We start from the raw sequence: 57,671 nt of genomic DNA, 5'->3' as shown, positions 1-57,671 counted from the left end.
TGGATGACATCTGGAGCGGAACCGTCATTACGCAATGTACGGCCAACATTACATCCTCCATAGGATTTATCCAGCTTGGCTGTCTTAATGGCTTCACGCAAGGAACAGGCACTGGTATTTTCCCCATCCTCGTCAGCAAATGTAGTGACATATATGGTTTTATCTTCGGCTGCCATTAAACTCATGGCAGATAAAATCATGGCTGCAAGCAGTCCTTTTTTATAATTTTTCATGATTTTTCCTTAATCTTTTAATCTGCGACGTAGGCCGATCAACCCTATCAAGCCCATTAAGCCAGCAATCCCCCATGCCCCACCCGAGGTCTTCACAGACTTGTCTTTCATTTCATTTTTAGGTTCCTGTACAATCTGGGTACTTAAAACCAGATAAGGTTTAGACTTATTAAATCGTGTAGAGGAAGTAACTACCTGAATTTCAAAAATGTCAGCACCATGCCATTGTGAATCTGGGGTATAAACAACATTCCCATCAATATCAATGACTGTTTTGCCCTTGGAAACAGTTTTGGTTTGGATAACCTGTAAGCAGCCATCTTGCCAAGGCTCACCCTTTGGATTCTCTCCAATAATGTTATTGCATTGCTCTTTAGGAATTAAATCACTATCTCCTAAAGCAGATTCAATTGAAAACTTTGCAGTCTCTCCTTTTAGAAGATCCTGTCCAACCAGACTGGTAGATGTTGGAACTGTAATTTCAATCGCACCACGGTCACAAAATAAGTTATCTAGTAAACGGTCTACACCGCGTTGGTCTGACGCCTCACAGCTGACTGAAGGATTGCTGCTATTGTAGCTAGTCCCTCTATTTACAATCGGTGAATCACTAACCTGATTATAATTCAACAGGATACGAGGACGTAGATAGCCCAAGAACTGATCTTTAGGAACGCTATAAGGACATAGAATAGCATCGCTATTTTGTTTTAAATTTAGACAAACACCTTCACTTTGATCTGAAGCCTCTGCAAACAAGCGAGTACCTGTCCAGATCTGGTTTGGATACGCAGCATCACCTGTACCACAAGATGCTGTTACCAGGTTATTGTGAATCGTACTTTTATCCGTAGTTTCAATCTGACAATCCTGCGTACCATTTCTTAAAATAATACTGTTCGCCACATAGGCTTTACCATTCGGGGCACTAATACGTAGTGCTGTACCTGTATTGTCCACTATTGTCAGGTTATTGATTCCCACTCCATCAATCACATTGATCAGTGCTCCCTTATTTTTTAACAGGGTACTGCTTAGGACTTCAGCATTAATGGATTGAATATCGGCAGGATTATCGACTTGGCCCGCTGTATAAATATTGGTAGCATTATTATTCAGCGTCTGGTTATTCTTTAAAACGCTTTGATAAACCAGAAAGTATGGAAGCTGGCTATAGAGTATGCCACCCTGTTGCGCCTGATTATTTTCAATCAGGCTGGTTTTTATTTCGGCAAAAGCAATCAGATTCTGGCCAAATTTCCCCACATTATAAATGGCACCACCTTGACTCGCAGCTCCCTTGTATAAGCGGCTGTAATCAATCACCAATTTACCTTTATTATGAATTAGGCCACCTTGTTCGGCACAGCTGCTTTTACCGCAACCTTCAAGGTCGAGTTCTTTTAAATTGACTTGAATCAGCTCTTCATCATTGCTAATACGGAAGAGATTATCTGTCCCTTTCATTTGAATATGAGCGTTATATAACCCCATTACCTTATCGGTACTACTAAATTCACCATCTACTTCTGCGATAGATTTAATCGTTACTGATTTCTTGATCGGGATATGCTTATTCAGTACATAGGTCGTTTTTTCTTTTAAGATAATGGTGCCAATAGCATTTTCGCCACCACAGCCCATATAACCTTCTTTAGCCAGGCCACGATTCACATATTCAACAGCTTCTCGAAGTGAACATTCCTTGTCATCTTTTTCAATATCTTCTGTGGTAGTTACAATAATTTCTGCACTATATGCCTGCCCCGCCATACATAGCAAAGCCATGCCTATGCTCTTCTTGAGCATACCCTTCTCCTTAATTTTTTATTTCTTTCTTTTTCTTCTAAAGTTGCATCTTCCTTGCAACAACGAATTATTTTGCCTTACTTTCGCATAGACTGAGTAATTACTCAAGATGTTTTATAATTTAACGATATTCATCAATTAATGCATAAATCTGCCGCAGGTTAGCATTGCTGACCTTCAGCTTTTCGCCTTTAAGTAATTGAATAATCTGTTCTAATGTTTGTAGAAGCACGGAAGTTTGATGTGGTCCGTGATTTAGCAAATAATCAAAAATCTGTGGATCAAGATGAATACCGCGTCGGTCCAATACCGAGGATACCAAGGCAAATCGGTCCGCATAAAGACTGCCATTTGGGACACGGACACTAACTGCCTGCGTGAGTCGGGACTGCAAATCAGGCAATTCAAGCTTTAACTCAATGGGTGCAAAACGGGAAGAAAATACCAGCTGACCACCGCCTCCATCATTATAATTAATCAAGTGAAAAACGGCGCGTTGCCAGTGTGGAACCCCACTAATGGCTTCAATATCATCCAGTGCGATCAGGTCAAACCGGTCCAGCGAAGTAATGGCTTCAGTAGGCGCATCCAGAAGCTCCAGCAAAGACACCTGTATAGCAGTCTTACCGATTTCCAGATAAGAATCACAAATGGCAGAGAGTAAGTGACTTTTCCCTGTTCCAGCTCCGCCATACACATAAAAGCGGCTGATTAGGCCTGCATGCAGCTGTCGGACTGCGTCAATTACATGACCCCATCCCGGGCCCGAAAAATCACTAATTCGAGCATCGAGTTGAGGTTCTATATCTAGCTGCAATTGACGCATATGATTCTGATGGCCTTATGAGTCTTTATGAAGAGGTACATCCATCTTACTTGATTTCTTTCCCTCTTGCAGTGGTTTTGCTTCTGACTTTTTCATTTCAATATCAACATCTAAGTCTGAAGTTTCTACGCTTATGGAACCTGTAGCCGGATCATTCATGACGACTGCCTGATTTCCATAAAATGATGTGCATTCATAATATTCACGTGCATGTCTGAGCAGAACCACAATTACCGCTGCAACTGGGAGAGCAATCAGCATTCCCATGAAACCCGCCAGTTGAGCACCCGCCAGTACCGCAAATACAACTGCTACTGGTGATAAGCCAATTTTATCGCCAAGCAGGAATGGTTGCAGTACATAACCTTCTACCGCCTGACCGACCATAAAGACCACACCAACCAGAACCAGTTGCCACCAGTCGATCCCGAATTGCAGGAAAGTTGCAATCACAGCCGCAATAATACCGACAGCAAAGCCCAGATAAGGAATAATACTGGCCAGGCCTGCCACCATACCGATAATCAAACCGACTTCAAGACCAATCAATTGCAAACCAATCGCATAAACGATTCCCAGCAGAATCATCACCAGAAACTGCCCTTTCACAAAAGCTCCAAGTACACTGTGACATTCACCGACGATTCTTAATGTACTTTGTTCATAAGGACGTGGAATCAGGCGGCGTAAGCTTTCCAGCATACGATCCCAATCCAGCAGGAAATAGAATGCAATAATTGGAATCAGGACAATCGTACCGCCAATCTGCAAGAAGTTAATTCCAGATTGTGCAAGGCGTAGCAGGAAGGCCTGAATACTGTCAGCACTATAATTGGTTTGCACATAGTCCATGACCACATCAGAAATCTGTGTGGTATCAATTTCCATTTCAACGACATTGAAGGTATTCGACAACCATGGCAAAAAGGTTGAATTAATCCAGCCAATGACCGCAGGTATATTGTCACGCGCATAAATCAGCTGCTGCCAGATCAACGGCACCAGATACCAGATCGCCAAGATCATAACGATCCCGATTCCAGTAAAAACGATACTAATAGAGAGCCAACGCGGCAGACCGATATCGTGCAGTTTATCTACCAGCGGGCTGAACAGATAAGCCATTAAAAACGCTGCAACAAATGGAATTACAACGGGTTTTAGTAAATATAGAATCCACAACAACAAAGCTATCCCAGCTAGGATAAACACGCGACGCAATGTGCGATCTACCATAAAGTTTCGCCTTCTCTCTATTAATCGTTATAAAAAGTAAAATATTTTAATAAAGATAGCATTTTAGGGCATAAATACCATAAGAGTTTTGCATATTCAGGTTATAATCCCCCGCGCGAATGCGGAGACTTCATTATGAGCAACTCAACTTCTACCCCAAACACTGGTTTAAGCTACAAAGATGCAGGTGTCGATATTGAAGCGGGAGACGCGTTAGTCGACCGAATCAAGTCCGTCGCTAAGCGTACTAAACGTCCTGAAGTAATGGGCGGATTAGGCGGTTTCGGCGCCCTTTGTAAAATCCCTAAAGGTTATGAAGAACCTGTTCTCGTATCAGGCACAGATGGTGTTGGTACAAAATTACGTCTGGCACTGAATTTGAACCGTCATGACACCATTGGTCAAGATCTGGTTGCAATGTGTGTGAACGACCTTCTCGTTTGTGGTGCTGAACCACTGTTCTTCCTGGACTATTATGCGACTGGTCACCTAAATGTGGACGTGGCTGCAAATGTTGTAACAGGAATCGGTGCTGGCTGTGAACTTGCAGGCTGTGCACTGGTTGGTGGTGAAACTGCTGAAATGCCAGGCATGTACGAAGGTGAAGATTACGATCTTGCAGGCTTCTGTGTCGGTGTAGTTGAGCAAAGCAAAATTATTGATGGCTCTAAAGTAAAAGCGGGTGATGTACTCATTGGTGTTGCATCTTCTGGTGCACACTCAAACGGTTATTCGTTGCTTCGTAAAATTCTTGAAGTTAAAAATGTTGACCTGAATCAAATCGTTGATGGTCGTCCACTTGCAGATGTTGCAATGGAACCAACACGCATTTATGTGAAATCTATTCTTGAACTGCTAAAACAGGTTGATGTACATGCGATGGCACACATCACGGGTGGAGGTTTACCAGGCAACCTGCCTCGCGTATTACCAAACGGTGCTCAAGCAGTCGTAAATGAATCTTCTTGGGAATGGCCTGAGCTGTTCAAACTCCTTCAACGCGAAGGCGGTGTAGAACAGTTTGAAATGTATCGTACCTTTAACTGTGGCGTAGGTATGGTTCTTGTTGTTGATGCAGCCGAAGCAGACAAAACTGTAGAGTTACTCAACGGTTTGGGTGAGAAAGCATGGGCAATGGGTCACATTGCAGATAATGCTGAATCTGTTGAAGGTGCAGACGAAAAAATTCGTGTGATCTTCGCGTAATTTCGCATGATTAAAATTGCTGTACTTGTTTCAGGCAGTGGATCGAACCTGCAAGCCCTGATAGATGCCCATCTGTCAGGAGAAATTGTCGGGGTGCTTTCCAACAAGCCTGAAGCATTTGCTTTAGAGCGCGCTCATAAAGCAGGAATTCCGACTGCAGTCATTGAACATAAGCAGTATCCAAGCCGGGAAGCTTTTGATGATGTCATGCATCAGCAGCTTCTGGACTGGGATGTCGATCTGGTCGTACTTGCGGGCTTTATGCGAATTTTAAGTGAAAAATTTGTGAAAGCTTGGGAAGGGAAAATGCTGAATATTCACCCTTCTCTTTTGCCACATTACAAAGGCATGCATACCCATCAGCGTGTCCTGAATACTGGTGATGTTCTGCATGGTTGTACAGTGCATTATGTCACTCCTGAACTGGATGCCGGCCAAGCCTTAGCACAGGGTGTGTTAAAAGTATCGCATCAAGATACGGCTCACACTTTAGCTCAGCGGGTACATGTACTGGAACATCTGATTTACCCACAAGTGGTAGAATGGATCTGTAATGGGACAATTCAACATACTGAACAAGGTGTGTTGTATCGTAATGCAAAAATGCAAGAACCTGTTCAATTCTGCAAATTCTAAAAGTCCAAATATAAAAAACGCATCCTCGGATGCGTTTTTTTATTTCTTTAGATGAGGTGAACTTTAAGCAGACAGTTGCTGAATCAGTTGTTTGACCAGACTCGCTACTTGCTCAGGCTGCTCTAATGGGAACATATGCCCACCATCTACTACTGTAAATGGAATGCCAAATTTCTTTTGCACTTGCTGCGGAAATCTGCGCGCCAAAAATGGACCTTTCTTGGCAACCACCAGATGTACTGGTACTTTTGGTTTTGCCTGAGGTAACCACCATAGCGATGGATTGGTTCTAAAGATATTCACTTCATCCATTTTAGGAATGGTGAGTTCAACTCCACCTCGAACCGGATCATCCTTTAAGGCATAGTCAATATAAGCCTGGAAGCAATCTGCATCAAAATCCTGATAAAAGCCTTTCGGTCGTAGCAGTTCAGCTGCCTGTTCCCGAGACTCCCAATGATCACGACGGCGTTTCGACAAACCTGCAGGTGACATCTGGTCCAGTGCTTTTAAGCGAAAAGTTTTTGCAATATGCAACGCAAAGGCTTCTTTGCCCATGATCATCGGCGGATCAAGCATAATCATTTGCGAAAAAAGTTCCGGACGCTGTAAGGAGGCCTGAAAACTCAGGACTGAACCTAATGAATGCCCCAAACCAATTACCGGACGTCCATGAGATTGGCGCACAATACTGTCAATCACCTGCTGAGTCAGACTTTTCCAGTGATTATCAATCGGATAACGCTTATCAGGCCCTAATAACGGCACATAGATAATATCGTAATCATCTTGTAGTCCTTCAAACAGCTTTTGATAGACTTTAGATGGCACGCCATTGGCGTGCGCAAAATGAATCAAGGGTTTCATTGTAAGGTCGTTTTATTTTCTGACTGAAGTTTCTGTGCCACTGAAGTTGCAATTCCTTCACCAATCGATGAACCCATACGACCCAGTACTGACTCAAATGGACTATATTCAATAGTGTAGTTCAGTGCTTTTTCAGTTTTTAGTTCACGCTTCAAAGTATTTAAACTGCCAATACGGTCTGCAATACCCAATTTCACCGCCTGTTCACCGGTCCAGAACAGACCTGAGAAAATAGCAGGATCAGTCGATTTTAATTTAGCTCCACGTCCCTGCTTTACAGCATTAATAAAGTGACCATGCACATTATCCAGCACACCTTGTACATGCGCTTTTTGCGCAGGATCAACCGGCTGTGTCATGGACAGCAAAGCTTTATTTTCACCTGAAGTCATGGTGCGGTCTTCAACTCCAAGTTTTTGCAGCAGGTTATTCACACCATAGTTCGGCATGATCACACCAATTGAACCGACCAGACTCGATGGATTGACAATGATTTCATCTGCAGCGGATGCAATATAGTAAGCACCAGAAGCTCCTGTATCACCAATCACGGCATAGAGTTTTTTCTCAGGATACTGTTTTTTCAGATACTGGATTTCCTGCCAGATTTCATCTGACTGGACTGGTGAACCACCCGGTGAATTAATATTTAAAACGACAGCCTTACTTTGCTTGTTTTCAAAGGCTTTTTTGAGTGATTTGATGGTATTGCTACTGTTTACGCTTTGCTTGTCTGCGGCAATCGTGCCAATAATATCAACCACAGCAATGTGTGCACCTGCGCCTGCACTTGGATCAGAAGCACTCATGCTACAGCCTTTACCCAGCGCAAGAATGACAACCAGCAGATAAGCGAAGGTCAGAAATTTAAAGAAGATCCCCCAGCGACGTGCCCGTCGTTGCTCTTCTACTGAAGCTAAAACCGCTTTTTCCAGCAGTTTCCATTCTGGGCCAGTCGGTTGAACTGGTTGTTGCGTATTTTGTATTTGATTTTCAGGTTTTGGTGGCCAATCGGACATAAATAATCCAATAAATTAATTTATATTGAACCCATTATATACACCGAAAAGGGTAATTCTGTCTAAAGAAACCGTTTTCGCCTATAATAAGTGCTATTCTTTTTTATTTTATCAATATTACAACTCAATGACTGAACGCAGCTCAAAGAATTCAGCTTACGGTTTACTCAAATATATTAGCCGCCAACCGCTTTCAGTTTCCCGATGGATTGCGCGTATTCTTGCCTTAATCGTTAATATTTTTAAAGTTTCTAAAACTTCTGATGTAATTCGCCTGAACCTTGAGATCAGTTTGTCTGAACTGTCGACACAGGAAAGAGAACGGATTACCCGTGCCGCGATTCGCAATGAACTGATGTCTTATTTCGAATTTTTCAGTATTTGGGGTTCGAGTAATCAGAAAAATATTGAGAGAGTGCATAAAGTTATAGGCGAAGATTTACTGCATGATGCCTTGGCACAAAATAAAGGTCTGGTACTGATTGTGCCGCACTTTGGCACTTGGGAAATCATGAATGCCTATGTTGCGCAATTCACTTCAATGACCATCATGTATAAGCCTGTAAAAAATCAGGCAGCGGATCAATTTGTTCGTGCAGCACGCAGCCGCGAACAGGCCAATCTGGTGCCGACAGATGAGTCTGGTGTACGACAGATTTTCAAAGCCTTGAAGCAAGGTGGCACCACTGTCATTCTGCCGGATCATACACCCAACGTTGGCGGTGAATATATTCCTTACTTTGGTGTTCCTCTAGCTACCAGCAATCTGAGTGCCAAGCTGATCCAGAAAACCAAAGCCCGTGCGCTGTTCCTTTATGCCCTGCGTAATGAGAATGCTGGCTTTGATATTCATATCGAGGCCATAGATGAAAAAATTTATCAGGGAGATGCTAATCAAGGTACAGGCATCATCATCAACACGATTGAAAACCTGATTCAGCGTCATCCTGAACATTATCACTGGAGCTATAAACGCTTTAGAGCTCACGAAGATCTGGGAAATATTTATAAGCTTGATCATAACCAAGCTTTGTCCAAAGTGAACCAGTTAAGAACTTCTAATCTGGCTGCTGTTGAACCATCTCTAGAATCAGTCAGTTAGATTTTGTTTTTGTAACCATTTCCAGCGACTTCTTTCAGTTTCTAGAATGATTTGAGTTCCTTGCTGATGAAAATGCAGGCTGCCATGCTCTGCTGTAGTCAATAGAGGAATATCCAATTCTTTGAGACGCTGTTGAGTCAACTGACTTGGATGCCCGTAACGATTAAATTTTCCAGCAGACGCAATCGCCAGTTTAGGACGATAGTGCTGCAAGAATTGATAAGCTGAACTGTGCTGACTGCCATGATGGCCTAAGACCAAGACATCCACTTTTAAATCGGGGTAGTCTTTGAGTAACTGATATTCAGTCTGCCAACCTGCATCTCCCATCAGCAGAAAATTCTGATAAGGCCAGACATCTTTGAGCTGCAAATACACTACACAAGACAGGTCATTTTTATTGAAATTAGCAGTATTTAATTGTTCTAGTTTTGGTGCAATGACCTTAATCTGCACATCATTCTGCCATTGCCACCGCTGTCCCTGATAACATAATTGAAAGTTTGAAGAGGCTGCAGTTTCGGTCACTTCATTGGCATAGATATTCTTAATCTTGAGCTGGTCTTTAATGCTGTGATAAGCACCACTATGGTCCTGATCCAGATGCGTTAAAATCACCTGCTCCAGTTGAGAAACACCTTGTACCGACAGAAATGGCATGATTACCTGCTTCCCAATACTAAATTTTTCCTCATCATAATAACCACCCATATCGATCATCATGTTATGAGTTCCATAACGAAGGAATATCGCCTGCCCTTGCCCAACGTCCAGCACCGAAAGCTGAAATGGCGGATGATAGAGTTGAGGAATACAAACTGGTACTGCCGCGACAGCTATCCAGGATTTTGGCAATACGCCTCGTGGTAAGAATAAAATCAGCAAAGACAGGATGCATAGGCCAATCATCCAGAGATTCATCGCAACTGGTATTAACTGCGGTTTAAACCAGTGATTCAGCAGATTTAAGAATCCCAATAGGATATTCAGCAACAGATCATTCAGCTGAAATAGCATGCTTGAGACCGGTTCAGCGATAAAAAAAAGAATTGCTGCCATAATATCGATCGGTACAATCAAAAGACCGATCCAGGGAATTGCGACCAAATTGCTGAACGGTGTGATCCAGGCAATCTGCTTAAAAAACAGCATCATTAAAGGAAATAAAGCGAGAAAGATTTTCCACTGTGATTCCACTAGCGCTTTAGCTGCAAAATACAGTTTTTGTATTGCTGTCTGATTTTGCTCGGATGGTCGCTGTTGAATGGTCTGATAAATTCTGAGCAATACAAAACAGGCCCCATAGGATAGCCAGAAAGCCGCGGACAAGATACTAAAGGGATCAATGAATAACAGTAAGGCGGCGCTCAGAATCAGAAGTTTTAAAGCCTGCAGATTTTGTCGAAGCAGCATGAGGAAGACACCAATCATACAGATCAGCAGAGTGCGGATTGCCGGGATTTCAAAACCCACAAAGGCACAGTACAGCACCACACAAAACAGAAAAGGTAAAGCCAGAAAATACTGGCGTGGCCATCTTAGATAAAGCTGAGGCATACTTCGTGCGACAAGTAGCCGAAGCATAGTACAGACCATCAGGGCAAAGATCAGCACATGTGGTCCGGAAATCGCCAGTAAGTGACTCATACCCATACGTCGAAATTGCTGTTCAGTTGCAGGATTTAAAAGGCTTTCATCTCCGGTGAGCAAAGCCAGAAGCAAACCTTTATTTTGTACAGGTTGTCGTGCTATGAACTCTCTTAATTGCAGCCGCTTCTTCTCTACCCAAAGTAGAAATTGCTGAGTTAAAGCTCTTTGCTCTCGAATAAACTGACTATACCCCAGTGTAGAAACAGTAGCTGAATCAAGTTGCTCTATCTGTTTGATCCGGAAACCTGCCATCATATTCTGTTGCAGTGCCCATTTTTCAGCATCAAAAGCACCGGGCGTTGCATAACTGTGATTAGGACGTACCTGCCCTTGCAGCCGGTAATAATGCCCCAGTTCAAGTGCATTATTTTCATGATTCGCTGATAGTTGTGAAGTATTCGATGAGGTTTTAGGTAGAAAACCCATCCAGGTTACGGTGCGTCCATCGAGGTTTAATACTTCCAAAGGCTGCTGGATGGATTGTTCACCGAGTTTATTCAAGCGTTTGACATAAACGATAATGTCTTTCTGCAGTACTTCATGCTCGACATTCAATAGCCGTTGGCTGAGCTGTTGATTGGCATAACCATATCCCCAAAATGTCCCGAGTAGAATACAGGTACTTACCAGCAATCCTTTATGTAAGGGCTTTTTCAGAACAGTATTGAGCTTGGAACTACAGAAATAAAAGAGCACAGCAAGAAATATCACTGAGATTGAATTCAACTCAATATTCAGAAAAGATTTTCCCATACTGGCAAGGCCTAAAATCCAGCCCAGACACAGCCATTGCAACATGAAGATTTTCTTTTTTATTATTATTTTCAGGCAATAATAAAGCCCACCGAAGTGAGCTTCAATTAAAGAAGATTATTTCTGTAATTAGTCATTCATCCATAGACCATCACGCATATGTAGAATCCGGTCTGCCGAATGTGCCAATTGTTCATCATGGGTCACAATTAACATGGCCATATTGAATTCACTACGTAATTCAGTCAGCAACTCAAAGATTTTATCGGCTGTTTTACGGTCCAAGTTACCTGTTGGCTCATCTGCCATCATTAACTTCGGCTTGGTCACCACGGCACGAGCCAGTGCTACACGCTGACGCTCGCCCCCTGAAAGTTCGCCCGGTTGATGGGTTAAACGATGGGTTAATCCAACACGCTCCAGTAAGTATTCTGCCTGCTGTTTAGCCTCTTTAAACTTGACGTTTTTACGAAGCATTAAAGGCATCGCGACATTTTCTAGTGCAGTAAACTCTGGCAATAAATGGTGGAATTGATATACAAAGCCCAAATTTTCATTACGGACATAGCCGCGTTCTGCTTCAGATAAATTGTCAAAACGGCGGCCATTGACCATCACTTGTCCGGCAGAAGGACGATCCAATCCTCCCAGAATATGCAACAAGGTACTTTTACCGGAACCACTTGAACCGACAATAGAAACAAATTCCCCGGCCTTTACCTGCAATGAAATCCCTTTGATCACATCAACCGTAGATTTTCCATCTGTAAAAGATTTCTCGATATTTTGGGCATCCAGAACCAGATTACTCATAACGCAATGCCTCCGCCGGTTGAATTTTAGCAGCACGGAATGCTGGATAAATAGTGGCCAGGAAACTTAAAGCAAGTGACAGACCTACAATCACGACCACATCCTGCCAGCGCAGATAAGAAGGTAAATAGTTGATGAAGTAAGCATCAAACATATTCAGGCCAAGTGAATTGTTTAACCAGCCAATAAAACTACTAATACTGGTGGCGGCAATAATCCCGAGAATGGCACCCGCACAAGTTCCGATTACGCCGATCACAGTACCTTGAACCATAAAGATTCGGGTAATCGTGGCAGGTGAAGCACCCAAAGTACGTAAAATTGCGATGTCGGATTTTTTATCTGTGACCACCATTACCAGTGAAGACACGATATTAAATGCTGCGACCAAGACAATCAGGAATAGCAATAAGCTCACCATCGCTTTTTCCATCTGGATTGCACTAAACAGATTACCATGGGTATAAGTCCAGTCAGAGGCATAGAAGTTACCCGGTAAGTCACGCACAATTTCCTGAGAAACCTGAGGCGCTGCGAAAATGTCATCCAGCTTCATACGTACGCCCTGAGCACCATCTGGCAAACGTAACAAGGTTGAAGCATCGTTCAAGGCAATATAACCCATCATCGAATCAACTTCTGCACCGATACTGAAGATCCCGACCACTTTAAAGCGTTTAAAACGGGGTACGACACCTGCTGGTGAAGGCGTCGCTTCAGGTAGAACCAAGGTAATGTTATCGTTCAAGCCTACGCCCATGGCATCTGCCATCTGCTTGCCTAAAACAATCCCAAATTCACCTTTTTTCAGGTTATCAATACTACCCTCGACCATATGGTTCTGGATGATCGAAACTTTCTTCTCATACTTTGGTTCAATCCCGCTGACCATAATTCCGGCAACTTGCCCTTGAGCCGTGAGCATCCCCTGTAACTGGGTAAAAGGAGCCACACCTTGAACGTGTTCATGCCGCTCAATCTGCTTTGCAAGTTCAGGCCAATTTGTTAGAATTTGCGTCGAAGAAACAGTGGCTTGAGGAACCATCCCCAAGACGCGATTTTTCAACTCTCGGTCAAAACCATTCATGACAGACAAAACTGTAATGAGGACTGCTACACCGAGCGTGAGACCGATCATTGAGACCAATGCGATAAAAGAAATGAAGTGGTTACTACGCCGTGCGCGAGTATATTTCAACCCTATATACAGCGAGATTGGTTTGAACATAACCATCTAGTCCGAGGTAATAAATTATGGAAAATGTACAGCATCCAAACGGATTCACTGAAAGACGAGTCATGTCTCGAATCGATGCTGCTTTACGAATCAATTATCAGATTATTTCCGATGATGTTGCCTTGAATGATCCTTACGATGCTAATTTCGTATTGCCCCGCTATTTTCTACTACTTGCAGAGCTAGATCAATTTGATCATGCTGTTAACTACGAATTAGAACAATTATCTGAAAAAGATCAACAAATTGCTCGAATCTTATCCTTATTCAACCAAAAATTAAACCTTATTACCGGTTCTTTGTATGACGCAATTGTACAAAGCATGTTACCTGTACCGGAACATGTGAACTTTTCAGAGACCGGTTTTAGCTTCTTTAGTGATCAGCCGATTAGCGAAGGCACCTATCTGCATGTGACTTTAAGTCACCCGGAAAACTTCTTCCACATCGCGGCAACCGCTCAGGTGGCCTACAGTCGTGCAGAAGAAAACGGGAAATATCGTACGGGTGCTTATTTCATTACCCTGCATCCTCAGGATCGCGTCAAACTGGGCGAATGTGTGAAAGCCAGCTTTGCTTAAGACTGGCATCTATCTTTTTATTAAAGGCGGGCTTTATAGCTCGCCTTAATTTCTTTAGCGAAATAAACCACTAAGCCGAACAATAAAATTACTACACCCACCAAAGCAATGAGCGGCAATTTTTCATTATTCAATAATACACCTACCAGCAAGGCCAGCATTGGTGTCAGAACGGTGGTTAAAGATAGGGTCGTCGGCTTAATCTTCTGTACCAGTTTGAAATAACAGAACATCGCAATCAGTGATGCCATAATTACCGCATATACCAGACCAAATAAGGACTTGGCATGTGGCATAGCAGTGGGTGCGTATTGCCAGATAAATGGCAACATACCCAGAGAAAAAACGACTGACAAACCAATCGAACCGGCCGCCTGTGCCATAGGATCAATTGGCGCATTGATTTTCTTCACCCAGAACATGGATACACAATAAACTAATACCCCAACCAAAGCGATCACGATTCCAATTGGCTGTATATGCTGATCTGCATCGCCTAGACAGATCACCGAAAGTCCGGTTAAAGCAATTCCCATTCCCAGCCATTGATTTAGCGAAAGTTGCATCTGAAAGACAAAACGCCCAATCAGACCTGAAATTAGGGGTGCCAAGCCGAACATTAAGGCAATAATGCCAGAACTTAAATAATCCGTAGACCAGTAAGTAAAAATTTGCGAGCCGATAAAACTGCATGCACCCGCCAAGTAACTATGCAGGGAAACACGATCAAACGGTAATCTGGTTTTAAATAACCACAATAATCCTAAGGCCAGAGGCAAAGCCAAAAAGAAGCGGATCGCCAATGCCCACATTGGATGCAAATCTTCCACACTCCAGACAATCGCGAGCGGTGTGGTGGACCAGATGAAAACCAGCAAGGCATAGGTTAACATCAGGTTACTTTTTGGGGGCATACTTAATCTCGTTTTTTATTTAATCGCAGTTTTACGTTTCTGTTTTTGAATGGTTTGATCTAGAGAGCTGGAAAACTCACGCTTATCACGTTCAGAAATCGGCGGTGGGCCACCAGTTTGCACACCGGCACCACGCAAGGTATCCATAAAATCACGTAAATGCAGACGTGCTTTGACGTTAGCCACTGTATAGATTTCACCACGCGGGTGAATCGCGATACCACCCTTCTCGATGACTTGAGCAGCCAAGGGTATATCCTGCGTCACCACAATGTCATGCTCTTTCATACGGTCAACAATTTCCTGATCTGCCGCATCTGCCCCGCTCATCACCTGAATAGAATTGATACGAATCGACGGTGTAATCCCTACCGGCTGATTAGCCACAAAAGTGACTTCAAGCTGATAACGATCGGAGGCACGGATAATCACATCTTTCAGAATACGAGGTAATGCATCTGCATCGACCCAAAGTTTGAATGGCAACACACAGCTTTCCATAAGGGAGAAATTTGGACTAGTGTAGCAAATCAGAGGATGCAGGTTGATGCCTAAAACTGCTCTTTCTCCGAATATCCTGGTATTTAAATACTCAACTCAACCGTATTAAATGAGTCAGCCACTCACAACTAGAAAAATATTTGACTTCACATGATTTGCATTTTAATTTTTAAATTCATTCGAGTGACTTGAAAAATCGTAATGACCCTCGATTAACTATAAATAAGTCATCCAAGATCAATTGTGCATATGAAAAAACAGAATAGCCCAGAGATCATCACTATTGATGATCAGAATTTCGGTAGTCATGTCGAACATTGGACCTTGCTTACTGAAAACCCAGGCACAGATGTTCCCCAGTGGTTAGGCAAAGCCCTTGACGCACCTGTAATGCCGATGGGCTTGTGTACACAAGAATGCGATATGGATGAAACCACCTGGCTGATTCAGGGACCGAGCAAAGCTGCGGTACAATTAAGCCAAGTGATTGCCGTAGAAAATAACAAGCCACAGGCTGTGAAAACCGCATTTCCGGGTTTTGACAGTCCCTACCAGGTGAAAGCCACGATTGACCGGATTATTTCTTGTAAATCCGACACTCAAGCTGTGTTGCGTCTCAATCTGGGTGCCAACAATATCATCTATGCCTTTGATACGCTGTACAGCGTCAACCGGTCGCATTATGAAAAAGACCAGTCTTATATCGTCAACTTAAATGCCTGGGCTTATGAACTGGAAGTGGTGACTGACCATGAACATTTAGTCGTGGATGATCCTGCCTCTATCAAACATCACCGTGCCCTGAATGCAATTCTTGCGGAAAATAATGGTGTTGCACCGGATAATTTACAGGAACAGATCGATGCTTGGGAGCCGAAATCTGAAGAAGACAAAGAACCGGTAACGGTTGATTTCTCCAAAATGGTCGCTTATCTCTATGGTGAGACCATGGGTCAGGAAGATGAAGCCTGGTTCCAGGGCAATATTGTCGGTAAAACTTCAATGCAATTTATGGATCAGGACTACATGCTCTATGATGTTACCCTGATTCATGATGAAGGCCAGCCGGCTACCTTGATCCGTGTAGCCACCCGCAATGACAAGCATAAAGATTTCCAGATTGGTCAATATATTCGGGGCAATCTGTGGATTCAGGCCAATATCTATCGAAAAGCAGCTTAAGCTGAATATCCAGATCGGAGGCTCATATTTTTATATGAGTCTCCTGTTTTTTATTTATTTTAGTGCGATATTCTCTCAATTCTGATTATTTTTTATCCACAATTGAAATCAGAATTAATGGATTTTGAATTTATTAAAAATAGATTTATCCACAGATTTAAATTCAAATAAATTCATTTTCAATGTTATCTTAAACTGAATAATCATATTAAAAACATTATAAAAATAATGACTTAATATAATAGTTCTATTTTTATGAATATATTGAGGCCAGTTATTTAAATAAAATTAATACTTTATGAAGTTTAGTTAAGAATGTACTTTATTTAATCAATTTTTTATGGTAAAAATACGATCAACAAATAATCATTTACGATAAATAGATCGGATAATAAATATCTATGAAAATCGTTCAAGAAGAAAATTTACAGCAGGTTGAGCATCATCTTGGCTCGCGTTATCAGCTTGATATGATGTCATGCCTATTTTTCGTATTGGGTATGCTCATTTGCGGCTATATCTTACATAACTTTGTTTTTTAACCCGAATTAAATGATAAAAAAACCCGGCCAATTGCCGGGTTTTTTAATTCTCAGGAATTAAGCATTGCGTTTAGCAAAGTCATCCATGAAGTTTACCAATGCCTGTACACCTTCTAACGGTACGGCATTGTAAATGCTGGCACGCATACCGCCTACTGAACGGTGGCCGGCAAGGTTAAGCAAATGGTTTTCTTTTGCTTCTTGCAGGAACTGTTTTTCAAGTTCAGGATTTGCCAAGGTAAATGGAACGTTCATGATTGAACGGTTTTCTTTGGCAATCGGATTTGCATAGAAGTCGCTAGAATCGATATAGCCATAAAGCAATTCAGCTTTTTGCAGGTTCACTTTATGAATCGCGTCTACACCGCCCTGTTCCAGTAACCATTCAAATACCAGACCAGATAGATACCATGCATAAGTTGATGGTGTGTTGACCATCGAACCATTTTTCGCTTGATCTGCATATTTCAGGATGCTTGGAATTTCAGGTTTAGCCTGATCAAGCAGATCTTCACGGATAATAACCAGTGTTAAACCTGCAGGGCCAATATTCTTTTGCGCACCGGCATAGATCAGACCGAATTTAGAAACATCAATCGGTGCAGACAGAATGCTTGAAGAGAAATCACATACGAGTGGCTTATCAGTTTCTGGCACATGGGCAAATTGCAGACCGCCAATAGTTTCGTTATCTGCATAATGCACATAAGCGGCATCATCAGAAAGATTCCATGTGCTTTGATCAGCAATCGCTAATTTACCATCTTCAGTTTTAATGCCTGCTTCAACCACATTGATATCGCCATAGCGTTTAGCTTCTTTCAATGCTTTTTCAGACCAGATACCGGTACGGATATAGTCAGCTTTGTTGTTTTTACCCAGCAAGTTCAATGGAATTGCCGAGAATTGCAAAGATGCACCACCCTGCAAGAACAGTACTTTATAGTTCTCAGGAATATTCATGAGTTTGCGAAGGTCTGCTTCTGCCTTTTCCGCAACTGCAACATAGTCTGCACTACGGTGGCTCATTTCCATGATCGAAAGACCTTTGCCCTGCCAGTCAAGCATTTCAGCTTGAGCCTTTTCAAGTACGGCAGTAGGTAATGCAGCAGGACCAGCACAGAAGTTGTACGCGCGCATGATTTTTCCTTTCAGAGTGAAACACAATAAAATGATGGCATTTAACCATATCTGGACGCCGCTTGCACAAAATTATTTCTATCCAAGAATGAAGATAGAGTCAAAAAACCAATCTAGATTCGAGGGATAATTTGAATATCTTTGATTTTTTTGTTCTAACTCGGTGATTTCATTTATGAGAAATTGTACAGCTAAAAATATTCAATCTCATCCAATGCTTAGAAGATGTTGAATCGGCCGCTAATATAAAATAATTGAAAAATGAATTTAAACTCGGCTCAAGTTTTAGAGTGACATAGAACTATCAGCTTGAAACTTGAGAAGTGAATTGTTTCAAATTACAACAATACTACAACTTAACCCATTCCTGCACTGCAAGCACTTGATTTATAATGCAGCTTAGACTGAATTAATGTGACTTTTACATTACCACTTTATGAATATGAAGAAAAATAAACAATGTGTCTGCTGGGGTCTGACTGTGCTTGCATCTATGATGTATGGCAGTTTTGCTTATGCACAAAGCATCAGCTTTAAGGATGCAGAACAACAATTGTTGCAACGTTCCTATAGTAGCCAGGCTTTTCAAAGTCTGGAGCAAGCGTCAAAACTTGAAGCAGAAGCTGTCAAAGGTATTGGCCTACCTCGTGTTGACTTGAATGTTCGTGCCTATGCCTTTCATAGTGAAGTCGATATTCCATTAAAGCAGTTTAAAAATAATCTGGAAAATTCACTCTCTCAAGGCGTGAATGGCCGGCTTAATGAGTGGGAAGCCAGTAATGGTGTGGATCTACCTGCAGGTATTACTGATCCACTGCGTGAAGGACTTAACAATACTATTCATAGCGGAGTTGGTCTGATTCCGGATACGTCTAATGTCGTCCTTGAAGATCAGGTGATTCGTCCCACTGTTTCCGTGATGATGCCACTATATACCGGAGGCCTCACCCGTAGCGCCAAAGAAATTGCCAATATTCAGTCAGGACGTAGCGAACTTAGCAATCAGCAGCAACAGGACACGCAGCGTTTTGAACTGATTCAGTCTTACTTTAATGTTCAACTACAAAAACAGTTACTGGATGCAGCACTCTTTAATTCAAATGCCATGCAACAACATTATCGTAATGCTCTGAAGCTGGAACAGCAGGGTTTTATCAGTAAAGGTCAACGCATGCAGTTCGAAGTGGCACGCAACAATGCTGAACGCGCACAACAAAATGCCCAAGTCAATCTGAATGCTGCCCTATTTCAGCTAAATAATCTGTTGCTGGATAGCAATATCACCGAGCTAAGCACACCTTTATTTGTGAATCGTGCTGAACCCCAAAATGTGAATATTCTGCTCAGCAGTTTTAGTCAGAACTCTCCTCTGATCAAAAAAATGCAGATGGATACCGAGCTGGCCAAAGCCAATGTCAAAGCCCAGCAGGCCGCTAAAAAGCCAAATGTTTTTGCGTTTGGTGAATATAGCCTGGATCAACATCAAAACTGGATTGTGGGTGTAGCTGCACGCTATAACCTGTTCTCAGGCATTGATAAAAATAAAAATATTCAGGCTGCTGAGCTGAAACGCTATGCCGCTGAACTCATGACGGCGCGTACCCAGCAAGAGATTGAAAACTTGATTTATAAATCATTTAGTGAAGCAGTCAGCGCCCAGCAAAGTGATGCTCTACTTCAGCAGAATCTGAAAGCAGCTCAGGAAAATCTGCGTATTCAGGAGTTATCCTTTAAGGAAGATGTCGGGACAGCCACTCAGGTCATCGATGCCCAAAACATGCTCAGCAGTTTAAAAGCAGAAATGGCATTAAATGCTTTTAAATATGTGATGTCTCTTGCGACCTTATTACAGAGCCATGGCTCAATTGTTGAATTTCCAAATTACATGCAACATGCCAATACCCACTATATTCGTTAATGGAGCCAGACATGACAGATGAGCAAAAGCCAGAACATCCTGTTGATGAACCGGCTTCAGAAATCAATTACAGTGAATCAGAGCCAGATAATCCTGAAAGCACAGAAAAAAAATCGCGCAAAAAATATCTGCTTTTAGCTTTAATTCCAGTGATTCTTGCTTTGATTGGGTTTGGCCTATGGAAAACCTATCAACCCAAAGAAATCGAGCTACAAGGCCGGGTTGAGGCAGAAACCGTTCAAGTGGCCACTAAAGTTCCAAGCCGGATTGAAAAGATTTATGTACAGGAAGGCGATAACGTCAAGAAAGGCCAGGCGCTCGTAAAATTACATAGTCCTGAAATTGAGGCGAAAAAGCAGCAGGCTTTAGCCACTTTACAGTCTGCATTAGCACTTCAGTCCACCGCAGAACGTGGTTCTCAGGAAGAAAATATCGCTTCTCTGTATGCCAACTGGCAGTCACTAAAAGCACAGGAGCAACTCGCTAAAACTTCCTATCAACGTGGAGCTAACCTGTTTAAGGAGGGCGTCATTTCCCGCCAGCGCCGAGATGAACTGTTTGCAGCTTCACAATCTGCATCCCAAATGACCGAAGCTGCTTATCAGCAATATGCCCGGGCTAAACGCGGCAGTACACCAGAACAGAAAAGTTCTGCAGATGCTCAGGTCGATATAGCCCGTGCAGCAGTCGCTGAAGCCAATGCACTAGAAGCAGAAACTGAATTATTGGCACCGATTGATGGTACCGTCTCCAAAACCTATGGAAATGCCACTGAGCTGGTGGCAACCGCAGTGCCAGTGGTCAGCCTGATCTCGGCAGAACGCTGGATCAGCCTGAATATTCGTGAAGACCAATATGCCGCTTTAGGTAAACAGCAACAGCTTGAAGGTTTTATTCCGGCACTGAATCAATCAGCCACTTTTAAAGTAAAAAATATTAGTGCTGAAGGTGAATTTGCCACCATTAAAACCACGCGCCAAACCGGTGGTTATGATGTCCGCAGTTTTAAAGTTCATCTTGTGCCAGTCACTGAAATGCCTGAGCTAAAAGTCGGCATGAGCGTGCTGTTTAAATTGAAAGAGCCAAAATAAATGGCTTCTGGATTCTGGGCGGGTATTCAGCGTGAAATACGCTATTTATGCAGAGAGAAATGTGATCTGACTCTGGTTCTGCTCGCCCCAGCCTGTATTCTGATTTTACTTGGCAGCATGTTTGCCAAAGGCAAACCGGATCATCTACCAGTCGCCATTATTGATCAGGATCAAAGTAGCCTGAGCAGCAAGATTTATGATCATTTATCTTTGAATCATACCCTACAAGTGCATACCATTTCTGATCAAACGGTCGAAATCGAAAAGCTATTAAACGAAAATAAAATCTGGGGCTATATTCATATTCCTGCCGGAGCCGAGCAACGACTGGTCAAAGCTCAGGATGCTGAAATTAGTATTGCTTTTAATCAGAGTTATTTTAGTATCGGGAATACCATTTCTTCGGCTATGCTACTTAGCACCTTGCAGGCTCTGGCTGAATTTACCGGCAAGCAGTATCTGGGCAACACGCTCCCCTATCTGGAAGCACCTACACCGAATATTAAAATTTCCCCACTGTATAATCCGCAGCTGAATTATGAATTTTATCTGGAACCTTACATGGTGCCGGCAATTTTGCACTTGCTGTTATGTTGCTGTGTGGCTTTTGCTGTGGGTCAGGAAATTAAACGACATACTGTTAGTCATTGGATTGCCCAACAAAACTTGTGGTCGGCACTGCTGTCTAAAAATCTGGTTTATGTAGCAATATTTTGTTGCTGGACCTGGGCTTGGATGTTTTGGCTGGTCGAAATTCGCGGCTGGTTTATTGCCGGGTCATTATGGCCAATTCTTCTGGCGCAAATACTGTTCTATAGTGCCTATGCCTTTATCAGTAGTGCGGTGGTTCTGGCCACTCAGGACCTGACCAAATCTTTTGGTCTACTAGCAGTTTATGGTGGTTCATCGCTCAGTTTTGCTGGGGTGACTTTGCCCCTTAATAATGCCCCACTATTCACCCAGTTCTGGGCCAATATTATTCCCTATACACCCTATGCCAAATTACAGACGGAGCAATGGGTGATTGGCAGTCCGCTCTCTCTTTCACTGCAACCGATGTTCGTGCTCGTCATTTATGTCGTGCTTTATGCTGTGCTGGCCTATGTCTTTCTCAAAAAAACAGCCAAAGGAGTGTCACCATGAAATCACTCTGGAAAGCTTATTGCCAAACTTTTAAAGACATTATTAGCAATACCAGTATTTTTACCACCCTAATTTTATCGGTTCTGTTTTACAGCTTTTTTTATCCAACGGCGTATAAAGCTGAACAGGCAGAAGCCTTGCCGATTATTATTGTCGATGAAGAGCAAAGTGCTTTAACCAATACTATTATCAGTCATGTCAGCCAAAGCCCGAATATAGAGATTAAGGCGGTGACTGGAAATTTTGCTGAAGCTAAATATTGGGTGGAAACTCAAAAAGCTGACGGGATTTTATTATTACCAGATAATCTTTCTCAATCTATCCGGCATGGTGAAAATGGCGGGATTGGACTGTACTTAAGTGCTGCTAACTTTTTAATTACCAAACAGATTGGTTTAGGCTTGGTCTCTTCAGTAGAAAATACCTTAAGTGAATATGCTGAACGCTTTAGCGAGATTTCACACTTCTCTCCTGCCCTATCCATTCACCAGATTCCATTATTTAATACGCTTTCTGGCTATGGCAGCTATGTGTTTCCGGCTGTTGCGCCATTGATTATTCATCAGACTATTTTTCTAGGCCTGAGTATGTTAATTGCGTTGTATCGAGAAAGTAGACAGGTGATTAATCTGACCACCTTAAGTGGCATCAGTTTGGCGATTCTGACCATTGGCTGTCTGGGCTGTTATTACCTGTTTGGTTTTACTTTCTGGTATTTTGATTATCCCCGTGGTGGAAATTTCTGGGGCATGCTGCTGGCTGTACCCATCTTTGTATTCTGCATGATCGGTATCACAGTGCTGTTCGCCAGTTTTCTGGACATGCCAGAACGAGCCGGTCATATCATTGTTTTTACTTCGATTCCTCTCTTTATGCTTTCAGGAGTCGCCTGGCCGCATGCTGCCATGCCAGTCTGGGTCCAACTCATTGGGCAAGCCTTACCCTCGACCCAAATTGTGCAGATGTTTATTCAACTCAATCAGATGGGCGTGCCTACTTATATGATTCTAGGAAAGCTTGCTTATCTATTGGTGATCGGCATCATCTGTATGAGCTTAGGCTATTATCGGCTACGCCCACGTTCTTAGATATGGATTTATTCAGTCTATTCACATTGAAAATTATTCACCAAATACCTGAATATTAAAGTTGCGGATTTTAGTACTGCCATTCGGCTGGTCAAAACTCACATCATACTGAACCAGATTTTTTGGATAGACAATTTCATAGCTGACCTTATATTCACTCGGTTTACCGTTATTTTCCTCGAAGTTCTTTCTCATGATAGTCTTGGACTTATATTCACCTTGCGGAATTGAACGTGAAAAACGCTTCATGATTTTTTCATTATTTTGAAACTCTGCCTGCAACTTCGGCTCAAGCTGAGCTAAAAACTCGTCATATTTTCCATCACGCAGATCTTCATAAGCTACTTGCGCAGCCTTTTCCTGTTCAGGGCTTGGATCAGGCATACTATCCATTGCATTATTACAGCCGCTGAGTGCAATAGCTGCGGTCAAAAGCATCAATCTGGTTTTCATTATTTATCTCTCATTTAGCCGATGTGTAAAAAAGGACGCCGAAGCGCCCTTTTTCATCAGTAGCAGAACTTATTCCTCTACTGTATTGTCATCATCTTTTTCAGCTTCTTGTGTATCAGTTACATCATCAGCTGCAGATTCAGTATTTTCAATATCTTCCAATATTTCCAACTCATCTTCAACTGCTTCAATCGCTTCTACACCCACCAGTTTTTCATCTTCAGCCAGACGGATCAGACGAACACCTTGTGCATTACGACCAGTCTGTGCCACTTCAGAAGCACGGGTACGTACCAATGTACCGCCATCAGAAATCAGCATCAGTTCTTTAGATGCGTCAATCGCAACTGCACCGACCAGCTCACCGTTACGTTCTGAGGTCTTGATTGCAATCACACCCTTACCGCCACGTTTCTTGGTTGGGAAGTCATCTACCGGGGTACGTTTACCATAACCATTTGCAGAAGCACACAGCACTTCACCGGTTTCAGGTACAACCACTAGAGATACGATACGACTAATGAAGTTAGCTTCAGTTGTATCTTCATCATCAGATTCAACATCTGCATCTTCTGCATCTTCAACCTGAGAAGCACCAATCGTTACGCGCATACCGCGTACGCCTTTGGCTGAACGACCCATTGAACGTACATCTGTTTCTGCGAAGCGAATTGCTTTACCTTCGTTCGAGAACAACATAATTTGCTGTTCACCGTCAGTAATCGCAACACCAATTAAGGTGTCATCGCCATTCAGTTCAATCGCACGTAAACCGTTTGAACGAACATTTGAGAACTGTTCCAGTTCTACACGTTTAATCGTACCGTACTCAGTCGCCATAAACACATAGAAGTTCTTACGAACAGCTTCGGCTTGCTGTGCAAAGTCATTGATGATGTCAGCATCAAGATCAGTGGTTGAAAGTGCTAAACCAAGCTCTTTCAATTGAACACGCAGTGCATCAGAAATATCATCTGCACCATCTTCAGATTCAGCAAGAGCAGCTTCTAGTGCCGCAAAGTGACTATTGATCACTTCATTGGTTTGCAGCTGGGCAGCATTGGTCTTCACAAATGCCTTGAAGTCAGCCAGACGTTCTTTGAATTTCTTCGGTGCATCAATCACTGGCAAGATAGCAGTAATGGTTTCGTTGTCATCCAGCGGCAACAAGTTCACCATTGGGCGACCTTTGGCACCACGCGAAGCTTGTGGCACCTCATAAACTTTCAGGCGATAAACCTTACCGACATTGGTGAAGCAAAGTACCGTAGCATGGTTCGATGTTACAACCATATGCTGGATGTAATCGTCTTCTTTCATGCTGGTTGCTGATTTACCACGACCACCACGACGCTGTGCTGCATAGTCAGACAGTGGTTGAGTTTTCGCATAACCCGCTTTAGAAACCGTCAGTACCATTTGTTCTTCAGGAATCAAATCTTCACGCGAGAAGTCGATACGCGATTCAACGATATCGGTTTTACGTGCATCACCATATTGCTGAAGGATCAGTGCAAGCTCTTCACGAATCACGTTCATCAATAGGTTGAAGTCATTTAAGATAGCTGTGTATTCAGCAATCTGCGCAAGAATTTCAGAATATTCAGCTTGAAGTTTATCTTGCTCAAGACCAGTCAAGCGATGCAAACGCAGTTCCATGATCGCATTAACTTGCGTCGGTGATAAGCGATATACATCGCCATCAATACCGAATGGACGGCTAGGATCTTCGCCTTCAATTTCGTCAGGACGTACAGAAACAGCACCTGCTTTTTCAAGTAATGCTGCTACACCGCCTGCTGCCCACTCGCCCGCTTGTAAACGCTCACGCGCTTCTTGTGGGTTTGCAGATGTTTTGATGGTTTCAATAATCTGATCGATATTTGCAAGTGCAACTGTCAGACCTTCCAAGATATGACCACGTTCACGCGCTTTTCGTAACTCAAACATGGTACGACGTGTCACGACTTCTTGACGGTGACGGATAAACGCCGCAATGATGTCTTTCAGGTTCATCAACTTCGGTTGGCCATTGTCCAGACAAACCATGTTGATGCTAAATGAGTTTTCTAACTGTGTATTCTGGAACAGGTTATTCACGATCACTTCAGCGTTTTCACCACGCTTCAGGTCAATCGCAATACGCATGCCTTCTTTATCTGACTCATCACGAAGTTCAGAGATCCCTTCGAGTTTTTTTTCTTTCACCAGCTCAGCGATACGCTCAATGGTTCTCGCTTTGTTGACCTGATAAGGAATTTCAGTGAATACAATCGTGCTACGGCCAGATTTTGCATCTTCTTCGATGTGGTATTTACCACGGATATGCAAACGGCCTTTACCGGTACGGTAAGCGTCTACAATGCCAGATTTACCGTAAATAATACCGCCTGTAGGGAAGTCTGGACCTGAGATATGTTCCATCAGCCCTTCAATGCTGATATTTGGATCATTGGCATAGGCCAGGCAGGCATTGATGACTTCTGTCATGTTATGCGGTGCCATATTGGTCGCCATACCTACGGCAATACCAGCAACACCATTAATCAACAGGTTAGGAATACGCGTAGGCATTACTTGCGGAATGCGCTCAGAACCGTCGTAGTTGTCTTCCCATTCCACTGTATCTTTTTCAAGATCAGCAAGGAGCTCATGGGTCAGCTTACGCATACGCACTTCGGTATAACGCATTGCCGCTGCACTATCACCATCGACAGAACCGAAGTTACCCTGGCCATCTACCAACTGGTAACGCAAGCTAAATTCTTGTGCCATACGGACAATCGTTTCATAAACGGCATAATCACCATGCGGGTGATATTTACCGATCACGTCACCGACTACACGTGCAGATTTTTTATATGCTTTGTTATAGTCATTGCCTAATTCGTGCATTGCGAAAAGCACACGACGATGAACCGGTTTTAAACCATCTCGTACATCTGGCAATGCACGTGACACAATCACGCTCATTGCATAATCGAGATATGAGCTTTTAAGTTCATCCTCAATGGCAATCGGTCTAATTTCCGATACGCTCATGCATACTCCTTATTCTACAGGCTCTGTTTAGCCTGTATTTATATGTCGTAAATCCAGCTATAAATTGGTCCAAAAAATGCTGAACCAATATTTAAAATTCAGTCAGACAGTATAGCATAAAAGCACCCAAATTAACCTGTTTTAGACTGAATCTCACCTAGGAATTTCGCAGGAATTTTAATCACTTCTTCACTTTTTAATGTCCAAAAAGATGCTTTCTCTAGATGTCTTTTTTTGCACCATTTTTATGCCATTTAAAAACCCTGACTAAAGTGTGAACGCTTTAACATATGCATGATGAATAAGTGATCGTTACAGGGATATTTCGAATCTTTAATAGCGAAATGAATGTCATCGAAGATTATGATTTCGCTCGCTTAAAACAGGGATATCTGATTAGACCTTGATTGATCAATCAGAATTTCAACTTAGACACCTCAACAAACAATCAAACAGAATTTTATTTTTTTTAAATAAAATCTTAATTATGCATTGTGGGTTTACTTAAAATATTGAGCACCCAGTAGAGACACCACGTCAACAATACAAAAGGGAGAATCATGATCAGCATGACCAGTGCATCGCCTTGTATGCCATAACTGCTGCTTTGAAAACGTTCATTGCTTATAACAATCCAAGATGTAGCCTGATCAAGCACTTGTTGATCTGAACATGCATAGAGATAAATACAGTAAATAGCCCCCACGATCACACATAAGGCAAACACGATCCAAAGACTTGGAATCTGTATCAGAAAGACAAGATATGCCAATACCGCGCCTATAAAACCAATCAGCACGACACAAAAGAGTCGATAAAAGCTCGGGTTTTCAATTAAAGGCTGATATAAAGATGACAGCATGTTTTATTCTTATTCTTTAGATAATGTGATTTAACCACAAAAAAATACCCCAAAGTTTTCACTTCAGGGTATTTTTCATATTATGCAAGAATTAGATTTTAGATACTAATTCTGGAATAACAGTGTTCAGGTCACCAACTAACCAGTAGTCAGCAACTGCATTGATTGGTGCTTCTTCGTCTTTGTTGATCGCAACGATCACTTTAGACTCTTTCATACCAGCCAAGTGCTGAATCGCACCAGAGATACCTACAGCGATGTACAGGTCAGGCGCAACGATCTTACCTGTTTGACCAACCTGCATATCGTTAGGAACAAAGCCTGCGTCAACTGCGGCACGAGATGCACCTTGAGCTGCACCCAGCTTGTCTGCAAGTGGATCAAGGATTTTGTGATAGTTCTCACCAGAACCAACACCACGACCACCAGAAACAACAATACGAGCAGCAGTTAATTCTGGACGTTCAGATTTAACGATTTCTTCGTTAATGAACTTAGAAATACCAGCATCACCAGTCGCTGTAGCAGCTTCAACAGCAGCAGAACCACCTTCAGCAGCAACTGGATCAAATGCAGTACCACGAACAGTTGCAACAACAACTGATTCAGCAGATTCTACAGTTGCAATCGCGTTACCTGCATAGATCGGACGCTTGAATGTGTTTGCAGAATCAACAGCAATGATGTCTGTGATCATGCTTACGTCTAGTAGCGCAGCTGCACGTGGCAGGATGTTTTTACCAGTCGTAGTAGAAGCAGCAAGGATATGGCTATAGCCTTTGCCCAATTCAGCAACCAGTTTAGCTACGTTTTCAGCCAATTGGTTTGCATAAGCCGCGTCATCCGCAAGCAATACTTTGCTTACGCCAGCAACTTTAGCTGCCTGATCAGCAACTGCTTGAGCGCCAGAACCAGCAACCAATACAGTGATATCACCACCGATTTTTTGCGCCGCAGCAACAACGTTTAAAGTAGCAGCGTTTAATGCTTTGTTGTCGTGCTCAGCGATAACTAAAATACTCATGATTTTTATCCTTCTGTATTAGATCACTTTCGCTTCGTTTTTCAATTTTTCTACAAGCTCGTCTACAGACTTCACCTGTACGCCAGCTTTACGCTCTGCAGGAGATTCAACTTTCACTGTTTTCAGTTTAGTTGTAGTGCTGACACCGAAATCTGCAGGTGACTTGGTATCCAGCGGTTTTTTACGCGCTTTCATGATGTTTGGAAGCGCAGCATAACGTGGCTCGTTCAAACGCAAGTCAGTTGTAATGATGGCTGGCAGGTTCAATTCAACAGTTTGTAAACCACCGTCGATTTCACGAGTCACTTGTACTTTATCGCCTTCAACTTTTACTTCAGAAGCAAAAGTACCTTGGCCTGCACCTAGAAGCGCTCCAAGCATCTGACCAACCTGGTTAGAGTCGTCATCAATCGCCTGTTTACCAAGAAGAATCAATTGTGGTTGTTCAGCATCAACAACACCTTTAAGAATTTTTGCTACTTCAAGAGCACCTAACTGGCTGTCATCAGCTTCAACCAGGATACCGCGATCAGCACCAAGAGCCATAGAAGAACGGATTTGTTCTTGAGCTTCTTTAGGACCAATAGAAACAACAACGATTTCTGAAACAGTTCCTTTTTCTTTTAAACGAACCGCTTCTTCCACCGCGATTTCACAGAATGGGTTAATTGACATTTTAACGTTTGTTAAGTCAACACCACTGTTGTCCGGCTTAACGCGAACCTTAACGTTGGCATCAACCACACGTTTTACAGCAACAAGAGCCTTCATGTAATCCTCGGCTGTTTTAGCAAATGTAAATGTTGAGAAAAGTTATAATAACTCTTCACTTAAATTTTTTTAGGTGCCCTATCTTGCAATGTGCACGGCATTTCGGTCAAGTCACAATTCAGCAAAGAGCTGTAAAAATGCGTAATTTTCCTTGAACGATGCGTTCACAATTAATCCGTATCGATTTATTACAATGAATTTTATCAATATTTAATAAAATTTAACCTTTGATTTTTATTATGTTTTTATTTGATGAAACACATCAGAACTTTTGATTTTTGCTTATTAAATGCACAAATCCGTCCTGAGATTTGTGGAAAATGACTTATATTTAAAAATGACCGCTTTGGTCAGTTTGGACATAATAGAGAATTGTTCATCATTTATTCTGCATATCTGCTCAATTTACTCCGCTTTATTTTGTTGGCAGGTCTAAAAATCGGGTTGTCATCAATCTATAAATATAAAAAAAGCATACCGGGAGCAGTATGCTTTTTTAAAATACGCCATTGCTTAATTAATAATTAACCAGCTTGCAGCAAGGGCAAGTAAACCACCTGAGGTGCCATCAACCCATTTCTGTTTACGCTCATCAATTTGTGTATTGCGGATAATTCTGCTGAACAGAATGCTGAGAGCACAATAAACAATGAAAATCATGCCGATAAAAATAAAAGAGAGAATTAAGCCTTGGCTTACAGTATTTCCGCTTTTATCGATAAACTGCGGCAAGATCGCAAAATAGATCAGCATGCCTTTAGGATTGAGTAAGGCCGTAAAGAAGCCTTTTTTCACTGGATTAGCACTGGTCTTTTTCTCAATTTTCATTGAATTTTTGCTAAATACTGATTTCAACAGTCTACAAGCCAGATAGAGCAAATAAGCAATACCCAACCAGCGAATCGCCTCAAACAATACCGGAAAAGACACGATAATCGCTGCGATTCCTATTGCTACCAAAATGGAATGTACCAGATAACCTGAACAAATCCCGATAGTTGCCATCATGCCTGCTTTTGCATCTTTACCCATCACTTGAGACAGGATAAACAGCATATCTGGTCCAGGTGTAAAAATCAGGGGGAGCACGGTCAGTGCAAAAAGTGCAAATACAGACATTTCCTTTTTCCTTTGAATCTTCGGAAAGTGGAATTAGTATCTGCGAATTTTTACAAAATAGGCTTTCAATTTATTTTATAATAAGTATTATTTTTCGAATTATATTCTAATTTATGAAAATATCTTCCAAATCTGTGCGAGTAAAACTTGATCGAATTGATAAAAATATCATTCATCACTTGCAAGCCAATGGCCGTATTCAGAATAACGATCTGGCGCGGGAAATTGGACTATCCCCTTCTTCCTGTCTGCGTCGGGTAAAATTGCTTGAAGATGCGGGCGTAATCCAGAATTACACCACCATTGTCGATTCACAAAAAATCGGTTTTCAACTGATTCTATTTTCACGGATCTGGCTGGTCGGTCAGGATGCAGAAACCATTGATACTTTTATCGAGGCGATGAAAGAACTGCCTCAAGTGATGGAGTGCTATATCATTCTGGGTGAATGTGATGCGATGTTAAAAGTTGTGGTGCCTGATCTGGAAAGTTACCGTAAATTCCAGTCCACACATTTGACCAAGAAAAATGGCATTACCAGTGTCAAAACAGATTTACCCAGCCAGATTATCAAGCAAAGTTTTCAGTTACCCTTGGATGACTTATAAAATATTTTAGCAATAAAAAAGGATGACCTTAGTCATCCTTCATGTTCATTAAACTTGCAGAAAGTCACGATGCACATGACTCAGTTCAATCAGTTCATAAGACTTCAGATCGAAAATATTCCAAATTTCGAGCGCATCTTCTTTCAGGTCAACAGCTTTACTGGCTCGCTGCGTGGTCTGCCATTGCAGATCAGAAATCCATAGATAATACTGGTCTGTCTCAGGATTATAAGCCTGTATTTTCCCTTCTGCATTAATCCCTTGCACAATTGCCCCTTCAGGGAGAACGGCTTCAATAGTGGGCAAGCTAATCTCAACAAAATGTTTGATCTGGCGTAAACCATAACCCGCGAACATGTCTTTTTGAGCTGGGCTTAACTGCGCATACTTTTGTTGTATATCCGGGATAATTGCTGTGTCCATAAAAATTCCAGTATCGAGATCGCTGATTTTCTTTTAAAAATTGATTACTATTTATACTTATATCCGAAAACAGCCATTTGAAAAATAAGACAATAGTGAAATATCTTTCCAACAGTCTGTTCAGGTCATATTTTGAGCATGATACATGAAAGTTTTATGCCATGAATCCTAATCATCCGACAAGCGGAAGAAAACTTTATATTTTCCCTATTCTTTATGCTGTGCCCGCGGATGCGCCTGATCATAAATCTGCGCAAGTCGATCAAAATCAATATGAGTATAAATTTGTGTGGTACTCAAATTGCTATGCCCCAACATTTCCTGAACGGCACGAAGATCACCACTATTCGACAGCATATGGCTGGCAAAACAATGCCGCAATAAATGCGGATGCAGGTCAACATTAACCCCTGCACGCTGCGCCTGAAACTTGACCCGGTTTTCAATTTGCCGTGCACCGAGCGGATTGCCTTTTTGGGTGATAAATACATTCGCGTCAGGTACAAAATCACCATTCCAGAGCGGATAAACTTTTAGCCATTCCATCAGACTGTCTTTGGCTTTTGAACCAAAAGGCACTACCCGGGTTTTATTGCCTTTACCAGTAATACGCAAGAGCTGACGATTAAAATCAACATCCTTGATTCTTAAGCTCTGAATTTCTGCCAAACGTAAACCACTGGAATAGAGTAATTCCAGAATCGCCTTGTCTCTCAACCACATTTGCTGCTGCGCTTCGGTTTCTGGAGCCGGCTGGTCCAGAATCTGGTTCACAGTTTCAATATCCACCATACCCGGCAAAGGACGTGATTGACGTTTCAACTGAAAATCATCAGCCGGATTAAATGCCAGATACTGCGCCTGCTCTGCCCATTTCATGAACTGGCGAATCGAAGAAAGCATCCGCTGCAAGCTACTCGAACTTAATCCGTACTGCTCGACTTTTTCAGCCAGAAATTGGCGTAAATCCGTGGCTTCCACATCATTAAGCACTAGTTGTTGTACTGCGCAGAACTCCAGAAAATCAGCCACATCACGTTCATAGGCCTGCAAGGTATGTTTAGACTGGTTCTGGATCTCACGTTCTTTGAGCCAGATTCCGAGCAAGTCTTTTGCAGAAAGCTTTACTTGCTCCATTCAATTGACTCCAGCCAAGCTTCAATCAGTTCTGCGGTCTGTACTGGATGAGTCGCCGCAAAGAAATGATCCCCGTTTTGAATTATATGCAGGTTTGCATGTTTCAAATTTTGCTTTAAGCATTGCCCCACCTGAACGGTACTTAAAGCGTCTTGATCACCCCAGATCAATAGAACAGGAATCTCAAGATTGCTTAATTGCTCCAGACTAAACACGGTTTGATCTTGTAAAAACCAGTCAGGAACAGCCTTAAACTGTTCGCGATAATTTGTTCGCCAGTCAGCACAACCAAACTGTGATAGATCCAGACCACCAGAAGTTGCCAGTAACACCAGTCCTTTGACTTTCTCTGGATGTTCGAGGGCAAGCCCAACTGCAAGAACTCCCCCCATGGACTGGGCAACCAGAATCGAATCATCCTCAATCTGCTCTGTGATGAGTTCCTGCAGATCATGAAGATTTTGAATAGTTGAATTTGGTTCTACCCCATCGAAGCCCGGATATGTCAATATTTTTGTAGATTGATCTGTTTTTAAATGAGCCAACAACGGCTGCCAAAAGCCTTGGCTGCCTGATGCACCCGGTAAAAACACAAGCTGATTCATAGAGCTGTTGTGATATCAATTAAATATGGAATTCATCCTATCATAAAAAAAGCACCGTACTATGTGCGGTGCTTTTTAGAGAAATAAATGTGGGATTAACCCTGGAAGTAGCGCAAGTCCAGTCGACCTTCATAAACATTGGCGGTTGGGCCCGTCATCCAGACTACATCACCTTCTTTCCATTCAATCTGCAATTTACCACCCGCAAGTTCAATTTCGACCTTGCTAGATAACAAACCACGGCGCATACCAGACACTGCTGCAGCACAGGCACCTGTACCACAAGCCAGTGTTTCGCCTACACCACGCTCATAAACACGTAAACGAGCATGCTTTTCATCAATGATCTGCATAAATCCAGCATTAACGCGTGCCGGGAAACGCACATGAGATTCCACCTGTGGACCAATTTTAGCCACATCAGCAGTCAACACATCCGGAACAATCGTCACTGCATGTGGATTACCCATATTCACCACATCAATCGTCAGTTTCTCACCACCCGCCAGATCGATGTCATACAGATTTTCCGGTTCTTCAGCCACGAATGGAATTTCCTGAGGTAGGAATTTTGGATAACCCATATTCACTCGTACCCAGCCATTGGCACCAAGTTCAGGTTCCACGATTCCAGCTTTGGTCTGTACCTTGATTTTGGTTTTAGTCGTTAATTGACGTTCATGCACGAAACGGGCAAAACAGCGCACACCATTACCGCACTGCTCAACTTCAGAACCATCCGCATTAAAAATACGGTATTTAAAATCTGCACTTGGAATATCAGGCGGTTCAACAATCAAGAGCTGGTCAAAACCCACACCAAAGTTACGATTTGCCAAGCGCTGAATAGTGAGAGTATCCAGATAAGCACGCTGGCTAATCAGGTCTACCACCATAAAATCATTGCCCAGGCCATGCATCTTGGTAAATTCAAGCAACATTATTCAGTCTCCTTAAGGCAATAAACGCTCACGTTCCCAAAGTGATTCAACCGTTTCACGCTCACGAATCAGATGCGCCTGATCACCATCCACCATCACTTCAGCAGCACGGCCACGACTGTTATAGTTTGAACTCATTACGAAACCATATGCACCAGCCCCAAGAACTGCTAGTACATCATTTTCTTTAATGGCAAGCTCGCGTTCTTTGCCCAGGAAATCGCCTGTTTCACAGATCGCGCCCACCACATCCCATTCTTTTGTTTCCACATCTGTACGCGGTGTCACAGACTGAATATCCATCCATGCTTCATATAAAGCTGGACGAATCAGGTCATTCATCGCGGCATCAATGATGGCAAAGTTACGGTGATTGGTTGGTTTCAGCAGATCCACTTTGGTCAGTAACACGCCTGCATTCGCTGAAATACTACGACCCGGTTCCATATACACTTTCAGGCCCAGTTTTTCTAAAGCAGGACGCATGGCATTGGCATATTCTTCAACCGATGGCGGTGTTTCATCTTTATAGGTCACACCCAGACCACCACCAATATCGATGTGTTTCAGGTTGATGCCCATGTCTTTCAGCTTGTCGATCATCACAATGACACGATCCAGCGCATCAACAAACGGCTGAGTTTCAGTCAACTGCGAACCGATATGACAGTCAATCCCGACCACTTCAAGATTTGGCAATGATGCTGCATAAGCATAGGTATCAAATACGCTATCTGATGGAATACCAAATTTGTTTTCTTTTAAACCAGTGGAAATATATGGATGAGTCTTGGCATCAACATCCGGATTAACACGTAGAGAAATCGGCGCTTTAACCTTAAGTTCAGCCGCTACTTTCTGAATACGGTCCAGTTCGGCATAAGATTCCACATTAAAACAGGCGATGCCTACTTCTAATGCCTTTTTAATATCTGCTTCAGATTTACCCAAGCCTGAGAATACGATTTTTGAAGGCTCACCACCGGCTTTCAAGACACGAGCCAGTTCACCACCAGTCACGATATCGAAACCAGCACCCTGCTTGGCCAATACATTCAATACCGCAAGATTAGAGTTTGACTTTACCGCAAAACAGATTTGATGATCGATAAAGCTAAAAGCACGGTCCATATCCAGATAATGCTTTTCAAAAGTTGCTTTTGAATAAACATAAAGTGGTGTGCCAAATTGCTCTGCGAGCTGTTGCAGTGAACATTGCTCAGCATGCAATACCCCATTAATGCGGGTGAAACTCATGAATGTATCCTTTCTCTGAAAGTCTTAAGGAGATGGTGTTGAATCGGATTCAGCGGGCGCTTCAAATTGCTGCTTGACCGGCGCATCCTGTTGTTCATCTGATACTTGCGGTGCAGATTCAGTATTTTTATAGAGTAAATACTTGGCACGTTTATCGTAGTTTGGATCATTTGGAAGATGTAAAGCTCCCGACTGACCACAACCGACCAAGGCAAAACCGACTGTAATTAAACTGATGTAGCAAATGACCTGACGCATCTGACCACCTATATGAGTATTTTCGATGAAGTATAACGCGATCATCCGTATGACCAAAGCGCTAAACGCTAGAGAGTATATTCAGACATAAAAAAACGCCAGCAGATCGCTGACGTTTTTATTGATATGGATTATTTATGTTTCTGTTTATATAAGCCTAAATATCCAATAATCAGCAAAATGAACCAGACCGGACTGACCATCAAGGCACGACGGGTATCATCTTCCAACGATAACACACCAATCATGCCGACAAAGAAAATAATCACGATCCAGCAAGTCACCAACCCACCAGGCAACTTGAATATGGATTTAGCATGCAATTCCGGACGGGTACGGTAATAGATCATGTAGCTCCAGATAATGATCAGCCATACACAGATAAACAGAATAGTCGACAAAGTTGTTGCCAAAGTAAATGCTTCAACCGTATTCGGCACGAAGTACTGTAATGCTGCACCGAGCAATAAACAGATCGCAGAGAAATACAAAGCATTCGCTGGAACGGCGCGCGAATTCAAACGACCAAAGGCTTTCGGTGCCTGTTCTTCACGAGATAAACCGAACAACATACGGCTGGTTGAGAACACTCCACTATTCATCGATGACATTACTGATGACAGCACTACCAGGTTCATGATGATTGCAGCCGCCGCAATACCTGCCTGACTGAACAGATTCACAAACGGAGAAACATTTGGATTGATCTGATCCCATGGTGTTACTGACATCACAATGATCAGAGCCAGCACATAGAAAATAATAATACGGATCGGAATCGAGTTCACCGCTTTCGGCAAGTTACGCTCTGGATCTTTGGTTTCAGCAGCCGTAGTACCAACCAGCTCTACACCTACAAAGGCGAAAATCGCAATCTGGAAACCAGCCAGGAAACCCATAGTTCCTGTCGGGAATAAACCGCCATGATCCCAGATATGGGCAAATGAAGCGACCGTACCTGCATCACTAGTAAAGCCAGTAAAGATCATCCATAAACCTACGGCGATCAGTACAATAATGGCGATAATCTTGATCAAAGCAAACCAGAATTCCATTTCACCAAACAGTTTCACGGTTGCCAGGTTCAAGCCCATAATAAAGACAATAGAGGCAATACTGATCAACACGCCTTCACCCGGAGTAAATGGCAGACCGTTATTAAAGAATTGCAAGTAATAGATAATGGCTGACAAATCCGCGATACCAATCGTGATCCAGCATAACCAGTAGGTCCAGCCGACAAAATAACCTGCCCATGGCCCGATCAGATCGGTGGCAAAATCGATGAAAGATTTATATTGCAGATTGGATAACAGTAATTCACCCAACGCGCGCATGACTAGAAACACCATAAAACCGATGATCATATAGATCACCAGAATGGATGGTCCTGCCAGGCTAATGGTTTTACCTGAACCCATAAACAGGCCGGTGCCAATCGCACCCCCAATGGCAATTAACTGCAGGTGCCGATTGGATAAACTACGCTGTAGCTCACCATCTTCCGATGATGAGTGACTATATTTTTCTGACATTATTTCATTTCAACTTTGAGTTTTAATCGCGACAAATTAACGTAAAAAACCCGGAATACAAAAAGAAAATTCGCATCATTTGTATTTTCCAACTAATCTTGCAAGTTAATTTATTTTTCTTATATCAATATTCATTTATCTTTAGTCTTAGTTTTAAGGCGCAATGAATACAGGATTTTTCTTGTCAAAGCGCTGAAACTATGTAAAAAATAGAATACAAATCCGCCAATATTCGCGTTTAGGATGAGCGCGCATGGCATAGCAATTGCTTTTCAATCAACATCTCAAATAAAGCTGACACGGATAAATAAGAAGAAATTTATGCAAAATTTACAAAGCATCATGGAAACCGTCAGTGGCTGGGTCTGGGGCCCATATATGCTGGTCCTCATTGTCGGTACCGGTATATTCCTGACCTTCCGCCTGCTGTTCTGGCAGTTCCGCATGTTGCCACTGGCCTTTAAACAGGTTTTTGGCAAACACCCTTCGCATGAAGGCGATATTTCCCAGTTTGGCTCACTCATGACCGCACTGTCAGCTACCATCGGTACCGGTAATATTGCCGGTGTCGCAACTGCCTGTGTACTGGGTGGTCCTGGGGCCGTATTCTGGATGTGGATGACTGCCCTGTTCGGAATGGCAACCAAATATGGCGAAGGTGTACTGGCCGTCAAATACCGGGTTAAAAATGAACGCGGTGAAATGTCTGGCGGTCCAATGTATTACATTGAGCGTGGCCTGAAATGGAAATGGCTGGCGCTGATTTTTGCGTTCTTTGGTGCTGTCGCATCTTTCGGAATTGGTAGTTCAGTTCAGTCCAACACTGTTGCACTCGCGGTAGAAAATGGTTTCGGTCTGGAAACCTGGGTTACAGGGATCGTGATCACTGCGTTTTCTGCACTGGTAATTCTAGGCGGGATTAAGTGGATTTCTAGAGCTGCTTCCTTCATCGTTCCAATTATGGCGATTGGTTATGTGGCGGGCGGTCTGATCATTATTTTCACCCATCTCGATTTAGTGGGTCCTGCACTAAAAATGATTTTCACCTATGCTTTTACTGGTGAAGCTGCCGTAGGTGGTGCGATTGGTGCGGCGATTCGTTATGGTGTCGCGCGTGGTGTATTCTCAAATGAAGCTGGTATGGGTTCAGCACCGATTGCCGCAGCTGCTGCAAAAACCGATCACCCTGCACGTCAAGGATTGGTTTCCATGACCGGAACCTTTATTGACACGATTATTGTCTGTTCGATTACCGGTATTGTCCTAGTGATGGGCTTCATCATGGCCGGCAGTGATTTTGGTGGACAAACCGGTGCTGTTCTGACCGTTTCTACATTTAACAAACTGCTGCCAGGTGTTGGTGGCTGGATTGTGACCTTCGGCATTATCTTCTTCGCCTATTCCACCATTTTAGGCTGGAGCTACTACGGGGAAAAATGTGCCACTTATCTGCTCGGTGAGAAATTTGTATTCCCTTATCGCATCATCTATATCCTGTCAGTATTTATTGGCTGTGTCGCGACACTAGATCTGGTCTGGCTGTTTGCAGATACCTTCAACGGTTTGATGGCGATTCCAAACTTGATCGGCCTGTTACTACTGTCTGGAGTGATCGTGAAAGAATCCAAAGATTTTATTGCTCGCCGTAAATCAGGTGAACTGTATTAATCAAATTTAAAACCCTTAATAAAAAGGCCACGTTCATCGTGGCTTTTTTATTATTTAAGTTTGCTAAAAATATCAGTTCACACGGCCAGAAAATTCATCGTCATCATCATGAGCTTGATTTAGATTTAAGAATTCTTCACGATCGGCTTCAATTTCCAGCGCAGTTTCTAGAGATAATACAAAGAACAGCACTCCCGGAATCTTCATCTCCCCTTCGGCATCTTCCAGATGTTCACTGACCATTTGGTAAACCGGATGGGCTTCATCAAATGGCACATCGATATAAAGATCACCTGAATAACTTTCAATTACGCCAGGCTGTTCTATCCCCATACAGGGTGCAAAGTTAATTTGGCGTTGCTCCAGCCATTCCACTAGGTTCTGCCGCAAATGATAGGACTCAGCATCTGCATTTTCATGTTCGTAATTTTCAAAATGTACAAATAATACATCACGGTCTTTTTCACGTGCGATCGCATCGATATGTTTTAAAAGTTGTGGCATGTCAGGATTCCTGTACCCGTGATGAATTTTCTCATTATAGAAGGTATTTCACTTTCATGTAGAAAGGTAAATTCATATGCGTCATATGCTGACGTAAATCAGTGACTTTTTCAGCCAAAGGTCTTGGTTTTCAGTCTCATTCACCGCTATGCTGTAGCCCCCATTCCCAATATTTATTTTCGGAAATTATGGCTAAAGCAAAAAGTGTGTATCGTTGTGAACAATGTGGAGCAGACCATCCTAAATGGGCGGGTCAGTGTTCTGAATGTGGGGAATGGAACAGTCTGGTAGAAGTCAGTATTGCGCCAGCAACGACACATCGTGCTCAGCCAAAAATTGGAGGTTATGCCGGTCAGGCAGCTGCGATTACTACCTTAAATAAAGTGTCTGTTTCACATGAAACCCGTCTGCAAACCGGGATTGGCGAATTTGACCGAGTCTTAGGTGGTGGTCTCGTTACAGGTTCCGTGGTGCTAATTGGTGGTGATCCGGGGATTGGTAAGTCAACTATCTTATTGCAAACTGCAACCCATATGGCAGCCGGCAACAGCTCTGCTCTCTATGTCACAGGTGAAGAATCCCTGTCTCAGGTGGCATTGCGTGCCCAGCGTCTGGACTTACCCACAGACCAGTTGAAAGTCATGGCAGAAACCTGTGTGGAACGCATTTGCGAGGTGCTTGCACAGGAACGTCCTGCTGTTGCGATTCTGGATTCGATTCAGACTTTATATACCGAAACCTTGCAGTCTGCGCCAGGTGGTGTATCACAGATCCGTGAGTCTGCCGCCCTACTGACCCGTTTCGCCAAGAATAGCGGAACTGCCCTGTTTATTGTCGGTCATGTGACTAAAGAAGGTGCCTTAGCAGGTCCACGTGTATTGGAACATATGGTGGACTGTGTGCTGTATTTTGAAGGCCAGTCGGATTCTCGTTACCGTATGATCCGCGCAGTCAAAAACCGTTTCGGTGCAGTCAATGAACTTGGCGTCTTTGGCATGACCGATAAAGGTCTGCGTGAAGTCGCCAATCCATCTGCCATTTTCCTCAGTCGTTATGATGAAGCGATTCCAGGTTCCATCGTCATGATTAGCCGTGAAGGAACTCGCCCACTCCTGGTTGAAGTTCAGGCTTTGGTCGATGATGCCCATGGTCAGCCACGCCGTGTAGCCTTAGGTTTAGAACAGAATCGTCTGAATATGCTACTGGCTGTAATGCATCGTCATGGTGGCGTACAAACATCCGGTCAGGATGTCTATGTCAATATCGTCGGTGGTTTAAAAATTACCGAAACCGGTTCTGACCTGGCTGTACTTTTAGCGTGTGCATCCAGTATCCGGACTAAAGCCTTGCCTCAGCAACTCGCTGTTTTTGGTGAAGTTGGTCTTTCTGGTGAAATTCGTCCAGTGCCGAATGGTCAGGAACGTCTGAAAGAGGCAGTCAAACATGGTTTTAAATATATTATTTTACCGCGTGCCAATGCACCGCAAAAACCGATTCCCGGCGTACAGGTCATTGCTGTAGCCCGATTGCATGAAGCCCTGAGTGAAGCCATGAGCCTAAGTGATGAACTCAGTTAGTTTTAATCGATAAATCTTGCAAAAAGCTTAAAAAAATACACATTTTTGATTGAAATCCCCTATAAAGCCTATATAAATAGAGTATTCAAATAAGTTTTTTTCACATAGGAAAATTGAATGGAAGTTCGACAGCGTGGTTTGATTGCAGGTCTTTTAACAGCAGCATTACTGGTTGCTCCTTTAACTGCTGAAGCAAAACGTGCCGGTGGCGGTAAAAGCCATGGTATGCAACGTTCTGCTGCGCCTACTCAATCTTATCAACAACCTCGTCAAGCTGCGCCAGCACAACAGGCTCCAGCCGCTGGTGCTGCAACTCAGCAAAGATCTGGCCCAGGTGTAGGTAGTATGGTTGCTGCCGGTGTAGCAGGTGCTGCCGTGGGTGCGGTTGCTGCCAATGCGCTGGCTGATGACAAAGAAGTACAAGCGGCTTCTGAAGCTCAAGCAGCTCAACAGCAACAAGAGGAAAAAGGTGGTATTCCTGGCTGGATCTGGATCTTGCTTGCTGCCGCTGTTGCCTTCTTCATTTTCCGTAAGATGGGCGCAAAAAAAAAAGTAGCTTCTAATCCATACGCTCCAAATAGTGGTGCTGGTCATTCAGCACCATTTGGTCAGACACCTCCTCGCGGTGGTGACAATACCAATATTTTTGGTCAGAACGTGGGTGGTAGCACACCAAGCACAAATGCTCCGTTTGGTTCAGCTCCGGTAAATAATGCGCCATTTGGTGCAGCCTATACCAATAGCGGCAACCAGCTTCCAGATGGTACAGAACCTGCGACTTTCTTACGTGTTGCACGTCAGCGCTTTAACCACATTCAGTCAATGAATACGGCGAGCAATATTTCAGAAATTAAACGTTACCTGACTCCTGATCTTTACCAGTCGATGTATAACGATATTATGGCAAATCAGGATCAGGACGTAGCTGAGTTCTCTAACCTGAATGCAATGGTTGTGGATTCATCGAATGAGAATGGTCAATACGTAGTAAGCGTACGCTTCACTGGTACTGTAAGTGAAGACTTGAATAGCCAACCTCAACCGTTTGCTGAAATCTGGCACTTTGTCAAACCTGCCGGTTCTCAACAAGATTGGGTGGTTGCAGGAATCCAGCAAGACTAAATTCTTATCTCATTAATCGTATATCAACAGCGGCTTTCGGGCCTCTGTTTTGCTTTCTGAATCATGGAAAAATATTTAAATTTATTCTTGTTCTCTTTCTATTCGTTTTATTGTTATTCCTCTAAACAAATAGCTTAGTTTGCGTGTTTTAAGCGCTATCAGTCGACTTTTATACAAAAGCCAGTTTTCGGATTGGCTTTTTTATTTTGAACCTTTTAATCTAGATACAAAGATATTTGAGATACTGACATGACTGAGCGTGTTTCTCCCCCTGCCACGCTGGCAAACCGCGCATTGGCAGGCAATGCCGAAGCCCAATTTGAGCTTGCCGAGCTCTATATGCAAAGCGAGCATGACGAAGACATCATGCTGGCCGAAGAGTGGGCATTGAAAGCAGCCAATGGTGGCTGGGTTGAAGCCATGTACTGGCTCGGTGAGGGTTATACGGTTTATGCCAAAGAAATCGCTGAGGAAGACCCAGAAGATTCTAAAGCTCACTTTGAGTTAGCCTATTACTGGTTGAGCAAAGCCAATTTCGAAAAACACTCTGCAGCGACTTTAGAACTGGCTGGTTTTTACCGTCGTGGTGATGTGGTCGAAAAAGATGTTGAAAAATCTATCGCTCTTGTAAAGCAAGCAGCTGAATGGGGTGAAGTTCAAGCCATGCGTGATCTTGCCTTTATTTATGCCAATGGTCTTGGTGTGGCCGCTGATGACATACAGGCAGATTACTGGACTAAGAAAGCAGATGAAATTGAGCAGGACATAGAATAAATAACAAGCCCGTCAGATGATGGGCTTTTTTACGAGAATAAAACTTTATTTCAGTTTTCAAATATCAGGATATTTCTCAAAATATTTTCAAAATTTTCTTATTAGTCAGATAATAAACAATTTCGGATTGGAACCAAATTAATTTCCAAGTACAATACCTCGCTAGTCGAGGGATGCTGCGACGTTTTACAGGTACGAAATGTAAAAGCGCCAGGCTCGACGATCGGTCCAACTTTTTCTAGACGGACCAACAACGGCATCCGCGAACTGAATGATCAATTATTGTTTTTTATAAGGAGATCGTGATGAACGCGGTTAATGCTTCATTTACAGATTATAAAGTTGCCGATATTTCCCTAGCTGACTACGGCCGTAAAGAAATCAAACTTGCAGAAGCTGAAATGCCAGCCCTAATGGGTTTGCGTAAACGCTACTCAGCTGCTAAACCGCTTGCTGGTGCCAAAATTCTTGGCTGTATCCACATGACTATTCAAACTGCGGTTTTAATTGAAACTCTGGTTGAATTAGGCGCTGAAGTTCGCTGGACTTCTTGTAACATCTTCTCTACTCAAGACCATGCTGCTGCTGCAATCGCTGCACGCGGTATTCCTGTATTTGCATGGAAAGGCGAAACAGAAGAAGAATACATGTGGTGTCTTGAACAACAGATTAATGTCAATGGCAAACCTTGGGATGCCAATATGATTCTGGATGATGGCGGTGATTTGACAGCTGTTGTTCACGAAAAATATCCTGAACTGATTGCAAAAATTCACGGGATTACTGAAGAAACAACTACAGGTGTAGCACGTCTTCTGGAAATGTGGAAAGACGGCTCTCTGAAAGTTCCTGCGATCAACGTCAACGATTCAGTAACCAAGTCTAAAAACGACAACAAATACGGTTGCCGTCACTCTCTAAATGATGCGATCAAACGTGCAACTGACATGCTGCTTTCTGGCCGTCGTGCATTAGTGATCGGCTATGGTGACGTAGGTAAAGGTTCTGCTCAGTCTCTTCGTCAAGAAGGCATGATCGTACGTGTTTCTGAAATCGATCCAATCTGTGCAATGCAAGCATGCATGGACGGTTATGAAGTGGTTTCTCCATACAAAAATGGCGTTCAAACTGGCAAAAAAGAAGATGTGAACGTTGATCTTCTTCAAAATACCGACCTGATCGTGACTACCACTGGTAACTACCACGTATGTGACGCTGCAATGTTGGATACACTGAAAGCTGGCGCAGTGGTTTGTAACATCGGTCACTTCGACACTGAAATCGATACTAACTACCTACGTGGTTACAAATGGGTTGAAGTGAAACCTCAAGTACACCAAGTATATCGTTCAGAAAATGAAAATGATTACCTGATCCTGCTTTCTGAAGGTCGTCTGGTAAACCTGGGTAATGCAACTGGTCACCCATCACGTGTGATGGACGGTTCATTCGCGAACCAAGTATTGGGTCAAATGCACCTGTTCGCTGAGAAATTTGCGGATCTTCCTGAAGATCAAAAACAAGCAGCGATTCGTGTAGAACTGCTTCCTAAGAAATTAGACGAAGAAGTTGCTGCTGCAATGGTTGCCGGTTTCGGTGGTGTTCTGACTCAATTGACTCCAGAACAGGCAGACTACCTAGGCGTACCTGTTGAAGGTCCATTCAAGTCTGATGCTTATAAATACTAATTTTTGATTTCCACCTCACCCCGGCCCTCTCCTGAGCGTGCTTCAAGCACTGCTTTGAAGCTCAGCGCAAGAGAGGGAACATTCATTACCAAATGTATGTCATCGAGGGTAAGTCCTCTCCTTCCAGGAGAGGATTTAGGAGAGGTCAAACTAATTAAAAAGTATTTATAAAAAGGATTTGAACATGTCTAAACAGATTCCAATTTCTTTTGAGTTTTTCCCGACCAAAACCGATGCGGGTGCAGAAAAACTTAAAACCGTACATCAAGAACTACAACTGCTGAACCCAGAATTCTTTTCTGTGACGTATGGCGCGGGTGGTTCAACACGCGAACGTACTTTATCTACGATCAATGACTTTAATGGTAAAGGTACACCCGTTGCCCCTCACCTGTCTTGTATCGGCGATGATAAAGCGCGTATTGCTGAACTGCTTGATTTGTATAAGGCACAAGGAATTAACCGTATTGTCGCGCTGCGTGGTGACTTGCCATCTGGTCAGGTGGGCCTGGGTGAATTGCCTTATGCACAGGATCTGGTTCGCTTTATCCGTGAACATTCAGGTGACCACTTCCATATTGAAGTTGCCGCTTATCCTGAAATGCATCCACAAGCAGACAGCTTTGATAAAGATATTCAGCACTTTGTGGATAAGGTAAATGCAGGTGCCAATGCTGCATTAACGCAATTCTTCTTTAATCCGGATGCTTATTTCTACTTTGTAGAACGTATCCAGAAAGCTGGAATTGATATTCCAGTAGCGCCAGGTATCATGCCAATTACCAATGCCAGCAACCTGATTCGCTTCGCAGATGGTACAGGTGCTGAAATTCCACGCTGGATTCGCAAGCAACTAGCAACTTATGGTGATGACACTGCAAGTATCAAAGCCTTTGGTCATGAAGTCGTCGTAAAATTCTGCGAACGCCTGATTGCTGGCGGTGCACCAAGCCTGCATTTCTACACCATGAATACCACTGATCCAACCCGTCAACTTGTTAAAGACCTCGGTCTTGCATAAGTAAAATACCTGATTTGAGAGTAAAACTTTAATGCCACGTTTTTTTATTGAAGCTGATTTAGCAGTAGATACCACTGTAGAACTGACTGAAACAGTGTTTCATCATTGGGTTAAAGTTTTACGTGCTCAAGTCGGCGAAAAAGCCACCCTGTTTAATGGACAAGGTGGTGAATATGAAGTTGAACTGGTTGAAGTTTCCAAAAAGTCGGCTGCTGTACAGGTCAATAGTTACAACCCTACGGATCGCACACCCAAATTTAAAGCCTTGCTTGGCCAGGTCATGAGTAAAGGTGACCGCATGGATTATGCGATCCAGAAAGCGGTCGAACTGGGTGTATCTGAAATTCAGCTTTTAACCTCTGAACGCTGTGAGATGCGCCTGAAATACGACCGCGACCAGAAAAAACTGGATCATTGGCAAGGTGTGGCGATTGCCGCTTGCGAACAGTGTGGAATGAATATTGTTCCTAAAATTTTAGCGCCAATGTCACTTGAAAAATGGCTGGAAACTGATCTTCCTACTACCAAACTGGTGCTAGCGCCAAATAAAGAAGAAATTGATGTTCTGGTGAATGCCACGCCGGATATTGCCTTGCTGATTGGTCCTGAAGGCGGCTTGAGTGAAGCAGAAATCCTAGCGGCGAATGCGCAAGGCTTTGTCAATTGGTGTATTGGTGAACGTGTCCTGCGTACCGAAACTGCTCCTGTCGTTGCTCTCTCAATTTTGAATTACACTATTTAAGCGGTCAAAATTGTAAAATTTAGTTATTAATTTTATTGATTTTTATTTATAAGCACTCTACTCTTGAGTCAATAATAATGAAACACATATTGATTGATTTAAGAATCATTCAGGCTTGAATAAAAATTAAAATCTAGGATAAAAACCGTTCAGGACGAATACAAGGCACTTAATTATATGATTGATAATCAAGAGGCTTATATCAAAGAGCACTTGCATCGTGCTCAGATTGCGAACACGCTTCGACATAGCCGATATTTTCTGTTAAGTATCATGATTATTTGCCTCTATATTTTCTGTGTTTATCACATTCAATATAGCTTATCGAATAGTTATTTTAATCTCTGGTTTATCCTGACTGAAATTACCGTCAGCATGTGCTGGCTCATCAATACCCTGTATTTTAAGCCTGAACAATATCAACTAAAAAATGCGCATTACTGGTTACAAATTCAGAGCCTTGCGGTAGGTTGCTGTATCGCTTCCGGTATTTCCCTGATCTATTATTACTTGCCGCAGGCCAATATCAATTTTGATGAAATAGAAGCACTAACCCTTTCGGCTTTGCTATTAATCGTGACTCAAGCCTTCGGTCTAACTTATTTAACCCAGAAGCTCAGTTACTTTTCACTGGTATTTTTACCTTCATTAGTACCCTTTTTACTCTTTCAGTTTTTTCATATTTCTGGTGCCAATCCGGTCTTTGGTCTAGCTCTAAATTTTGCAGTTATTGTGATCCTGCTCTGTGCCAATAGTACCTATCGTATTCATACCCGTACTTCCCGCCTTTATGCAGAAAATGAATTGCTGGTGAGTAATGCCGAACAGCAGGTCGCCTGGACTGATGAACTGTGCAAACAATTACAAACAGAAGTCAATAAATCCAAAGATATTGAACTGGAGCTACAACTCAGCAACCAGTTACTGGAACAGAAAGTTCGTGAACGTACTTATGATATTGAACAGATTAATATTGATCTGAAAAACCAGCAGCAAAACCTTGAACTGACTCATGAAATCGCCGGTATCCGTCCATGGGACTGGAATATCAAAGACCGCAGTATTTTGCTGACCAATCATAAAGATGAGAAGGTACAACGGAAATCCAGTGAGCATCATTTGCAGTTACAACATATGATTCATCCCGATGATCTGGCTGCATTCAAAAGCAATATGAAACAGCATCTGCGTGGGAAAACTGAGCGCTATGAAGTAACTTACCGGATTCAGCAAGCGCCGGGAGTCTGGAGTTGGGTACATGATGTAGGCCGGGTGATCAGTCGTGATCCCGAAACTCACCGTCCTTTACGCATGGTGGGAATTTTGCGTGATATTCAACAGGAACGTAGTTCTCAAGAACGCCTGAAACTGGCAGCCAGTGTAATTGAGCAAGCAGCTGAAGGGATCTTCATCCTAAATGATGAATTACGTTATATCGAAGTGAACCCTTATTTCGAAAATTTGTCCGGTTTTGAACGTAATGACATCTTGGGTAAATATCTATTTGATATTACTGCGAGTCATAAGTCACAGCAGCGCAGCATTCATTCCAATATCATCAAACAAGTCGTTAAAATCGGTTCCTTTGATGGCGAACTGAGTGAGAAATTCCTGTCTGGCAAAGAGATGCCACTCTGGTTACATATCAATGCGATTACCGATGATGAAGGCCGTATCACCCACTATATCGGCATCGTTTCTGATCTGACTGAGCGTAAATTACAGGAACAACGCCTGTCTTATCTGGAAAATTATGACACGCTGACCGATTTGCCAAACCGTTTCTACTATAACTACCAGTTGCATCAGTATCTGATGACACAAAAAGATTCCATCAAGAAAATGGCGGTGATCCGACTCAATATCGACCGTTTCCGTCCATTGAATGAATATCTGTCTAATAATGGCGGTGATGAGCTATTGCGTCAGGTGGCACAGCGCTTACGTCTGACCAATGCTGAAGCCCTGTTTGTGGCCCATCTAAATGGCGATGACTTTGCAATTTTGTATGAAATCTCGCATATTCGCCCATCTGTACAGGAACACTGTCAACGAATTGCTGAAGCCTTCCAGGCTCCTTTCCATATTTTTGGTCAGGATTATGTGATTACCCTGTCGATGGGTGTGGCTTTCTATCCGGATCATGGCCGTCAGTTAGACTATTTAAATAACTGTGCTGAACAGGCGCTGAGTGAAGCCAAAAATCTCGGCGGGAATACCATCCATTTCTACTCCAATGAAAATACAGCCTTACTGGAACAGGGAATTTTCATTGAACGCGATCTGCGTAAAGCCATTCAGAATGGCGAACTCGTAGTTTATTATCAGCCGAAAATTAATTTCAATGACCAGCACATTTATGGCTTTGAAGCTTTAGTACGCTGGAAACACCCTGAGAAAGGCATCATTCCACCCGGCCTGTTTATTCCTTTAGCGGAACAGACCAGCCTGATTTCCGAGATCGGCCGTTTGGTGATTCAGCAAACTGCTAAACAGATTCGTGAATGGAATGATCTTGGCTTTCATAATATCTGTGTCTCTGTGAATATCGTGGCGCAGCAACTGCGTCGTGGTCAGTTACTTGATGATCTGGATCAGGCCATTACCGAAAACCAGATTTCTGGCACCAGTCTGGAACTGGAAATTACTGAATCTTCACTGATTGAAAACTCTGAATCTGTCAAAAATCTGCTGAACCAGATCAAGCAGCGCCAGATTAATATCTCGCTGGATGACTTCGGTACCGGCTATTCTTCTTTATCCTATCTTGCCGATTTTCCTATTGACATTCTCAAAATTGACCGCAGTTTTGTCTCTAAAATTGGCGAACATAAACAGGAAGCAATTGTCAGCGCCATGGTCGCGATGGGTAAAGCCATGGGCATGACTGTCGTCGCTGAAGGTATTGAAACTGAAGAACAGCTGCAATATCTACGTGATTTAGATTGTGATATTGCCCAAGGCTACTTCTTCTCCAAGCCATTGCCGGAACTGGAAGCAACTGCATATTTAGAACAGAATCGCGTCGCTGAAACTTATATATATCAAGTCTAAGTCTATATCTACCTCGAATAAGATTGTCGCAAAAATGGTCGACTTTGACTGGGCTAAGTGCTTAACAAATGTTATATTCAGAGCCATAAATGCAATTTTTTACCCGCTTTCTGGGTAATCTTTACAACGATAGAGATACAGATGGACGAACAATCTTTAAAGCAGCAGGCTCTTTACTATCACGAATTCCCTACTCCAGGAAAAATCAGCGTTACACCAAGCAAACAATTGGTCAACCAACGTGACTTAGCCCTTGCTTACTCGCCTGGCGTTGCCGCACCATGTCTTGAGATTGAACGTGATCCTTCAACAGCTGCCCTATATACCGCACGCGGTAACCTGGTTGCAGTGGTCAGTAACGGTACAGCAGTTCTTGGTTTGGGTAATATTGGCCCATTGGCGTCTAAACCGGTCATGGAAGGTAAAGGCGTACTGTTCAAAAAATTTGCGGGTGTTGATGTATTCGATATCGAAATTGCTGAAAATGATCCAGACAAGATTGTTGATATTGTCGCTTCTCTAGAGCCCACTTTTGGCGGGATCAACCTGGAAGACATTAAGGCTCCAGAATGTTTCTATATTGAACAGAAACTTCGTGAACGCATGAAAATTCCTGTGTTCCACGATGACCAGCATGGTACTTCAATCATTGTAGGTTCTGCTCTTCTGAATGCTTTGCAATTAAACGGCAAAAAAATTGATGAAATCAAGATCATTGCTTCAGGTGCCGGCGCTGCTGCCCTATCTTGCTTGAACTTGCTTTGTGCCCTTGGCGCGAAAAAAGAAAATATCATCGTTGCTGACTCACGTGGTCTATTAACAACTAAACGTGAAGGTCTGGACGAATCTAAAAAAGCATATGTACAAGACATTGATGCCTCTCAGATCGGTGATGTGATTGCAGGTGCAGACATGTTCCTGGGTCTTTCTGCAGCCGGTATTCTCACCAAAGAAATGGTGAAACTGATGGCCAAAGATCCAATTATCTTTGCCTTGGCGAATCCAGATCCAGAAATTCTGCCTGAACATGCACACGAAATTCGTGATGACGTCATCATGGCGACTGGCCGTTCTGACTATCCGAACCAGGTAAACAATGCACTGTGCTTCCCTTACATCTTCCGCGGTGCATTAGACGTTGGTGCCACCACCATTAATGAAGAAATGAAAATTGCCTGCGTACACGCGATTGCACGTATGGCACACGTAGAAGCAGATGCTGCATCTTATGGAGAAAAATCAGCTTCTTTCGGCCGTGATTACCTGATTCCTGGTCCACTGGATCAACGCCTGATTCTGGAAATTGCGCCTGCAGTTGCTCAAGCTGCAATGGATTCTGGCGTGGCAACTCGTCCAATTCAGGATTTCTCGGCATATCGTCAACGTCTGTCTGAGTTTGTTTACAACTCAGCCTTCATGATGAAACCAATCTTTGCACAAGCTAAAACAGATCCTAAACGTATCGCTTATGCAGAAGGTGAAGACCTGCGTGTACTGCGTGCTGCGCAAATTGCAGTGGATGAAGGCTTGGCAAAACCGATTCTGGTGGGTCGTCCAGCAGTCATCGAAGCCAATATCAAGAAATTAGGCTTACGTCTTGAAGATGGTGTGAATATCACTATCGTGGATCAGGAAAAGAACCCAGATTACGAAAAATTTGCAGATGACTATTACAACCTGATGCAACGTAAAGGTGTAACGCCTGAATATGCACACCGTGAAGCGCGTCGCCGTTCTACCCTGATCGCTGCGATGCTGGTTCGTCATGGCATGGCGGACGGTATGTTATGTGGTACTTACTCAAGCTATGACATCCATCTGGACTTTGTCAGCAATGTCATCGGCAAACAGGATGGCCATAATACCTTCTTCACCTTAAACGCATTAATGCTTGAAGAGCGCAACCTGTTTATCGCGGATACCTACATCAACCGTAATCCAACGGCTGAACAGCTTGCTGAGATGACGATTCTGGCTGCTGAAGAAGTACGTCGTTTCGGTATTACTCCACGTGTTGCCCTACTTTCTCACTCTAGCTTCGGTTCAGACCAGCACGATGCCAGCGCACAAAAAATGCGCCGTGTATATGAAATCCTTTCTGAAACTGCACCTGAGCTTGAAGTTGAAGGTGAAATGCATGGTGATGCAGCACTGGACGAAAATATCCGTCAGTTTGCATTCCCGAACTCTCGTTTCAAAGGTTCTGCAAACTTGCTGATCATGCCAAATCTGGATGCAGCCAATATTTCGTTTAACCTGTTAAAAGCAACTTCAGGTAATAACGTGACCATTGGTCCTATCCTGCTTGGTGCTGCGAAACCTGTTCATATCCTGACACCAACTGCAACGACTCGTCGCGTAGTGAATATGACTGCGTTAACTGTCGCTGAAATTCAGGAAGCAGAAAAAAACGCGCTTTAAAGAATGTACGCATCAGCGTAACTTCTTGACTTGAGAAAACCTCTATTCTGTAGCATGATGCTTGTAAGAATAGAGGTTTTTTCATGCAAGTTTATTTAGTAGGCGGTGCAGTTCGGGATCATTTACTTGGACACCCCTATCACGAAAAAGATTATGTGGTTGTCGGCGCGACGCCGGAACAATTGCTTGCTAAAGGTTTTCAACCTGTTGGCAAGGACTTCCCTGTTTTTCTTCATCCTGAAACCAAAGACGAATATGCTCTGGCACGTACCGAACGCAAGTCTGGCTATGGTTATCATGGTTTCGAATTTTATACCGATATTAGTGTTACCTTGGAAGAGGATCTGATCCGCCGTGACCTGACCATCAACGCCATGGCCATGGATGATTCAGGTAAGATTTATGATCCTTATGGCGGTCAAAAAGATCTGGCTGATCGTGTACTGCGTCATGTATCAGAAGCTTTTGTCGAAGATCCTTTACGTGTTTTAAGGATTGCCCGCTTTGCTGCGCGTTATCAACATCAGGGTTTTAGCATTGCAGAAGAAACGTTGGTGCTGATGAAGCAGCTGGCGGAATCGGGCGAGCTTAATGCATTGACACCTGAGCGGGTCTGGAAAGAAACCACACGCGCACTGATGGAACAGGATGCAGATGTGTATTTTGAAGTATTACGTAGTTGTGGTGCTTTAAAAGTGCTGTTCCCGGAACTGGATGCCTTATATGGCATTCCGCAACGTCCTGAATATCATCCGGAAATTGACTGTGGTATTCATACCATGATGTCTTTACAGCAAGCCTGCCGCCAAAATTATAGTCTGGATGTTCGTTTTGCAGTTCTGGTTCATGACCTGGGTAAGGCATTAACCCCTGTTGAAGAATTGCCACGCCATATCATGCATGAAGAACGTGGGATCAAACCGGTAAATGAGCTATGTGAACGTTTAAGAGTTCCAACTCATACCAAACAGCTGGCATTGGCAGTTTGTAAAGAACACTTAAAATGTCACCAGGCTTTTAACTTAAAACCTGGCACTTTATGGCGTTTATTACAGCGTCTAGATGTTTTACGTCGTCCTGAACGTGTTGAAGCGTTTGTACAGGCTTGTGAATGTGACTCCCGTGGACGTTTGGGTCTAGAAAATCGTGCTTATCCTCAGGCTCAATATGTGCTGGATGCCATGCAGGTCGTACGTAGCATTAAAGCACAAGACTTGCCACCAGAAATTCAAGGTCCGGATATTGGTGAAATGCTAATTGAACGACGGATTGCGGCTTTAGCAGAACTGAAAGAACAGCATAGTGCCATACTTTAAACATTAGGCTCCTTCAAGGGGCCTTTTTATTTAATATCTGAAATCTCATTCATCTCGATTTTCTATATAGATAGCAATAATTCTTTGAAGTTACTGTGCACTTTCAACACTTAAGCAAAGTAAATATTGATTATGATTGATATTATTTTTAGCTAAGAATATGTCTAATGACTTATCTCATCCGTCAACTGGATCTTGAAAAAGACCTGTATGACGTTCATCAACTCACGATTCAGCTTGGCTATCCCTCTACGCTGAAAAATATCAAACAGCGTTGGGAACGGATTCATCAAGACAGTCATTATCAGACACTAGTTATAGAACAGGATTCACATGTAATCGGCTATGCCGGTTTTATTCAGGAATACACCAGGGAATTTGACGGTGGATACTTAAGGATTCAGGCTTTTGTAATTGATCAGGCCCATCGTGGAAAAGGTATTGGCAAGCAACTGATGGCTGTTATTGAACAGATTGCAAAAGAGCAAGGCTTCAAGATGATTCAGCTCAACAGCGGAAATCGCGAAGAAAACCACCCTGCGCATACCTTTTATCAAGGACTGGGATTTGACAGTTACAGTATTGGATTTCGTAAGCATCTGGAATGATCAGCCAGTCATAACCAGCTGATCAATCGTGAATTTAATTTATGAAATTTCAGCCGGGAAAGTAATCACTTTTTCCAATTTCATCTGATTGGTTGCAATCATCAGCAAGCGATCAAGACCTAGGGCAATACCTGAACATTCCGGCATTTGTGGCAATGCCGCCAGCAAATACTCATCAATCGGCATGACATGCAAGCCAAGCACTGCCCGTTCTGCATTATCTGCTTCAAAGCGGGAACGCAAAACTTCAGCATCAATCAGCTCATCATAAGCATTGGCCAGTTCCAGCCCTTCGATATACAACTCGAAACGGGCCGCAACCAGTTCCCCATCTTCATCGATTCTGGTTTTAGCCAATGATGCCAGTTCCGGTGGAAAATCTGTCAGAAATACAGCCGTATCGAAACCCAGGCTTGGCTCGACCATATGCGAGAATAAAAGGTCGATATACCCTAAACGGTCATCCCCCAAGTCCAGATTGAGACCTACCCTGCGACAGCAATCTTTGAGTTGCTGCAAAGTGGCCTGTAAAGGATTGAGATCCAGGCGATCCATAAAGGCATGTTTATAGCTGAGCACAGTGGGGCGGATTTCTCCAAAACGTGCCTTAAGCGTCACATTTAACAGATCTGTCACTTCAAACATCAGATCTTTCAGACTAAAGGCCGGACGATACCATTCCAGCATGCTGAATTCACTATTGTGCTTGCGGCCGTGTTCATCATCCCGAAACACCTTACAGATCTGGTAAATCGGTCCACTACCACTCGCCAATAAACGTTTCATGGCAAATTCAGGTGAGGTCTGTAGATAATGTGTGCCGAGCTTACCCATGACATGACGCTGGGCCTGAATCGAAGCCAGGTGCACATCGGTCACACCAGCCTGAGATAAAATCGGTGTTTCTACTTCCAGCACGTCACGTTCAGCAAAAAACTGACGGAGCTGGGCATACATGTTGGCACGTGCTTTAATGGCTTTTAAGTCGCAGGTCGGTTGATAAGATACAATCTGACTCATGCCTTTGGCCCTCCATGAGCGGCCCATTCACGGCGTAAAGGATAAGTCTTGCGTAAATGATCAAATGCTTTCTGATCGACTTTGCCATCTTTTAAACAGGCACGCAGATTGGCATCATCACGGGCGATATCATAGATCTGGGTTAAATGCTGCTGTAGCGCCAGTTTTAAATCCTGATTCTGGAAAAACTGTTCACAGACAGGCAACTGGCTTTCAAACTGCTTATTAATCTCAAAGCCGAAAGTCTGGCAAAATGCGTCGTAAATCATTTGAGTACCGCGTGCCTTACCTTCCAGACTATAACCTGCAATATGCGGCGTCACCAAAGTAATCAGATTCAGCAACTGTTCAGAAATTTCCGGTTCATGCTCAAACACATCCAGTACAACCTGACGTTGAGTTGCCTGAATATCAGCAATTAGTGCTGCTTCTTCAATGACTGGCCCACGCGCTGAATTAATTAAAATGGCTTCAGGCTTCATTTCCCCAAGTGCGGCAGCATTAATCAAATGATAAGTTGGATGCTGACCTGTTTTGGTTAAAGGTACATGAATGGAAATGGCATCTGCAGTTTTTAGCAGTTCTTCAAATTCAACCTGATGAACCTGATCGCGCTGCACAAAGGGATCGTAGGCAATCACATTCCAGTCCAGCAATTTGGCCATTGTTGCCAAACGCGAACCGACATTTCCTAGACCGACAATGCCCAAGGTGAATTCTTTATTTGCATTGATCAATTGGGGTTGTAAATATAATAGAGCCGTAATCACATATTCAGCTACCGCCTGCGCATTACAACCGGGTGCATTGCTCCAGCGGATGTTCTGTTGTTCTAGTGCAGCAATGTCCAGATGATCTGTACCAATGGTGGCACTGCCGACGAATTTAATCTGACTGTCCTGTACGAGTGCTGCATTGACTTTGGTCACGGAACGGACCAATAAAGCCTCGGCATCTTTTACATCGTTCGCAGTGAGAGTTCTTCCTGCACAATGCTGAATATCGCCAAATTCTGCAAAGAAATAATCGGTAAATGCCAGATTTTCATCTGCGACAATTTTCATAATCTGTTCCAACGCCTGAATCTGTCTATCATACCGCGTCAACCGGGATGTGACTATTTTCACTCAAGCTTTAGATGAATTCTTGCAAACATAGAGATATAAAAAATGCCGAAGTCAAACATCACTTCGGCAAAGGAGTGTAATTGGAGTAAGAAAATGACGCAGGGTTAGGCGATTGAAAGCCATACCCTGCACGAAAAAGTTTCCTTTTTTAATTGGAGAATGCAGCAATACCTGTTTGCGCACGACCTAGAATCAAGGCGTGTACATCATGTGTACCTTCATAAGTGTTGACCACTTCCAGATTCACCAGATGACGAGCTACACCAAATTCATCAGAGATCCCGTTACCACCCATCATGTCACGCGCTAAACGGGCAATGTCTAAAGCTTTACCACAGTTATTACGCTTGATCAGTGAAGTGCCTTCTACTGAAGCAATGCCTTCGTCTTTCATACGGCCAAAACGTAAAGCCACTTGTAGACCTAATGCAATTTCAGTTTGCATGTCTGCCAGTTTTTTCTGGATCAGCTGATTCGCAGCCAATGGACGGCCGAACTGTTTACGGTCCATGGTGTATTGATGCGCTGTATGCCAGCAGAATTCAGCTGCACCCATCGCACCCCAGGCGATACCATAACGAGCACTGTTCAGACAGGTAAATGGACCTTTCAAACCACGGATTTCCGGGAATGCATTTTCTTCTGGTACAAAAACATTGTCCATCACGATTTCACCGGTGATCGAAGCACGTAGGCCAACCTTACCGTGAATCGCTGGTGCAGAAAGCCCTTCCCAGCCTTTTTCTAAAATAAAGCCGCGAATATCACCGACATTGCCTTCAGGAGACACTTCTTTCGCCCAAACCACAAAGACATCCGCAATCGGACTGTTGGTAATCCACATTTTTGCGCCAGTCAGACGGTAACCACCATCGACTTTTTTGGCACGAGTAATCATGCTGCCCGGATCAGAACCATGATCTGGTTCAGTCAGACCGAAACAACCGATATATTCACCGCTCGCCAGTTTTGGCAAATATTTCTGTTTCTGTTCTTCAGAACCAAATTCATTGATGGGCACCATCACCAGAGAACTTTGCACGCTGGCCATAGAACGGTAACCCGAATCTACACGTTCTACTTCACGAGCAATCAGACCATAGCTGACATAGTTTAAACCTGCACCGCCGTATTGTTCTGGAATGGTTGGACCCAACAGACCGAGTTCACCCATTTCACGGAAAATGGTTGGATCAGTTTTTTCATGGCGGAACTGTTCTAGTACACGTGGCATCAGCTTATCCTGACAGTACGCATGCGCGCTGTCACGGATCATGCGTTCTTCTTCAGTCAGTTGCTGTTCCAGTAAAAATGGATCCTGCCAGTTAAAATAGACTTTGCTGGTTTTTTTCGTATCGACCATTTGATTCATAATATTCCCTGCCAATCCTTCATCTATTAGATGATGTTGTTTTATCCTTCAGATTGACTCTAGGCATGAATCATGACTTGTTCAAACAATAAATTTGCATGTAGCTATGCACTTTATGCATACCTTATATAAGTT

51 protein-coding genes (1 of these 51 running past the window's edge) are annotated in these 57,671 nt (G+C 43.1%); 22 read left to right on the top strand and 29 right to left on the bottom strand.

What is annotated here, in order from left to right; all coding sequences use genetic code 11:
- The 4 genes from FTU19_RS01140 to cxpE form a co-directional block, all read right to left on the bottom strand.
- Positions 1-233: the beginning of a CSLREA domain-containing protein gene (locus FTU19_RS01140; RefSeq protein ID WP_180129939.1), read on the bottom strand. The gene continues 2,179 nt to the left of window position 1, outside the view; the window shows 233 of its 2,412 coding nt (coding positions 1-233); its start codon is at positions 231-233; the stop codon falls past the left edge of the window.
- 9 nt (positions 234-242) lie between these two features.
- The gene (rbtA, locus tag FTU19_RS01135) at positions 243-2,042 is read right to left on the bottom strand and encodes a rhombotarget A (RefSeq protein WP_159124041.1); all 1,800 of its coding nucleotides are present in this window, start codon (positions 2,040-2,042) and stop codon (positions 243-245) included.
- Between the two features lie 121 nt (positions 2,043-2,163).
- The gene (gene hda, locus FTU19_RS01130) at positions 2,164-2,868 is read right to left on the bottom strand and encodes a DnaA regulatory inactivator Hda (protein ID WP_180129936.1); all 705 of its coding nucleotides are present in this window, start codon (positions 2,866-2,868) and stop codon (positions 2,164-2,166) included.
- 15 nt (positions 2,869-2,883) lie between these two features.
- Entirely contained in the window at positions 2,884-4,104 is a 1,221-nt protein-coding gene (gene cxpE, locus FTU19_RS01125) for a chloramphenicol efflux transporter CxpE (protein WP_180129934.1), read from the bottom strand.
- Positions 4,105-4,239: 135 nt separating this feature from the next.
- On the opposite strand from cxpE, the gene purM reads away from it, so the two are divergent.
- Both purM and purN read left to right on the top strand, forming a co-directional pair.
- Positions 4,240-5,310, top strand: coding sequence for a phosphoribosylformylglycinamidine cyclo-ligase (gene purM / locus FTU19_RS01120; protein WP_034170936.1), 1,071 nt, complete (start codon positions 4,240-4,242; stop codon positions 5,308-5,310).
- Positions 5,311-5,316: 6 nt separating this feature from the next.
- Entirely contained in the window at positions 5,317-5,946 is a 630-nt protein-coding gene (gene purN / locus FTU19_RS01115; protein WP_180129931.1) for a phosphoribosylglycinamide formyltransferase, read from the top strand.
- 63 nt (positions 5,947-6,009) lie between these two features.
- On the opposite strand, the gene FTU19_RS01110 is transcribed toward purN, so the two are convergent.
- Together FTU19_RS01110 and sppA are read right to left on the bottom strand one after the other, a co-directional pair.
- Positions 6,010-6,813 (bottom strand): alpha/beta fold hydrolase, encoded by an 804-nt coding sequence (locus FTU19_RS01110; RefSeq protein ID WP_179992668.1) that lies wholly within the window; start codon positions 6,811-6,813, stop codon positions 6,010-6,012.
- A complete protein-coding gene (sppA, locus tag FTU19_RS01105; RefSeq protein WP_004784634.1) occupies positions 6,810-7,832 on the bottom strand; it encodes a signal peptide peptidase SppA in 1,023 nt (340 codons plus the stop codon). The genes FTU19_RS01110 and sppA overlap by 4 nt, the downstream gene beginning before the upstream one ends.
- Positions 7,833-7,959: 127 nt before the next feature.
- Between sppA and FTU19_RS01100 the strand changes: the two genes are divergently transcribed.
- On the top strand, positions 7,960-8,934 hold the full coding sequence (locus FTU19_RS01100) for a lysophospholipid acyltransferase family protein (RefSeq protein WP_004784636.1): 975 nt from the start codon (positions 7,960-7,962) through the stop codon (positions 8,932-8,934).
- Here FTU19_RS01100 and FTU19_RS01095 read toward each other — a convergent pair.
- The 3 genes from FTU19_RS01095 to FTU19_RS01085 all read right to left on the bottom strand — a co-directional run bounded on the left by FTU19_RS01095 (position 8,923) and on the right by FTU19_RS01085 (position 13,378).
- Positions 8,923-11,382: a DNA internalization-related competence protein ComEC/Rec2 gene (locus FTU19_RS01095; RefSeq protein WP_180129930.1), complete on the bottom strand. Its 2,460-nt coding sequence runs from the start codon at positions 11,380-11,382 to the stop codon at positions 8,923-8,925. The two genes, FTU19_RS01100 and FTU19_RS01095, sit on opposite strands and share 12 nt — an antisense overlap.
- Positions 11,383-11,466: 84 nt before the next feature.
- A complete protein-coding gene (lolD, locus tag FTU19_RS01090; RefSeq protein ID WP_159124049.1) occupies positions 11,467-12,150 on the bottom strand; it encodes a lipoprotein-releasing ABC transporter ATP-binding protein LolD in 684 nt (227 codons plus the stop codon).
- Positions 12,143-13,378, bottom strand: a complete 1,236-nt coding sequence (locus FTU19_RS01085; RefSeq protein WP_034170943.1) for a lipoprotein-releasing ABC transporter permease subunit — start codon at positions 13,376-13,378, stop codon at positions 12,143-12,145. The genes lolD and FTU19_RS01085 overlap by 8 nt, the downstream gene beginning before the upstream one ends.
- Positions 13,379-13,404: 26 nt before the next feature.
- Between FTU19_RS01085 and FTU19_RS01080 the strand changes: the two genes are divergently transcribed.
- Positions 13,405-13,968 carry a PilZ domain-containing protein gene (locus FTU19_RS01080; protein WP_180004111.1) on the top strand — a complete coding sequence of 188 codons (564 nt, stop codon included), beginning with the start codon at positions 13,405-13,407 and terminating at the stop codon, positions 13,966-13,968.
- Positions 13,969-13,988: 20 nt separating this feature from the next.
- On the opposite strand, the gene FTU19_RS01075 is transcribed toward FTU19_RS01080, so the two are convergent.
- Together FTU19_RS01075 and FTU19_RS01070 are read right to left on the bottom strand one after the other, a co-directional pair.
- Positions 13,989-14,882: a DMT family transporter gene (locus tag FTU19_RS01075; RefSeq protein WP_180129927.1), complete on the bottom strand. Its 894-nt coding sequence runs from the start codon at positions 14,880-14,882 to the stop codon at positions 13,989-13,991.
- A gap of 15 nt (positions 14,883-14,897) precedes the next feature.
- Positions 14,898-15,383, bottom strand: coding sequence for a YaiI/YqxD family protein (locus FTU19_RS01070; protein ID WP_159124052.1), 486 nt, complete (start codon positions 15,381-15,383; stop codon positions 14,898-14,900).
- Positions 15,384-15,632: 249 nt separating this feature from the next.
- Here FTU19_RS01070 and FTU19_RS01065 point away from each other — a divergent pair, with 249 nt between their 5' ends.
- Both FTU19_RS01065 and FTU19_RS01060 read left to right on the top strand, forming a co-directional pair.
- Positions 15,633-16,565, top strand: a complete 933-nt coding sequence (locus FTU19_RS01065; RefSeq protein ID WP_159124053.1) for a hypothetical protein — start codon at positions 15,633-15,635, stop codon at positions 16,563-16,565.
- A 401-nt stretch (positions 16,566-16,966) separates the two neighbouring features.
- Positions 16,967-17,107 carry a hypothetical protein gene (locus FTU19_RS01060; protein WP_004784652.1) on the top strand — a complete coding sequence of 47 codons (141 nt, stop codon included), beginning with the start codon at positions 16,967-16,969 and terminating at the stop codon, positions 17,105-17,107.
- A 57-nt stretch (positions 17,108-17,164) separates the two neighbouring features.
- Here the strand turns inward: FTU19_RS01060 and serC are convergent, their stop codons facing one another.
- Positions 17,165-18,247: a 3-phosphoserine/phosphohydroxythreonine transaminase gene (serC, locus tag FTU19_RS01055; protein WP_166137710.1), complete on the bottom strand. Its 1,083-nt coding sequence runs from the start codon at positions 18,245-18,247 to the stop codon at positions 17,165-17,167.
- Between the two features lie 436 nt (positions 18,248-18,683).
- Between serC and FTU19_RS01050 the strand changes: the two genes are divergently transcribed.
- From FTU19_RS01050 to FTU19_RS01035, 4 genes are read left to right on the top strand one after another with little or no spacing between them, the layout of a single operon-like run.
- Positions 18,684-20,165: a TolC family protein gene (locus FTU19_RS01050; protein ID WP_180129925.1), complete on the top strand. Its 1,482-nt coding sequence runs from the start codon at positions 18,684-18,686 to the stop codon at positions 20,163-20,165.
- 11 nt (positions 20,166-20,176) lie between these two features.
- Positions 20,177-21,256 carry an HlyD family secretion protein gene (locus FTU19_RS01045; protein WP_166137716.1) on the top strand — a complete coding sequence of 360 codons (1,080 nt, stop codon included), beginning with the start codon at positions 20,177-20,179 and terminating at the stop codon, positions 21,254-21,256.
- Positions 21,257-22,399 (top strand): ABC transporter permease, encoded by a 1,143-nt coding sequence (locus tag FTU19_RS01040; RefSeq protein WP_125278445.1) that lies wholly within the window; start codon positions 21,257-21,259, stop codon positions 22,397-22,399.
- Positions 22,396-23,487, top strand: coding sequence for an ABC transporter permease (locus FTU19_RS01035; RefSeq protein ID WP_180129922.1), 1,092 nt, complete (start codon positions 22,396-22,398; stop codon positions 23,485-23,487). The genes FTU19_RS01040 and FTU19_RS01035 overlap by 4 nt, the downstream gene beginning before the upstream one ends.
- A gap of 33 nt (positions 23,488-23,520) precedes the next feature.
- On the opposite strand, the gene FTU19_RS01030 is transcribed toward FTU19_RS01035, so the two are convergent.
- The 6 genes from FTU19_RS01030 to FTU19_RS01005 form a co-directional block, all read right to left on the bottom strand.
- Positions 23,521-23,940 (bottom strand): DUF3887 domain-containing protein, encoded by a 420-nt coding sequence (locus FTU19_RS01030; protein WP_125278447.1) that lies wholly within the window; start codon positions 23,938-23,940, stop codon positions 23,521-23,523.
- Between the two features lie 69 nt (positions 23,941-24,009).
- A complete protein-coding gene (gene gyrA / locus FTU19_RS01025; RefSeq protein WP_180129919.1) occupies positions 24,010-26,982 on the bottom strand; it encodes a DNA gyrase subunit A in 2,973 nt (990 codons plus the stop codon).
- A 481-nt stretch (positions 26,983-27,463) separates the two neighbouring features.
- Positions 27,464-27,844, bottom strand: a complete 381-nt coding sequence (locus FTU19_RS01020; RefSeq protein ID WP_180129916.1) for a hypothetical protein — start codon at positions 27,842-27,844, stop codon at positions 27,464-27,466.
- Positions 27,845-27,935: 91 nt separating this feature from the next.
- Positions 27,936-28,868: an electron transfer flavoprotein subunit alpha/FixB family protein gene (locus FTU19_RS01015; RefSeq protein ID WP_180129914.1), complete on the bottom strand. Its 933-nt coding sequence runs from the start codon at positions 28,866-28,868 to the stop codon at positions 27,936-27,938.
- 18 nt (positions 28,869-28,886) lie between these two features.
- Positions 28,887-29,639, bottom strand: a complete 753-nt coding sequence (locus tag FTU19_RS01010; protein ID WP_180129911.1) for an electron transfer flavoprotein subunit beta/FixA family protein — start codon at positions 29,637-29,639, stop codon at positions 28,887-28,889.
- A 513-nt stretch (positions 29,640-30,152) separates the two neighbouring features.
- Complete coding sequence (locus FTU19_RS01005) at positions 30,153-30,758, bottom strand: LysE family translocator (RefSeq protein WP_180129909.1); 606 nt, start codon at positions 30,756-30,758, stop codon at positions 30,153-30,155.
- A gap of 113 nt (positions 30,759-30,871) precedes the next feature.
- Between FTU19_RS01005 and FTU19_RS01000 the strand changes: the two genes are divergently transcribed.
- Positions 30,872-31,366, top strand: a complete 495-nt coding sequence (locus FTU19_RS01000) for an Lrp/AsnC family transcriptional regulator (protein ID WP_005236726.1) — start codon at positions 30,872-30,874, stop codon at positions 31,364-31,366.
- A 48-nt stretch (positions 31,367-31,414) separates the two neighbouring features.
- Here the strand turns inward: FTU19_RS01000 and FTU19_RS00995 are convergent, their stop codons facing one another.
- From FTU19_RS00995 to FTU19_RS00965, 7 genes are all read right to left on the bottom strand, one after another.
- Positions 31,415-31,789: a hypothetical protein gene (locus FTU19_RS00995; RefSeq protein ID WP_180002083.1), complete on the bottom strand. Its 375-nt coding sequence runs from the start codon at positions 31,787-31,789 to the stop codon at positions 31,415-31,417.
- Between the two features lie 207 nt (positions 31,790-31,996).
- On the bottom strand, positions 31,997-32,887 hold the full coding sequence (xerA, locus tag FTU19_RS00990; protein WP_180129955.1) for a site-specific tyrosine recombinase/integron integrase: 891 nt from the start codon (positions 32,885-32,887) through the stop codon (positions 31,997-31,999).
- A 26-nt stretch (positions 32,888-32,913) separates the two neighbouring features.
- Positions 32,914-33,531: an alpha/beta fold hydrolase gene (locus tag FTU19_RS00985; RefSeq protein WP_180129907.1), complete on the bottom strand. Its 618-nt coding sequence runs from the start codon at positions 33,529-33,531 to the stop codon at positions 32,914-32,916.
- A 95-nt stretch (positions 33,532-33,626) separates the two neighbouring features.
- Complete coding sequence (gene dapF / locus FTU19_RS00980; protein WP_004784684.1) at positions 33,627-34,472, bottom strand: diaminopimelate epimerase; 846 nt, start codon at positions 34,470-34,472, stop codon at positions 33,627-33,629.
- A gap of 12 nt (positions 34,473-34,484) precedes the next feature.
- A complete protein-coding gene (gene lysA, locus FTU19_RS00975) occupies positions 34,485-35,729 on the bottom strand; it encodes a diaminopimelate decarboxylase (protein WP_159124420.1) in 1,245 nt (414 codons plus the stop codon).
- 24 nt (positions 35,730-35,753) lie between these two features.
- Complete coding sequence (locus tag FTU19_RS00970; protein ID WP_005236736.1) at positions 35,754-35,987, bottom strand: lipoprotein; 234 nt, start codon at positions 35,985-35,987, stop codon at positions 35,754-35,756.
- 131 nt (positions 35,988-36,118) lie between these two features.
- A complete protein-coding gene (locus FTU19_RS00965) occupies positions 36,119-37,522 on the bottom strand; it encodes an amino acid permease (protein ID WP_005236737.1) in 1,404 nt (467 codons plus the stop codon).
- 321 nt (positions 37,523-37,843) lie between these two features.
- Between FTU19_RS00965 and FTU19_RS00960 the strand changes: the two genes are divergently transcribed.
- Entirely contained in the window at positions 37,844-39,190 is a 1,347-nt protein-coding gene (locus tag FTU19_RS00960; RefSeq protein ID WP_034701324.1) for a sodium:alanine symporter family protein, read from the top strand.
- Positions 39,191-39,262: 72 nt separating this feature from the next.
- Here the strand turns inward: FTU19_RS00960 and FTU19_RS00955 are convergent, their stop codons facing one another.
- Positions 39,263-39,694, bottom strand: a complete 432-nt coding sequence (locus tag FTU19_RS00955; protein ID WP_179992791.1) for a hypothetical protein — start codon at positions 39,692-39,694, stop codon at positions 39,263-39,265.
- Positions 39,695-39,882: 188 nt separating this feature from the next.
- Here FTU19_RS00955 and radA point away from each other — a divergent pair, with 188 nt between their 5' ends.
- The 10 genes from radA (at position 39,883) to FTU19_RS00905 (ending at position 54,017) form a co-directional block, all read left to right on the top strand.
- Positions 39,883-41,271, top strand: a complete 1,389-nt coding sequence (gene radA, locus FTU19_RS00950) for a DNA repair protein RadA (protein WP_166137748.1) — start codon at positions 39,883-39,885, stop codon at positions 41,269-41,271.
- 117 nt (positions 41,272-41,388) lie between these two features.
- The gene (locus FTU19_RS00945) at positions 41,389-42,393 is read left to right on the top strand and encodes a Tim44 domain-containing protein (protein ID WP_166137751.1); all 1,005 of its coding nucleotides are present in this window, start codon (positions 41,389-41,391) and stop codon (positions 42,391-42,393) included.
- Between the two features lie 249 nt (positions 42,394-42,642).
- Complete coding sequence (locus tag FTU19_RS00940) at positions 42,643-43,167, top strand: tetratricopeptide repeat protein (RefSeq protein WP_166137754.1); 525 nt, start codon at positions 42,643-42,645, stop codon at positions 43,165-43,167.
- A gap of 305 nt (positions 43,168-43,472) precedes the next feature.
- A complete protein-coding gene (gene ahcY, locus FTU19_RS00935) occupies positions 43,473-44,855 on the top strand; it encodes an adenosylhomocysteinase (protein WP_005236746.1) in 1,383 nt (460 codons plus the stop codon).
- A gap of 184 nt (positions 44,856-45,039) precedes the next feature.
- Complete coding sequence (gene metF / locus FTU19_RS00930) at positions 45,040-45,876, top strand: methylenetetrahydrofolate reductase [NAD(P)H] (RefSeq protein WP_005236747.1); 837 nt, start codon at positions 45,040-45,042, stop codon at positions 45,874-45,876.
- 31 nt (positions 45,877-45,907) lie between these two features.
- The gene (locus FTU19_RS00925) at positions 45,908-46,618 is read left to right on the top strand and encodes a 16S rRNA (uracil(1498)-N(3))-methyltransferase (protein WP_180010634.1); all 711 of its coding nucleotides are present in this window, start codon (positions 45,908-45,910) and stop codon (positions 46,616-46,618) included.
- A 177-nt stretch (positions 46,619-46,795) separates the two neighbouring features.
- The gene (locus tag FTU19_RS00920; protein WP_180129904.1) at positions 46,796-49,672 is read left to right on the top strand and encodes a bifunctional diguanylate cyclase/phosphodiesterase; all 2,877 of its coding nucleotides are present in this window, start codon (positions 46,796-46,798) and stop codon (positions 49,670-49,672) included.
- A gap of 141 nt (positions 49,673-49,813) precedes the next feature.
- Positions 49,814-52,093 carry an NADP-dependent malic enzyme gene (locus FTU19_RS00915; protein WP_005236761.1) on the top strand — a complete coding sequence of 760 codons (2,280 nt, stop codon included), beginning with the start codon at positions 49,814-49,816 and terminating at the stop codon, positions 52,091-52,093.
- Positions 52,094-52,176: 83 nt separating this feature from the next.
- Positions 52,177-53,409 carry a multifunctional CCA addition/repair protein gene (locus FTU19_RS00910; RefSeq protein ID WP_180104412.1) on the top strand — a complete coding sequence of 411 codons (1,233 nt, stop codon included), beginning with the start codon at positions 52,177-52,179 and terminating at the stop codon, positions 53,407-53,409.
- Between the two features lie 167 nt (positions 53,410-53,576).
- Entirely contained in the window at positions 53,577-54,017 is a 441-nt protein-coding gene (locus tag FTU19_RS00905; protein WP_180129902.1) for a GNAT family N-acetyltransferase, read from the top strand.
- A gap of 39 nt (positions 54,018-54,056) precedes the next feature.
- Here the strand turns inward: FTU19_RS00905 and epmA are convergent, their stop codons facing one another.
- From epmA to FTU19_RS00890, 3 genes are all read right to left on the bottom strand, one after another.
- On the bottom strand, positions 54,057-55,037 hold the full coding sequence (epmA, locus tag FTU19_RS00900) for an EF-P lysine aminoacylase EpmA (RefSeq protein WP_166137777.1): 981 nt from the start codon (positions 55,035-55,037) through the stop codon (positions 54,057-54,059).
- Entirely contained in the window at positions 55,034-56,101 is a 1,068-nt protein-coding gene (locus FTU19_RS00895) for a 4-phosphoerythronate dehydrogenase (RefSeq protein ID WP_180129899.1), read from the bottom strand. Before FTU19_RS00895 ends, epmA begins: the two co-directional genes overlap by 4 nt.
- Before the next feature lie 211 nt (positions 56,102-56,312).
- Positions 56,313-57,536, bottom strand: coding sequence for an acyl-CoA dehydrogenase (locus FTU19_RS00890; RefSeq protein ID WP_179992800.1), 1,224 nt, complete (start codon positions 57,534-57,536; stop codon positions 56,313-56,315).
- Positions 57,537-57,671 lie beyond the last annotated feature (135 nt).

This window comes from Acinetobacter sp. YH12072, assembly GCF_013419565.1.
Classification (GTDB): domain Bacteria; phylum Pseudomonadota; class Gammaproteobacteria; order Pseudomonadales; family Moraxellaceae; genus Acinetobacter.
Note: the sequence above shows the minus strand (reverse complement) of the source record. Positions and strands in the feature narration are given on the sequence as shown.

Excerpts from the sequence above, each read along its gene's own strand:
- rbtA (WP_159124041.1), bottom strand. The coding sequence starts at position 2,042 with ATGCTCAAGAAGAGCATAGGCATGGCTTTGCTATGTATGGCGGGGCAG.
- hda (WP_180129936.1), bottom strand. The coding sequence starts at position 2,868 with ATGCGTCAATTGCAGCTAGATATAGAACCTCAACTCGATGCTCGAATT.
- cxpE (WP_180129934.1), bottom strand. The coding sequence starts at position 4,104 with ATGGTAGATCGCACATTGCGTCGCGTGTTTATCCTAGCTGGGATAGCT.
- purM (WP_034170936.1), top strand. The coding sequence starts at position 4,240 with ATGAGCAACTCAACTTCTACCCCAAACACTGGTTTAAGCTACAAAGAT.
- purN (WP_180129931.1), top strand. The coding sequence starts at position 5,317 with ATGATTAAAATTGCTGTACTTGTTTCAGGCAGTGGATCGAACCTGCAA.
- FTU19_RS01110 (WP_179992668.1), bottom strand. The coding sequence starts at position 6,813 with ATGAAACCCTTGATTCATTTTGCGCACGCCAATGGCGTGCCATCTAAA.
- sppA (WP_004784634.1), bottom strand. The coding sequence starts at position 7,832 with ATGTCCGATTGGCCACCAAAACCTGAAAATCAAATACAAAATACGCAA.
- FTU19_RS01100 (WP_004784636.1), top strand. The coding sequence starts at position 7,960 with ATGACTGAACGCAGCTCAAAGAATTCAGCTTACGGTTTACTCAAATAT.
- FTU19_RS01095 (WP_180129930.1), bottom strand. The coding sequence starts at position 11,382 with ATGTTGCAATGGCTGTGTCTGGGCTGGATTTTAGGCCTTGCCAGTATG.
- lolD (WP_159124049.1), bottom strand. The coding sequence starts at position 12,150 with ATGAGTAATCTGGTTCTGGATGCCCAAAATATCGAGAAATCTTTTACA.
- FTU19_RS01085 (WP_034170943.1), bottom strand. The coding sequence starts at position 13,378 with ATGTTCAAACCAATCTCGCTGTATATAGGGTTGAAATATACTCGCGCA.
- FTU19_RS01080 (WP_180004111.1), top strand. The coding sequence starts at position 13,405 with ATGGAAAATGTACAGCATCCAAACGGATTCACTGAAAGACGAGTCATG.
- FTU19_RS01075 (WP_180129927.1), bottom strand. The coding sequence starts at position 14,882 with ATGCCCCCAAAAAGTAACCTGATGTTAACCTATGCCTTGCTGGTTTTC.
- FTU19_RS01070 (WP_159124052.1), bottom strand. The coding sequence starts at position 15,383 with ATGGAAAGCTGTGTGTTGCCATTCAAACTTTGGGTCGATGCAGATGCA.
- FTU19_RS01065 (WP_159124053.1), top strand. The coding sequence starts at position 15,633 with ATGAAAAAACAGAATAGCCCAGAGATCATCACTATTGATGATCAGAAT.
- FTU19_RS01060 (WP_004784652.1), top strand. The coding sequence starts at position 16,967 with ATGAAAATCGTTCAAGAAGAAAATTTACAGCAGGTTGAGCATCATCTT.
- serC (WP_166137710.1), bottom strand. The coding sequence starts at position 18,247 with ATGCGCGCGTACAACTTCTGTGCTGGTCCTGCTGCATTACCTACTGCC.
- FTU19_RS01050 (WP_180129925.1), top strand. The coding sequence starts at position 18,684 with ATGAATATGAAGAAAAATAAACAATGTGTCTGCTGGGGTCTGACTGTG.
- FTU19_RS01045 (WP_166137716.1), top strand. The coding sequence starts at position 20,177 with ATGACAGATGAGCAAAAGCCAGAACATCCTGTTGATGAACCGGCTTCA.
- FTU19_RS01040 (WP_125278445.1), top strand. The coding sequence starts at position 21,257 with ATGGCTTCTGGATTCTGGGCGGGTATTCAGCGTGAAATACGCTATTTA.
- FTU19_RS01035 (WP_180129922.1), top strand. The coding sequence starts at position 22,396 with ATGAAATCACTCTGGAAAGCTTATTGCCAAACTTTTAAAGACATTATT.
- FTU19_RS01030 (WP_125278447.1), bottom strand. The coding sequence starts at position 23,940 with ATGAAAACCAGATTGATGCTTTTGACCGCAGCTATTGCACTCAGCGGC.
- gyrA (WP_180129919.1), bottom strand. The coding sequence starts at position 26,982 with ATGAGCGTATCGGAAATTAGACCGATTGCCATTGAGGATGAACTTAAA.
- FTU19_RS01020 (WP_180129916.1), bottom strand. The coding sequence starts at position 27,844 with ATGCTGTCATCTTTATATCAGCCTTTAATTGAAAACCCGAGCTTTTAT.
- FTU19_RS01015 (WP_180129914.1), bottom strand. The coding sequence starts at position 28,868 with ATGAGTATTTTAGTTATCGCTGAGCACGACAACAAAGCATTAAACGCT.
- FTU19_RS01010 (WP_180129911.1), bottom strand. The coding sequence starts at position 29,639 with ATGAAGGCTCTTGTTGCTGTAAAACGTGTGGTTGATGCCAACGTTAAG.
- FTU19_RS01005 (WP_180129909.1), bottom strand. The coding sequence starts at position 30,758 with ATGTCTGTATTTGCACTTTTTGCACTGACCGTGCTCCCCCTGATTTTT.
- FTU19_RS01000 (WP_005236726.1), top strand. The coding sequence starts at position 30,872 with ATGAAAATATCTTCCAAATCTGTGCGAGTAAAACTTGATCGAATTGAT.
- FTU19_RS00995 (WP_180002083.1), bottom strand. The coding sequence starts at position 31,789 with ATGGACACAGCAATTATCCCGGATATACAACAAAAGTATGCGCAGTTA.
- FTU19_RS00985 (WP_180129907.1), bottom strand. The coding sequence starts at position 33,531 with ATGAATCAGCTTGTGTTTTTACCGGGTGCATCAGGCAGCCAAGGCTTT.
- dapF (WP_004784684.1), bottom strand. The coding sequence starts at position 34,472 with ATGTTGCTTGAATTTACCAAGATGCATGGCCTGGGCAATGATTTTATG.
- lysA (WP_159124420.1), bottom strand. The coding sequence starts at position 35,729 with ATGAGTTTCACCCGCATTAATGGGGTATTGCATGCTGAGCAATGTTCA.
- FTU19_RS00970 (WP_005236736.1), bottom strand. The coding sequence starts at position 35,987 with ATGCGTCAGGTCATTTGCTACATCAGTTTAATTACAGTCGGTTTTGCC.
- FTU19_RS00965 (WP_005236737.1), bottom strand. The coding sequence starts at position 37,522 with ATGTCAGAAAAATATAGTCACTCATCATCGGAAGATGGTGAGCTACAG.
- FTU19_RS00960 (WP_034701324.1), top strand. The coding sequence starts at position 37,844 with ATGCAAAATTTACAAAGCATCATGGAAACCGTCAGTGGCTGGGTCTGG.
- FTU19_RS00955 (WP_179992791.1), bottom strand. The coding sequence starts at position 39,694 with ATGCCACAACTTTTAAAACATATCGATGCGATCGCACGTGAAAAAGAC.
- radA (WP_166137748.1), top strand. The coding sequence starts at position 39,883 with ATGGCTAAAGCAAAAAGTGTGTATCGTTGTGAACAATGTGGAGCAGAC.
- FTU19_RS00945 (WP_166137751.1), top strand. The coding sequence starts at position 41,389 with ATGGAAGTTCGACAGCGTGGTTTGATTGCAGGTCTTTTAACAGCAGCA.
- FTU19_RS00940 (WP_166137754.1), top strand. The coding sequence starts at position 42,643 with ATGACTGAGCGTGTTTCTCCCCCTGCCACGCTGGCAAACCGCGCATTG.
- ahcY (WP_005236746.1), top strand. The coding sequence starts at position 43,473 with ATGAACGCGGTTAATGCTTCATTTACAGATTATAAAGTTGCCGATATT.
- metF (WP_005236747.1), top strand. The coding sequence starts at position 45,040 with ATGTCTAAACAGATTCCAATTTCTTTTGAGTTTTTCCCGACCAAAACC.
- FTU19_RS00925 (WP_180010634.1), top strand. The coding sequence starts at position 45,908 with ATGCCACGTTTTTTTATTGAAGCTGATTTAGCAGTAGATACCACTGTA.
- FTU19_RS00920 (WP_180129904.1), top strand. The coding sequence starts at position 46,796 with ATGATTGATAATCAAGAGGCTTATATCAAAGAGCACTTGCATCGTGCT.
- FTU19_RS00915 (WP_005236761.1), top strand. The coding sequence starts at position 49,814 with ATGGACGAACAATCTTTAAAGCAGCAGGCTCTTTACTATCACGAATTC.
- FTU19_RS00910 (WP_180104412.1), top strand. The coding sequence starts at position 52,177 with ATGCAAGTTTATTTAGTAGGCGGTGCAGTTCGGGATCATTTACTTGGA.
- FTU19_RS00905 (WP_180129902.1), top strand. The coding sequence starts at position 53,577 with ATGACTTATCTCATCCGTCAACTGGATCTTGAAAAAGACCTGTATGAC.
- epmA (WP_166137777.1), bottom strand. The coding sequence starts at position 55,037 with ATGAGTCAGATTGTATCTTATCAACCGACCTGCGACTTAAAAGCCATT.
- FTU19_RS00895 (WP_180129899.1), bottom strand. The coding sequence starts at position 56,101 with ATGAAAATTGTCGCAGATGAAAATCTGGCATTTACCGATTATTTCTTT.
- FTU19_RS00890 (WP_179992800.1), bottom strand. The coding sequence starts at position 57,536 with ATGAATCAAATGGTCGATACGAAAAAAACCAGCAAAGTCTATTTTAAC.